53 protein-coding genes and 1 tRNA gene are annotated in these 56,198 nt (G+C 57.6%); 39 read left to right on the top strand and 15 right to left on the bottom strand.

Features of this window, described 5'->3' with window-relative positions:
* A complete protein-coding gene (locus tag AC2FFB_RS05735) occupies window positions 1-402 on the bottom strand; it encodes a carboxymuconolactone decarboxylase family protein (protein WP_496874643.1) in 402 nt (133 codons plus the stop codon).
* 468 nt (window positions 403-870) lie between these two features.
* Window positions 871-1,830 (bottom strand): hydroxymethylbilane synthase, encoded by a 960-nt coding sequence (hemC, locus tag AC2FFB_RS05730; protein WP_271948580.1) that lies wholly within the window; start codon window positions 1,828-1,830, stop codon window positions 871-873.
* 107 nt (window positions 1,831-1,937) lie between these two features.
* On the opposite strand from hemC, the gene hemE reads away from it, so the two are divergent.
* Window positions 1,938-2,972 carry a uroporphyrinogen decarboxylase gene (hemE, locus tag AC2FFB_RS05725; protein WP_496689096.1) on the top strand — a complete coding sequence of 345 codons (1,035 nt, stop codon included), beginning with the start codon at window positions 1,938-1,940 and terminating at the stop codon, window positions 2,970-2,972.
* On the opposite strand, the gene AC2FFB_RS05720 is transcribed toward hemE, so the two are convergent.
* The gene (locus AC2FFB_RS05720) at window positions 2,969-4,063 is read right to left on the bottom strand and encodes a CaiB/BaiF CoA transferase family protein (protein WP_496712314.1); all 1,095 of its coding nucleotides are present in this window, start codon (window positions 4,061-4,063) and stop codon (window positions 2,969-2,971) included. The two genes, hemE and AC2FFB_RS05720, sit on opposite strands and share 4 nt — an antisense overlap.
* Window positions 4,064-4,217: 154 nt before the next feature.
* On the opposite strand from AC2FFB_RS05720, the gene AC2FFB_RS05715 reads away from it, so the two are divergent.
* Complete coding sequence (locus AC2FFB_RS05715) at window positions 4,218-5,147, top strand: ABC transporter ATP-binding protein (RefSeq protein ID WP_496689100.1); 930 nt, start codon at window positions 4,218-4,220, stop codon at window positions 5,145-5,147.
* Complete coding sequence (locus tag AC2FFB_RS05710) at window positions 5,144-5,905, top strand: ABC transporter permease (protein ID WP_271948588.1); 762 nt, start codon at window positions 5,144-5,146, stop codon at window positions 5,903-5,905. The genes AC2FFB_RS05715 and AC2FFB_RS05710 overlap by 4 nt, the downstream gene beginning before the upstream one ends.
* Window positions 5,906-5,939: 34 nt before the next feature.
* Here AC2FFB_RS05710 and AC2FFB_RS05705 read toward each other — a convergent pair whose 3' ends face one another.
* Window positions 5,940-6,119 carry a hypothetical protein gene (locus AC2FFB_RS05705; protein ID WP_281972608.1) on the bottom strand — a complete coding sequence of 60 codons (180 nt, stop codon included), beginning with the start codon at window positions 6,117-6,119 and terminating at the stop codon, window positions 5,940-5,942.
* On the opposite strand from AC2FFB_RS05705, the gene AC2FFB_RS05700 reads away from it, so the two are divergent.
* The 4 genes from AC2FFB_RS05700 to uvrC all read left to right on the top strand — a co-directional run bounded on the left by AC2FFB_RS05700 (window position 6,109) and on the right by uvrC (window position 10,917).
* Window positions 6,109-6,816: a S49 family peptidase gene (locus tag AC2FFB_RS05700; protein WP_496689103.1), complete on the top strand. Its 708-nt coding sequence runs from the start codon at window positions 6,109-6,111 to the stop codon at window positions 6,814-6,816. The two genes, AC2FFB_RS05705 and AC2FFB_RS05700, sit on opposite strands and share 11 nt — an antisense overlap.
* A 168-nt stretch (window positions 6,817-6,984) precedes the next feature.
* Window positions 6,985-7,947 (top strand): calcium/sodium antiporter, encoded by a 963-nt coding sequence (locus AC2FFB_RS05695; protein WP_142635277.1) that lies wholly within the window; start codon window positions 6,985-6,987, stop codon window positions 7,945-7,947.
* A gap of 16 nt (window positions 7,948-7,963) precedes the next feature.
* On the top strand, window positions 7,964-8,743 hold the full coding sequence (locus tag AC2FFB_RS05690) for an SDR family oxidoreductase (RefSeq protein ID WP_496874642.1): 780 nt from the start codon (window positions 7,964-7,966) through the stop codon (window positions 8,741-8,743).
* Window positions 8,744-9,033: 290 nt separating this feature from the next.
* A complete protein-coding gene (gene uvrC / locus AC2FFB_RS05685) occupies window positions 9,034-10,917 on the top strand; it encodes an excinuclease ABC subunit UvrC (RefSeq protein ID WP_496689107.1) in 1,884 nt (627 codons plus the stop codon).
* Here the strand turns inward: uvrC and AC2FFB_RS05680 are convergent.
* A complete protein-coding gene (locus AC2FFB_RS05680) occupies window positions 10,914-11,798 on the bottom strand; it encodes a DMT family transporter (RefSeq protein ID WP_281995276.1) in 885 nt (294 codons plus the stop codon). The two genes, uvrC and AC2FFB_RS05680, sit on opposite strands and share 4 nt — an antisense overlap.
* Before the next feature lie 175 nt (window positions 11,799-11,973).
* On the opposite strand from AC2FFB_RS05680, the gene pgsA reads away from it, so the two are divergent.
* From pgsA to AC2FFB_RS05665, 3 genes are read left to right on the top strand one after another with little or no spacing between them, the layout of a single operon-like run.
* A complete protein-coding gene (gene pgsA, locus AC2FFB_RS05675; RefSeq protein ID WP_142635269.1) occupies window positions 11,974-12,642 on the top strand; it encodes a CDP-diacylglycerol--glycerol-3-phosphate 3-phosphatidyltransferase in 669 nt (222 codons plus the stop codon).
* Between the two features lie 3 nt (window positions 12,643-12,645).
* A complete protein-coding gene (gene moaD, locus AC2FFB_RS05670) occupies window positions 12,646-12,891 on the top strand; it encodes a molybdopterin converting factor subunit 1 (protein ID WP_142635267.1) in 246 nt (81 codons plus the stop codon).
* Between the two features lie 4 nt (window positions 12,892-12,895).
* The gene (locus AC2FFB_RS05665; RefSeq protein WP_142635265.1) at window positions 12,896-13,339 is read left to right on the top strand and encodes a molybdenum cofactor biosynthesis protein MoaE; all 444 of its coding nucleotides are present in this window, start codon (window positions 12,896-12,898) and stop codon (window positions 13,337-13,339) included.
* A 589-nt stretch (window positions 13,340-13,928) separates the two neighbouring features.
* Here the strand turns inward: AC2FFB_RS05665 and AC2FFB_RS05660 are convergent.
* Window positions 13,929-14,621, bottom strand: coding sequence for a Crp/Fnr family transcriptional regulator (locus tag AC2FFB_RS05660; protein WP_142635263.1), 693 nt, complete (start codon window positions 14,619-14,621; stop codon window positions 13,929-13,931).
* A 179-nt stretch (window positions 14,622-14,800) separates the two neighbouring features.
* On the opposite strand from AC2FFB_RS05660, the gene hemA reads away from it, so the two are divergent.
* Entirely contained in the window at window positions 14,801-16,024 is a 1,224-nt protein-coding gene (hemA, locus tag AC2FFB_RS05655; protein WP_496693528.1) for a 5-aminolevulinate synthase, read from the top strand.
* A 56-nt stretch (window positions 16,025-16,080) separates the two neighbouring features.
* Here the strand turns inward: hemA and AC2FFB_RS05650 are convergent, their stop codons facing one another.
* The 7 genes from AC2FFB_RS05650 to AC2FFB_RS05620 all read right to left on the bottom strand — a co-directional run bounded on the left by AC2FFB_RS05650 (window position 16,081) and on the right by AC2FFB_RS05620 (window position 22,778).
* Window positions 16,081-16,368 carry a cytochrome C oxidase subunit IV family protein gene (locus tag AC2FFB_RS05650; protein WP_496693527.1) on the bottom strand — a complete coding sequence of 96 codons (288 nt, stop codon included), beginning with the start codon at window positions 16,366-16,368 and terminating at the stop codon, window positions 16,081-16,083.
* A gap of 5 nt (window positions 16,369-16,373) precedes the next feature.
* Window positions 16,374-16,922 (bottom strand): cytochrome c oxidase subunit 3, encoded by a 549-nt coding sequence (locus AC2FFB_RS05645; protein WP_496689114.1) that lies wholly within the window; start codon window positions 16,920-16,922, stop codon window positions 16,374-16,376.
* Window positions 16,919-18,841 (bottom strand): nitric oxide reductase activation protein NorD, encoded by a 1,923-nt coding sequence (locus AC2FFB_RS05640; RefSeq protein ID WP_496874641.1) that lies wholly within the window; start codon window positions 18,839-18,841, stop codon window positions 16,919-16,921. Before AC2FFB_RS05640 ends, AC2FFB_RS05645 begins: the two co-directional genes overlap by 4 nt.
* 9 nt (window positions 18,842-18,850) lie before the next feature.
* Complete coding sequence (locus AC2FFB_RS05635; protein WP_416383916.1) at window positions 18,851-19,660, bottom strand: CbbQ/NirQ/NorQ/GpvN family protein; 810 nt, start codon at window positions 19,658-19,660, stop codon at window positions 18,851-18,853.
* A 5-nt stretch (window positions 19,661-19,665) separates the two neighbouring features.
* Entirely contained in the window at window positions 19,666-21,033 is a 1,368-nt protein-coding gene (locus AC2FFB_RS05630; RefSeq protein WP_496676741.1) for a cbb3-type cytochrome c oxidase subunit I, read from the bottom strand.
* A gap of 15 nt (window positions 21,034-21,048) precedes the next feature.
* Window positions 21,049-21,498: a c-type cytochrome gene (locus AC2FFB_RS05625; protein WP_142635251.1), complete on the bottom strand. Its 450-nt coding sequence runs from the start codon at window positions 21,496-21,498 to the stop codon at window positions 21,049-21,051.
* Between the two features lie 98 nt (window positions 21,499-21,596).
* Entirely contained in the window at window positions 21,597-22,778 is a 1,182-nt protein-coding gene (locus AC2FFB_RS05620; protein WP_496874640.1) for an NnrS family protein, read from the bottom strand.
* 231 nt (window positions 22,779-23,009) lie between these two features.
* On the opposite strand from AC2FFB_RS05620, the gene AC2FFB_RS05615 reads away from it, so the two are divergent.
* From AC2FFB_RS05615 to AC2FFB_RS05520, 20 genes are all read left to right on the top strand, one after another.
* Window positions 23,010-24,686 (top strand): cytochrome D1 domain-containing protein, encoded by a 1,677-nt coding sequence (locus AC2FFB_RS05615; RefSeq protein WP_271948614.1) that lies wholly within the window; start codon window positions 23,010-23,012, stop codon window positions 24,684-24,686.
* A gap of 123 nt (window positions 24,687-24,809) precedes the next feature.
* On the top strand, window positions 24,810-26,594 hold the full coding sequence (locus AC2FFB_RS05610; RefSeq protein WP_496874639.1) for a NapC/NirT family cytochrome c: 1,785 nt from the start codon (window positions 24,810-24,812) through the stop codon (window positions 26,592-26,594).
* 53 nt (window positions 26,595-26,647) lie between these two features.
* Complete coding sequence (locus tag AC2FFB_RS05605) at window positions 26,648-27,055, top strand: cupredoxin domain-containing protein (RefSeq protein WP_281972618.1); 408 nt, start codon at window positions 26,648-26,650, stop codon at window positions 27,053-27,055.
* Window positions 27,056-27,244: 189 nt separating this feature from the next.
* Window positions 27,245-28,006, top strand: coding sequence for a uroporphyrinogen-III C-methyltransferase (gene cobA / locus AC2FFB_RS05600; protein ID WP_271948622.1), 762 nt, complete (start codon window positions 27,245-27,247; stop codon window positions 28,004-28,006).
* Window positions 27,999-28,349 carry a c-type cytochrome gene (locus AC2FFB_RS05595; RefSeq protein ID WP_271948625.1) on the top strand — a complete coding sequence of 117 codons (351 nt, stop codon included), beginning with the start codon at window positions 27,999-28,001 and terminating at the stop codon, window positions 28,347-28,349. Before cobA ends, AC2FFB_RS05595 begins: the two co-directional genes overlap by 8 nt.
* Window positions 28,346-29,491, top strand: a complete 1,146-nt coding sequence (locus AC2FFB_RS05590; RefSeq protein WP_496874638.1) for a cytochrome D1 domain-containing protein — start codon at window positions 28,346-28,348, stop codon at window positions 29,489-29,491. Before AC2FFB_RS05595 ends, AC2FFB_RS05590 begins: the two co-directional genes overlap by 4 nt.
* A 3-nt stretch (window positions 29,492-29,494) precedes the next feature.
* A complete protein-coding gene (gene ahbB / locus AC2FFB_RS05585; protein ID WP_142635236.1) occupies window positions 29,495-30,484 on the top strand; it encodes a siroheme decarboxylase subunit beta in 990 nt (329 codons plus the stop codon).
* Entirely contained in the window at window positions 30,481-30,930 is a 450-nt protein-coding gene (locus AC2FFB_RS05580) for an Lrp/AsnC family transcriptional regulator (RefSeq protein WP_142635234.1), read from the top strand. Before ahbB (AC2FFB_RS05585) ends, AC2FFB_RS05580 begins: the two co-directional genes overlap by 4 nt.
* On the top strand, window positions 30,927-31,427 hold the full coding sequence (gene ahbB, locus AC2FFB_RS05575; RefSeq protein ID WP_496689127.1) for a siroheme decarboxylase subunit beta: 501 nt from the start codon (window positions 30,927-30,929) through the stop codon (window positions 31,425-31,427). The genes AC2FFB_RS05580 and ahbB (AC2FFB_RS05575) overlap by 4 nt, the downstream gene beginning before the upstream one ends.
* Window positions 31,415-32,629, top strand: a complete 1,215-nt coding sequence (gene nirJ, locus AC2FFB_RS05570) for a heme d1 biosynthesis radical SAM protein NirJ (RefSeq protein WP_496874637.1) — start codon at window positions 31,415-31,417, stop codon at window positions 32,627-32,629. The genes ahbB (AC2FFB_RS05575) and nirJ overlap by 13 nt, the downstream gene beginning before the upstream one ends.
* Window positions 32,604-34,157 (top strand): cytochrome D1 domain-containing protein, encoded by a 1,554-nt coding sequence (locus AC2FFB_RS05565; protein WP_496874636.1) that lies wholly within the window; start codon window positions 32,604-32,606, stop codon window positions 34,155-34,157. The genes nirJ and AC2FFB_RS05565 overlap by 26 nt, the downstream gene beginning before the upstream one ends.
* Complete coding sequence (locus AC2FFB_RS05560; RefSeq protein ID WP_142635225.1) at window positions 34,114-34,377, top strand: hypothetical protein; 264 nt, start codon at window positions 34,114-34,116, stop codon at window positions 34,375-34,377. The genes AC2FFB_RS05565 and AC2FFB_RS05560 overlap by 44 nt, the downstream gene beginning before the upstream one ends.
* A gap of 89 nt (window positions 34,378-34,466) precedes the next feature.
* On the top strand, window positions 34,467-34,931 hold the full coding sequence (locus AC2FFB_RS05555; RefSeq protein ID WP_496874635.1) for a DUF2946 family protein: 465 nt from the start codon (window positions 34,467-34,469) through the stop codon (window positions 34,929-34,931).
* A gap of 44 nt (window positions 34,932-34,975) precedes the next feature.
* On the top strand, window positions 34,976-37,099 hold the full coding sequence (locus tag AC2FFB_RS05550; protein WP_496691895.1) for a 4Fe-4S binding protein: 2,124 nt from the start codon (window positions 34,976-34,978) through the stop codon (window positions 37,097-37,099).
* 14 nt (window positions 37,100-37,113) lie between these two features.
* A complete protein-coding gene (gene nosZ, locus AC2FFB_RS05545) occupies window positions 37,114-39,021 on the top strand; it encodes a TAT-dependent nitrous-oxide reductase (RefSeq protein WP_142635219.1) in 1,908 nt (635 codons plus the stop codon).
* Between the two features lie 3 nt (window positions 39,022-39,024).
* The gene (locus AC2FFB_RS05540) at window positions 39,025-40,281 is read left to right on the top strand and encodes a nitrous oxide reductase family maturation protein NosD (RefSeq protein ID WP_281995284.1); all 1,257 of its coding nucleotides are present in this window, start codon (window positions 39,025-39,027) and stop codon (window positions 40,279-40,281) included.
* A complete protein-coding gene (locus AC2FFB_RS05535) occupies window positions 40,271-41,164 on the top strand; it encodes an ABC transporter ATP-binding protein (RefSeq protein ID WP_496693515.1) in 894 nt (297 codons plus the stop codon). The genes AC2FFB_RS05540 and AC2FFB_RS05535 overlap by 11 nt, the downstream gene beginning before the upstream one ends.
* Complete coding sequence (locus AC2FFB_RS05530; RefSeq protein ID WP_271948643.1) at window positions 41,161-41,982, top strand: ABC transporter permease; 822 nt, start codon at window positions 41,161-41,163, stop codon at window positions 41,980-41,982. The genes AC2FFB_RS05535 and AC2FFB_RS05530 overlap by 4 nt, the downstream gene beginning before the upstream one ends.
* A complete protein-coding gene (locus AC2FFB_RS05525; protein WP_496874634.1) occupies window positions 41,979-42,494 on the top strand; it encodes a nitrous oxide reductase accessory protein NosL in 516 nt (171 codons plus the stop codon). Before AC2FFB_RS05530 ends, AC2FFB_RS05525 begins: the two co-directional genes overlap by 4 nt.
* On the top strand, window positions 42,491-43,393 hold the full coding sequence (locus AC2FFB_RS05520; RefSeq protein WP_271948647.1) for an FAD:protein FMN transferase: 903 nt from the start codon (window positions 42,491-42,493) through the stop codon (window positions 43,391-43,393). The genes AC2FFB_RS05525 and AC2FFB_RS05520 overlap by 4 nt, the downstream gene beginning before the upstream one ends.
* A gap of 387 nt (window positions 43,394-43,780) precedes the next feature.
* On the opposite strand, the gene AC2FFB_RS05515 is transcribed toward AC2FFB_RS05520, so the two are convergent.
* Window positions 43,781-43,870, bottom strand: a tRNA-Ser gene (locus AC2FFB_RS05515).
* A gap of 600 nt (window positions 43,871-44,470) precedes the next feature.
* Here AC2FFB_RS05515 and AC2FFB_RS05510 point away from each other — a divergent pair.
* From AC2FFB_RS05510 to AC2FFB_RS05500, 3 genes are all read left to right on the top strand, one after another.
* Window positions 44,471-45,157 carry a FecR family protein gene (locus AC2FFB_RS05510; RefSeq protein WP_281972630.1) on the top strand — a complete coding sequence of 229 codons (687 nt, stop codon included), beginning with the start codon at window positions 44,471-44,473 and terminating at the stop codon, window positions 45,155-45,157.
* Between the two features lie 181 nt (window positions 45,158-45,338).
* Window positions 45,339-47,459, top strand: coding sequence for a CHASE2 domain-containing protein (locus tag AC2FFB_RS05505; protein ID WP_496874633.1), 2,121 nt, complete (start codon window positions 45,339-45,341; stop codon window positions 47,457-47,459).
* A gap of 569 nt (window positions 47,460-48,028) precedes the next feature.
* A complete protein-coding gene (locus AC2FFB_RS05500; RefSeq protein WP_496874632.1) occupies window positions 48,029-48,220 on the top strand; it encodes a hypothetical protein in 192 nt (63 codons plus the stop codon).
* 61 nt (window positions 48,221-48,281) lie between these two features.
* Here the strand turns inward: AC2FFB_RS05500 and AC2FFB_RS05495 are convergent, their stop codons facing one another.
* Window positions 48,282-48,911 (bottom strand): response regulator transcription factor, encoded by a 630-nt coding sequence (locus tag AC2FFB_RS05495; RefSeq protein WP_496689141.1) that lies wholly within the window; start codon window positions 48,909-48,911, stop codon window positions 48,282-48,284.
* Between the two features lie 219 nt (window positions 48,912-49,130).
* Here AC2FFB_RS05495 and AC2FFB_RS05490 point away from each other — a divergent pair, with 219 nt between their 5' ends.
* Genes AC2FFB_RS05490 through AC2FFB_RS05470 form a run of 5 tightly spaced genes read left to right on the top strand, consistent with a single transcriptional unit; the run spans window position 49,131 to window position 56,076 of the window.
* Entirely contained in the window at window positions 49,131-50,372 is a 1,242-nt protein-coding gene (locus AC2FFB_RS05490; protein WP_281972632.1) for a pyridoxal-phosphate-dependent aminotransferase family protein, read from the top strand.
* A 16-nt stretch (window positions 50,373-50,388) separates the two neighbouring features.
* Window positions 50,389-51,585: a malate--CoA ligase subunit beta gene (locus tag AC2FFB_RS05485; RefSeq protein ID WP_281972633.1), complete on the top strand. Its 1,197-nt coding sequence runs from the start codon at window positions 50,389-50,391 to the stop codon at window positions 51,583-51,585.
* A complete protein-coding gene (gene sucD, locus AC2FFB_RS05480; RefSeq protein WP_142635201.1) occupies window positions 51,585-52,475 on the top strand; it encodes a succinate--CoA ligase subunit alpha in 891 nt (296 codons plus the stop codon). The genes AC2FFB_RS05485 and sucD overlap by 1 nt, the downstream gene beginning before the upstream one ends.
* Window positions 52,475-53,446, top strand: a complete 972-nt coding sequence (locus tag AC2FFB_RS05475) for a 2-hydroxyacid dehydrogenase (protein ID WP_496874631.1) — start codon at window positions 52,475-52,477, stop codon at window positions 53,444-53,446. Before sucD ends, AC2FFB_RS05475 begins: the two co-directional genes overlap by 1 nt.
* Window positions 53,446-56,076, top strand: a complete 2,631-nt coding sequence (locus tag AC2FFB_RS05470; protein ID WP_496874630.1) for a phosphoenolpyruvate carboxylase — start codon at window positions 53,446-53,448, stop codon at window positions 56,074-56,076. The genes AC2FFB_RS05475 and AC2FFB_RS05470 overlap by 1 nt, the downstream gene beginning before the upstream one ends.
* The last annotated feature ends 122 nt before the right edge of the window (window positions 56,077-56,198 follow it).

The following is a 56,198-nucleotide window of genomic DNA, read 5'->3' as shown; positions in this document are numbered from 1 at the left end:
TCATGTCTCAGAGGTTGTTTCTGCCTCGTCCAGAACCTTGCGCGCGACACGAAAGCATTCCAGCGCCTGCGGCACGCCACAATAGATGCCGATCACGTGAATAATGGCCCGGATTTCTTCTTTGTTGACGCCGTTGCTGATGGCGCCGCGACAGTGGAGTTCCCATTCGTGCATCTTGCCCAGCGCGCCGATCATGGACAGGTTCATCATTGACCGGGTCTTGGCGTCAATCACATCGTCGCCCCAGCCGAAACCCCAGCACCAAGCGGTCATTGCCTCTTGAAACGGCCGGGTAAAATCGTCGGCGGCGGCCAGGTTTTTCTCAACATATTCCGCGCCCAGGGTGCTTTTGCGTTGCTCCAGCCCTCTGAGGAACAGATCTTGGTCGAAAGTCTCGGCCATCTTGGTCTCCGGTAATCGTCACAATGAAGCGGTGTGCTGAAGCACTCTACGCCTCTTACAGGTACTATCAACGCTTGCACTTTACACCGGATAAGAAAATGCGACGGATTTTCTAGCCCCTTGGCACGAGGATCATTCCACTGCCCCGCGCATCCAGTCTTGAAGACAGGCAATTATATGTACTGACATCGCTTCACCAGCGGGCTGCGATTGTGCAAGCGGTTCAAGACGTCGCGGCTATTTGAGACACCCAAAAGTAAACGGGCCGCCGTCTTAATGAGACAGCGGCCCTTACTGACTGAATGTCGGGGTTTGGTCTCGCCCCCTCGAATACCACTTAAAATGGACAGACTAACAAAAACTTTCGACTTCTTCGAGACCAACCCGATTTCTCAATCGGTGTGCATCCTTAATGCCTGATCTTTGAGAGCGCGACAGTGAACTAGTTCACATTAAATAAATTTATCTTCAATTCTTCCAATCAAAGAACCCGGGGCCGGCCTTTGTCAGTAGTTTTTCGGCCATTGCGCGCGCCATTTCTGCACCATCACCAATCACGCCAGTGGCGTCTTCGGCGATAGAATCAGACCCGTCCGGGCGCAGGACTTCTCCGCGCAGGCGCAGAATGCCACCGCTGATATCAGCCAGCCCGGCAATCGGAGTCTCGCAGGACCCGTCAAGCGCGGCCAGCAAGGCGCGCTCGGCCAAAAGTCGATACCCGGTTTCGCTATGATGAATTGCCTCCAACATCCCTGCAGCACGGGGATCGTCACTGCGGCGTTCGATACCGATTGTACCTTGTGCAATAGCGGGCAGCATATCCTCGGGCGAGATAGCAGTTGCGGGAACGTCGTCCATATTCAGGCGCCGGATACCTGCCATCGCCAGAAACGTGCAATCCGCTACGCCATCGGTCAGTTTCTTCAGGCGCGTTTGCACGTTGCCACGGAACTCGACCACATTCAGGTCAGGGCGCCGGTTCAACAGCTGAGCCCGGCGGCGCAAAGACGAGGTGCCAACCACCGCGCCATTGGGCAGGTCATGAATAGAGTTCAGGCTGGGCGAAATAAAAGCGTCGCGCACATCTTCGCGCGGCAGGAACGTGTCCAACACAAGACCCGCGGGCTGTTCGACCGGCATGTCCTTGGTCGAATGCACAGCGATGTCGATATCACCTCGCAGCATCGCTTCTTCGATTTCCTTAGTGAACAGGCCTTTGTTGCCGATCTCTTTCAGCGGGCGGTCAGCGTCGATCATCGCGCGATTGTCGCCGGTAGTCTTGATCACCACGATTTCGAATGCATCTTCGGGCAGATCAAAGGCTGTGCCTAACCGCTGCCGGGTTTCATAGGCTTGCGCCAGCGCCAGGGGCGAACCACGGGTGCCGATTTTCAGCGGTGAGGCGGGTGAAGGCAGGGTCAATGTCATGGACACAGCTTTAGTCGCGTCACATTGCCCTGACAATGGGGGCAGAGCTTGACAAATTGCCGCCGAAGGAAGACCCGTTGCCACAAACCAGACGATTGGGGGCACAGATGGCCGAAACAAAGAAACTGCTGCGGGCATTGGCAGGACAGGTGCAGGATGTGCCTCCGATCTGGATGATGCGCCAGGCCGGACGGTATCTGCCAGAATATCGTGCAACGCGCGCGCAGGCCGGGGATTTCCTGTCTCTGTGCTACAATCCCGAGCTTGCGGCCGAGGTCACATTGCAGCCGATCCGTCGCTATGGGTTCGATGCAGCTATCCTGTTTGCGGATATCCTGCTGGTACCACAGGCGCTGGGTGCGGATCTTTGGTTTGTCACCGGTGAAGGCCCGCGTTTGTCGACCATCACGCAGCAATCCGAGTTTGATGCGCTGAAATCGGTCGAGGATATCCACGAAACACTCTCGCCAGTCTATGAGACAGTGCGCATCCTGTCACAGGAGTTGCCGTCCGAGACAACCTTGATCGGTTTTGCTGGCGCGCCGTGGACAGTGGCGACCTACATGATCGCTGGACGCGGCACCCCGGATCAAGGCCCCGCCCATGCGCTGCGCGAGGGGAATACTGCGCTGTTCGAAGCGCTGCTGGACCGGATCACGCTGGCCACGATCGAATATCTTTCAGCCCAGATCGAGGCAGGCGCCGAGGTAGTCAAGATATTCGACAGCTGGGCCGGATCGCTGAAGGGTGAGGCGTTCCGCAAATATGCGGTCGAGCCGTGCCGCGTAATCACCCAGGCCATCAAGGAACGTCACCCCGGCATCCCGGTGATCGGATTCCCGCGAGAGGCCGGAGATGGCTATATCGGGTTCGCCAAAACCACGGGGGTTGATTGCGTCGCGCTGGACAATTCGGTCTCGCCGGAATGGGGCGCCGAGCATGTCCAGGTGGATGGTTGCGTACAAGGCAATCTGGCGTCGTCGCATATGGTGACCGGCGGTCAAGCGCTGGTGGACGAGACCCGGCGGATTGTCGATGTATTCTCCAAAGGGCCGCATATCTTCAATCTGGGTCATGGCATCACGCCCGATGCCGATCCCGACAACGTTCAGCGTATGATCGACGCAGTGCGCAACCGCTAGGCTTTGGGTCGGGCGTCCAGCTCGGCCAGTATGTCTTGTGTATGATCTCCGCGGCGCGGGCTGGGTCTGGGCTTCCACTCCCGCTCGGAAAACCGCGGCGCGGCGGCGGCCTGTAGCATACCGTCGGGGGCAAGCCAGATCTGGCGTGCTGTGTTCATGGCATGGTTCTGCGCTTCGGACGGGTTGAGCACCGGTGCAACACAGGCGTCACTTGCTGCAAACAGCGCCGCCCAATGATCACGTGGTTTGCCAGCAAAGATTTCAGCCAGCCGCCGGGTCAGCGCGGGCCAGGTGGAAGCATCATATTGCTGCCGAAATTCGGGATCGCCAGACAGGTCCAATATCTGCAGGAACTCGGCATAGAATTTCGGCTCCAGGCACTGCACCGCCACAAATCCACCATCAGAGCAGGCATAGGTTCGGCTCCAATGGGGACCGTCCAGAAGGCTGTGTCCGCGAGTATCTGACAGGTTTCCGGTTTGGCGCAGGCTCATCAGCAGGTTCATCATATGGGCCGAGCCGTCATAAATAGCGGCGTCCACGACCGTGCCCTTTCCTGTGCGTGCCGCATTCAGCAATCCGGCCAGAATGCCCGCGACCAGATACATGGCACCGCCACCGATATCACCCACCAAAGTGGCCGGGGTTTGCGGCGGTTGGTCCGGTTGCGACGCATACCAAAGCGCCCCGGACAGTGCGATATAGTTCAGATCGTGCCCGGCATTCTTGGACAAGGGGCCGTCCTGTCCCCAACCCGTCATACGGCCATAAATCAGCTTTGGGTTCAGATCGCGACAGATATCAGGGCCAAGGCCCAGCTTTTCCATCACACCGGGTCGAAACCCTTCGATCAGTGCATCAGCCGTGGCGATCAGGCGCCGGGCCACATCCAGATCGGCCGGGTCTTTGAGGTTCAGGCTGATCGAGCGCTTACCCCGATCCAGAACTGACTGTTCGGGCATGCCCGGAGTCGCGGCCTGCCCCTTGCGGTGGATGGTGATCACATCTGCACCGAGATCGGCCAACAGCATGGCGGCAAAGGGACCGGGGCCCAGGCCCTCGATTTCGATGATCCGAATTCCACTTAACATACCAGTCCTCCTGCCCGCGCAGGGTTTCGGGGCCAGCCAGGAAATGCAAGCCCGGACTGGAAAGGCCAATTGGAAAGCTGAGCAAAATGTGTGAATTGGGCCTGTTCTGTGGCTGACTCGCAGGGTAGTGTCGCCGCCAGAACGGGGGAGGCGCATGACAACAATTCTGTCCATCAGGGATTTGCGAAAGTCCTATGCCGGAGGTTTTGAGGCGCTAAAGGGCGTGTCTCTGGACATCGAGCAGGGAGAAATCCTGGCTCTTCTTGGTCCCAACGGTGCAGGCAAGACCACGCTGATTTCGACGGTGTGTGGAATAACGACGCCAACCTCAGGAAGCGTGACCGTCGGCGGCCACGATATCCAGACTGATTTTCGCGCAGCCCGCCGGATGATCGGTTTGGTTCCGCAGGAGATCGCGCTCGAACCCTTTGAAAAGGTCTGGAACACTGTGCGATTGTCGCGCGGGCTGTTCGGGCTTGGGCAGAACAACGCACGTATCGAAGAAATTCTGCGCAAATTGTCTTTGTGGGAAAAACGCAAAAACGCGATCAAAGAACTATCGGGCGGTATGAAACGTCGGGTTCTGATCGCAAAAGCGCTGGCACACGAGCCGCGTGTTCTGTTTCTGGACGAGCCGACCGCAGGTGTTGATGTCGAACTGCGCAAAGACATGTGGGAAATCGTGGCCGAGTTGAAGCAGGCCGGTGTCACCATCATTCTAACCACCCACTATATCGAAGAGGCCGAGGCCATTGCCGACCGTGTCGGCGTCATCGACAAGGGTGAGCTGCTGCTGGTCCAGGACAAAGACACGTTGATGTCTCAGATGGGGAAGAAGCAGATCGAAGTCATGCTGACCGAGCCCATTGAAACCGTCCCCGACAGCCTGTCAGCGCATAACCTCAAACTCAACGGCAAGGGTGACACGTTGGTTTATACCTACGACACAAATGCCGACCGCACTGGCATCACCACCCTGTTGAACGATGTGGCCGAGGCCGGACTGATTTTACGCGATGTACAAACGCGTCAGTCCAGCCTTGAAGAGATCTTTGTCAATATGGTGTCGGGAGAAGCCACATGAACTGGTCCGCCATTACTGCCATCTACCGGTTCGAAATGGCCCGGTTCTTCCGCACCCTTGCGCAAAGCTTCATATCTCCGGTCCTGTCGACATCGCTGTATTTCGTTGTCTTTGGCACGGCGATCGGCAGCCGCATCCAAGAGGTCGAAGGCGTCTCCTATGGCGCATTCATCGTTCCGGGGCTGGTCATGTTATCTGTTGTGACGCTGTCGATCTCGAACGCCTCTTTCGGGATCTATTTCCCAAAGTTTCTGGGAACGATATATGAGCTTCTTTCGGCGCCGGTGAATTTCATCGAGATCGTCATCGGCTACGTCGGAGCGGCGGCGACAAAATCGCTGTTTGTGGGTGTCGTGATCCTTGTGACCTCTGCATTCTTTGTGGATTTGCGTATTGAACACCCGCTTGCCATGGTGACATTTCTAGTCCTGACCTGCCTCAGCTTTTCCTTGCTGGGCTTCATCATCGGCATCTGGGCCAGCAATTTCGAGCAGATGTCTTTGGTTCCGCAACTCGTGGTGACACCGCTGATCTTTCTGGGCGGTACCTTTTATTCGATTTCGATGCTGCCCCCGCTGTGGCAGACCATCACCCTGTTCAACCCGGTCGTCTATCTGATCTCGGGCTTTCGCTGGTCGTTTTACGGCCTGGCCGATGTGCCGATCATGTTCAGCCTTTTGGCCATACTGGCGTTTACCGGCGTGTGTCTGGGCATCATCGGATGGATCTTCAAAACTGGCTGGCGCATCCGGAGTTAGGCCATGGACGGCGTTGCATTTTTGCCCATCACCTTCAGTAAATACGTCCACGCGACCGATAACGGTCAGCCGCTCCCTTGTTTACCGCGTGGGCGCACTCTACATCGGCACCCATGAAGGTCAGCCTGCCGTTTCTCAAAAAACAGCCAACCGTTTCGGTCGTGCGCTTATCGGGTGCAATCGGCATGTCCGGGCGCGGGTCGATGTCTGACACAACTCTGGCGCCGGTTCTCGAAAAAGCATTTCGCAAAGGCAAACCTGCCGCCGTCGCGCTTGAGGTCAACTCGCCCGGCGGATCCCCGGTCCAAAGTTCATTGATCGGTGCGCGCATTCAGCGTCTGTCGAAAGAACTGGATGTTCCCGTCTTCGCATTTGTCGAGGATGTGGCAGCTTCGGGTGGCTATTGGTTGGCAGCGGCAGCTGATGAGATTTACGCCGATGACAGTTCGGTACTGGGTTCGATTGGCGTGATCTCTTCGGGGTTCGGCGCACATCTTTTCCTTGAGAGGCAGGGTTTCGAACGGCGAGTGCACACGGCGGGCCATTCGAAATCCATGTTGGATCCCTTTGCCCCGGAAAAACCTGAAGATGTCGCAAGGCTTGAAGGCCTGTTACGCGATATCCACGAGAACTTCACTGCTCATGTCAAAGCACGACGCGGGGCAAAGCTTGAAACGGGTGCTGATCTGTTCACTGGCGAAGTCTGGCTGGCACGCCGCGCGCATGAACTTGGCCTGATCGACGGCATCGGTCATCTCAAACCCAAAATGCAGGACCGGTTTGGCGATAAAGTAAAATTCCGCCGTTACGGGCTGCGCAAGCCATTCTGGTCACGGTTCGGCGCCTCCTTGGCACAGGACGCGGTTGCCGGACTTGAGGAGCGTGCCGCATACGCACGTTTCGGTTTGTAACGTGATTATCAAGATCGTGACCCTCTTTTTGATTGCCATGGGCGTCCTGGCAATGTTCGGCAAACTGCGGTTCCCGGGGCAGAAAAAACTACAATCCGCAAGATGCCCGCGCTGTCATCGGTTCAGGATCGGTAAAGGTCCCTGTGCCTGCGAAAAAGGAGGCCGCGCATGACGGCATGGCTGTTATCCGGTCTCGGTTTGTTGATCCTGTTGCTGGCGGGTGATGCGCTGGTACGCGGTGCCGTGAACCTCAGCCTGCGGATTGGAGTACCGGCGTTGATCGTTAGTTTGACGATCGTGGCATTCGGCACCTCGGCGCCAGAACTTCTGATTGCAATCAGTGCAATTAAGGAAAACGCACCGGGCATCGCCCTGGGTAACGTTGTGGGGTCGAACACGGCCAATATCCTGCTGGTGCTGGGCCTGCCTGCGCTGCTTGCCACGCTGCACACCAGCGAATGTGACAGCCGCAAGAACTATGTGTTCATGTTGCTGGCAACTGTTCTGTTCATCGGCCTTGCCTTCTGCGGCGTGTTCAACCTGTTCAGCGGCGCGATTTTGCTGGCTGCTCTCAGCTTTGTTCTATGGACCGCCTTCAGAGAAGCCCATGCCCATCGCAAGGCCTGTGGCAAAGCCTGCGCCGAGGATGACGATTTTGATGGCCTGGAAGAAGCCGATCCAGACATGCCCTATTGGAAGATTTCAGTCTACCTGGTGCTCGGACTGATAGGCCTGCCGATGGGCGCACATCTTCTGGTCGACAACGCTACAATCATTGCCCGCACTTACGGCGTCAGCGAGACTGTAATCGGACTGACACTTATAGCGGTGGGAACTTCCCTGCCGGAACTGGCGACCACTGTTATGGCTGCACTGCGCCGACAAGCCGATGTCGCATTGGGCAATGTTATCGGGTCCAACATGTTCAATCTGTTGGCCATTGTCGGCATTGCAACCCTGTTTGGGCGCATTCCTGTTGATCCAGAATTCCTGCGATTTGATCTTTGGGTCATGCTGGGCGCATCACTCCTTTTGGTCCCCTTTGTATTTTTCAAACGGGATATCACCCGCGGATGGGGAATTCTGTTGACAAGCCTTTACGCGGTTTACGTTATTTCCTTGTTGGTGTGACACAAAGAGAGGCCGCATGACCCGAGCCCTAGTTACCGGTGCCGGAATTCGCCTTGGTAGGGCAATGGCCCTTTATCTGGCCGGGCGTGGCTTCGACGTGGCAGTCCATTACGCCTCCTCTGAACAAGAGGCATCTAAGGTTGTCGCTGAAATCAGGGCCCTGGGCCGAAATGCGGTAGCTCTGCAGGCCGACCTGTTAGAAGAAGCAAGCGTGGCTGCCCTGCTGCCACGCGCATCCGAGGCACTGGGCGGACCCATTACCTGCCTGGTCAACAACGCTTCGATATTTGAATACGACAACATCCACACGGCCACACGGCAAAGCTGGGACCGCCACATGAACAGCAACCTGCGGGCGCCATTCGTTTTGACTCAGGCGATGGCTGAACAGGGTCTGGAACCAGAAACCGATGATGCGGGCGAGCCGCTGGCAACGGGCCTGATTGTTAATATGGTCGACATGCGGGTCCGCAAACTGACGCCCGAATTCATGTCCTACACCGTCGCCAAAATGGGGCTATGGGCGTTGACCCGTACTGCAGCTCAGGCGCTAACCCCGGCGATCCGCGTCAATGCCATCGGACCGGGACCGACGATGCAGGGTCACAGGCAATCCGAAGATCACTTCAAAGCACAGCGCGCCAACACCATTCTGGAACGTGGGTCAAACCCCTCTGACATCACCGCTGCACTTGGGTATTTCCTGGATGCTCATGCGGTCACCGGCCAGATTCTCTGCGTGGATGGCGGACAGCATTTGGGATGGCAGACACCGGATGTTCTGGGCGTGGAATAACGTTTGGTGCTGGAAGTTTTGCACCGCTCTCATTTCTGTTATCAATCCGTTACAAAAATGTCTTTTTTTTCATACACTTGCCATGTGTAGAAATTTTTACTGTTTAAATTCAATAGATTACATATGTGCCTATTTTTTAAGCAAATCAAGGAATCCTTAATGAAACAAGGGAAAATTCAAGCCCAACAAAAGTTATCTGCACAGTTATCCACAGAATACGTGGATTTGTTTTCCCTTGATCTGAAGCGCTCAAGATTGCAGCCATGGTCAAAGAATCACATATTTTGGCCATGACCTCTCAAGACGACACCAACAGCTCTCAGAATGACGCCCAGTCGACAGGATACGCCTGCATCCAGCGATATGCGAAAACGCTCGACAGTTCACCTGGCGTGTACAGGATGCTGGATGCGGACAGCCGAGTTCTTTACGTCGGCAAGGCGCGCAATCTGAAGGCACGGGTGTCGAACTATACAAGACCGGGACACTCTGGCCGGATCGAGCGGATGATTGCGGCCACGGCCTCGATGATGTTCCTGACGACCCGGACCGAGACCGAGGCGCTGCTGCTTGAACAGAACCTGATCAAGCAGCTCAAACCGAAATACAACGTGCTGCTGCGCGACGACAAAAGCTTTCCCAATATTCTGGTGGCAAAGGACCATGTCTTTCCACAGATCAAAAAGCACCGGGGAGCAAAAAAGGAAAAGGGCGCGTATTTCGGCCCCTTCGCCAGCGCGGGTGCCGTGAACCGAACCCTGAACCAGCTGCAAAAGGCCTTCCTGCTGCGCAACTGTTCTGACTCGATGTTCGAAAGCCGCACCCGTCCCTGCCTGCTCTATCAGATCAAGCGGTGTTCTGGGCCTTGTGTCGGGTTGATCTCGGATCGGGATTACCGTGAAAGCGTCAAGGATGCGGAACGATTCCTGTCAGGCCGGTCGACCAAAGTGCAAGAGGAGCTGGCCGAACAGATGATGGCCGCGTCTGAGGCGATGGAGTTTGAACGCGCCGCTGGCCTGCGCGATCGTATCCGGGCGCTGACGCAGGTGCAGACCTCGCAAGGCATTAACCCGCGCGGTGTGGCCGAGGCGGATGTGATCGGCCTGTATATGGACAGTGGGCAGGCTTGCGTTCAGGTGTTCTTCATCCGCGCCAACCAGAACTGGGGCAACAAGGACTTCTATCCCCGCGTCGGGGCAGATGTGTCAGCCGCCGAGGTGATGGAGGCGTTTCTGGGTCAGTTCTACGACAACAAGGAACCACCCCGTCAGTTGATCCTGTCAGATGCCATTGAAAACGCCGATCTGATGCAAGAGGCGCTGACCGAAAAAGCCGGTCGCAAGGTAGAAATCCTTGTGCCCCAGCGTGGTGAGAAACAAGAACTTGTCGCAGGGGCCATACGCAACGCGCGTGAATCCCTGGCCCGGCGGATGTCGGAAAGTGCCACGCAGGCCAAACTGTTGCGCGGGATCGCCGAGGCATTTAATCTGGATGCCCCGCCAAACCGGATCGAAGTCTACGACAACTCCCATATTCAAGGAACAAATGCCGTGGGCGGCATGATCGTGGCCGGCCCCGAAGGTTTCATGAAAAATGCCTATCGCAAGTTCAACATTCGTGGAGATGACCTGACCCCCGGTGACGACTTTGGCATGATGAAAGAGGTGCTGACCCGCCGCTTTACCCGCCTGCAAAAAGAAGACCCCGACCGTGACAAGGGAATGTGGCCCGATCTGCTGCTGATTGACGGTGGCGCCGGGCAAGTGAGCGCCGTCCATGAGATTATGGCGCAGCACGGGGTCGAGGAGATCCCCATGATCGGTGTCGCCAAAGGCGTTGACCGCGACCATGGTAAGGAAGAATTTCACCGCACCGGCCAAAGGCCCTTTGCGCTGAAACGCAACGACCCGGTGCTCTATTTCATTCAGCGCCTAAGAGACGAGGCCCACCGGTTTGCCATCGGCACACATCGAGCCAAGCGTGCCAAGGCCGTGGGGGCCACACCGCTGGATGAAATCCCCGGCGTAGGGGCCGCGCGCAAACGTGCCCTGTTGGCTCATTTCGGCAGCGCCAAAGCAGTTGGCCGGGCCAACCTGGCCGATCTGAAAGCGGTCGAGGGGATTTCGGCCGGCTTGGCGCAAAAAGTCTATGATTTCTTCCACGACAAGGGCTAGGCCCGCCGCCCGCGCCACAGGATGTACAGCCCCGAGGCCACAATCAGCGCGCTGCCGATCCACATGGTCTGGTCTAGTTGCTCGCCGAACAGGAACACGCCCAGACCGATACCGAACAGCAGACGCGTATAGCGGAACGGCGTCACGGCCGAGACCTCTCCAATCCGCATCGCCTTCATAAGCGAGGCATAGGCCATCACACCCATAAGCACCGCACCGGTCAGAAACAGACCGTTGTACAGATCGAGCGGGACGATTGGCACGTCCTCCCACAGGCGATAGGCCAAACCGGCAACGATGATGCTGAGGAAGCCGTAAAAGCCCAAAACCTCGGTCCCCAGTGTCGCCGGGGCCGCGCGGCTGGCCAGATCGCGACCGGCAAAGCCCAACATGCCCAGCACCGCCAGAATGGACAGCGCCGAAAAGCTGTCTCCGGTCGGTTGCAGGATGACTACAACGCCAATCAGACCGATCAGAATCGCGCTCCACCGTCGCCAGCCAACTGTTTCACCAAAGATCAGCGCAGCGCCAGCGACAACGACCAACGGAGTGGCCTGCAAAATCACAGTAGCTGAAGACAAAGGCGTCAGCACAATGGCTAAGACATAGAATAACCGTCCGAATACCTCGAAGAGCACGCGCACTTTCATCGGGCGCGACAGGACATCCGGCTGAAAAAGTTGCGTGCCGCGCGCCAGTGCAACCGCCGCAAAGACCAGCGCCCCACCCACCCCGAACAGAACCATCACCTGCCAGATCGGTACGGCACCCGAAGCCGCTTTCAACAGCGCGTCTTCCAGCGCAAACCCCGCCATTGCGGCGATCATCCACAGGCTGCCGGTCAGATTTGACCGGGCATCGGTTTGTATATGAGCTGTCATGAGGTGCCTTCTGTCCCGGATACGTGCGGTGAACCTGACCGCAAATAGAACAAACTCCAAGGGGCATGGACGCACCACGCGCTGCCTGCGGCGCTTTGACCAAGTTCAGGGGACAAGTACGGTTTTTTGACTGTCTATCTTTTCTGTTGGATTTTAGCGATGTAGGGTCCGCTGCATGAAGTGGAACCTGCCCAATATTCTGACCGTCCTGCGTCTGCTGGCAGCCCCGGGGCTGGCCGTGATGTTTTTGTATTTCACCCGGCCCTATGCCGACTGGTTCGCGTTGATCCTGTTTCTGACAGCCGCCTTAACCGACTGGTTCGATGGCTATCTGGCACGAGCGTGGAAGCAGGAAACAAAAATTGGCGCCATGCTGGACCCGATTGCCGATAAGGCGATGGTGGTGATCGCGCTGATGATCTTGGTCGGGTATTCGGCCGAACACTGGACGCCGTGGCTGGTCCTGCCTGCCACTGTGATCCTGTTTCGAGAGGTCTTTGTGTCAGGCCTGCGCGAATATCTGGGTGATACGGCTGGAACGCTGAAAGTTACCAAACTTGCCAAATGGAAAACCACGGCTCAGATGGTGGCGATAGCCGTCTTGTTTTCACAGGGCATCTTCGAGCATTACTTTGTGATGGCCAGCTTCGGCATGGACCCAACGCTGATCGACCAGATTCTGACCGGGCAGGAAGACGACCTGAACGGCCTGCGCTGGCATCTTGAAGGGATGTTCTGGTCCAGTCGGATCGGCCTGTGGCTGCTGTGGATCGCAGCAGCGCTGACATTGATCACCGGCTATGACTACCTACGTAAAGCCATGCCACACCTGAAGGAGAACTAAGGGATGGATGTGCTGTATTTCGCATGGGTCCGCGAACGGATCGGACTGCCGAAAGAACGGGTTGAAACCGAGGCGGCCACCGTATCCGATCTGGTCGCAGAACTTAGCGCGCGCGAGGATCGCTATGCAGCGGCCTTTGCGGATCTGTCGGCCTTACGTGTTGCGCTGGATCAGGAATTGTCGGATTTTGACGCCCCGTTGGCGGGCGTTCGTGAGGTTGCCTTTTTCCCACCAATGACAGGTGGCTGAGGTCATGCGCATCGTGGTGCAGGAAGACCCGTTTGACCTAGGTACCGAGGCAAATGACTTTGCGGCGGGCGATGCTGCAAATGGCGCAATCGTGACCTTTACCGGTGTTGTGCGTGATCTGGCCACGGGCGATTTGGACGTGATGGAGATTGAGCATTATCCGGGCATGACTGAACGGGCCTTGACCCAGATTGCGCAAGAAGCAATAGACCGCTGGTCGCTGGGCAATGTGCTGGTGATCCATCGGCATGGCAGGCTCGCTCCGGGGGATCGGATCATGATGGTGGCCACTGCCGCACCGCATCGCAAGGATGCGTTCGAGGCGGCCGAATATCTGATGGACTACCTAAAATCCCGCGCCCCCTTCTGGAAGAAAGAAATCACCACCGCTGGTGCGGAGTGGGTTTCGGCCAAGGACGAAGACGAAGATGCACTGACCCGGTGGTAAACACGGGTCCCTGCATATAAGCCTTTGCAACATGCTGTTCGTATCCGGTGCTCACATGCTTATCATCGCGTGCTGCAAATTTGGATCCGCCAAAACTATGCTGGATAAAGGTGTTGGTTTCAGGCAGCCGCTCAGCTTCGGTCAACTCTAGAACCGTAAGCAAAACATCCCGCATGTGGGCAAAGATGTTGAGACAATCTTCCTCCGCCGAAGCCGCAAAAAAATGACTATCGACAGGAAAGCGGTAATCAACTCTGTCAGAATGCCGGTTCCAATTAGATAGTCGTTGAACGGATTTTTGACATCGTAGAAGCCCCTAAAGGTTAGAGTTTCCCATTCGATTTCGACCCTAAGAACAGACGGAAGATGCCGACTGGAACTTGACGGCATATCACCTCAGCTGCATGGACCCAGCAAGCACCAAAACCAGCTTGTTTTGAAGTTCTGGATTACCTGACGTTGCACAAGGCCCTTATCCGGAAACAGGGAATCGTGTTCACGGGATCGATGCGCATGTCCTAGCCTGAATAAAGAAGCACGTTCTCGGGGCTCTTTGGCGCACCCGGCAAACACCGGCCAATAAATTCGGTCACTTTTCGGAGGGGTCACTTTCTGCATAGTCTCGCAGTACTTGAATGTCCGAGAGCAGGGCATGTGTCCGGTCAATTTTAACGCCAAACGGCTTTAGCCGGGAAAAGGCGCGGCTCAGGCTTTCGGGCTTCATGCCCAGGCGCCCGGCAATCAACATCTTGTCATAGGGCAGCTCGACAACACAGTCCCCCATCTCGGCTTCGCAGAGAGTCAGAAGAAATTCTGCCACCCGCTGTGCGCCGGTCTGGGCCTTAAGCTGCTCAAGCTGGGCGACCAGAGAATGCAGATGGGTAAAGGTAGCTGCCAGAATTGACACCCCAATTTCCGGGTCCTCTCGCATAAGGGACAAAAGGACCGGACTTGGAATGTGCATGATCTCACAGGCCGAAACTGCCTCGGCCGAAACCGGATAGGGAACGTTACGCAAGGCGACCGCCTCGCCAAAGCTTTCGCCGCGGGTGAAAACGCTGACAACTGCTTCGGCACCGGTAGGGGACATGCGAAACAGCTTTACCCAGCCCGACAGAACCACATGAATGGCCTGGGCTTTTTCTTCCTGTAGAAAAATCGTCTCTCCGCGATCATATTTCCGCCAAATCGCGTGGCTTAACAGCGTGTCGATATGATGCTCGGGAAAGCTTTTGAGCAATAGTGACTGCTTGGCGATCGCTTTTAGTGCCTCATGCGCCACGAAGCTTTCCCCTCTTTTCTAGTTGCGTACCCGATCAGTACGTCCGTCCTCTCAAGGCTATGCCAAACCTTCGGCTTCCAAGCCAGCCTTTCCTTTCTGCGGCTTGACATTTGTCATGTTGCGTAGCGGGTCCGGCACATAGTCTTGCTGGAAAGCCAGTATTCCCAGGAGTGTTCGAGATGGACTACGAGCGTTTTTTTGGCGAAAGCCTTGAGCATCTGCGCGACGAAGGCAACTACCGCATCTTCATTGATCTACAGCGCCGCTGTGGCGCGTTCCCGAATGCACGCCAGACGGACGGCGCTTTACAGCGCGACGTACGAATTTGGTGTTCCAACGACTATCTGGGAATGGGCCAGCATCCTGACGTAGTCGGGGCAATGCACGATGCACTCGACCGTTGCGGCGCGGGCGCAGGGGGCACACGCAATATCTCGGGCACGACACATGACCACGTTTTGCTGGAACAGGAACTGGCCGACCTCCACGGGAAAGAAGCCGCCCTTCTGTTCACCTCTGGCTATGTGTCGAACTGGGCGGCACTTGGGACGCTGGCTGCGAAGATCCCAAGTCTGATCGTATTCTCGGACGCTTTGAACCATGCCTCCATGATTGAAGGCATCCGCCATTCGCGGGCACAAAAAGTGATCTGGAAGCACAATGATCTGGCGGACCTCGAGGCAAAGCTGGCCGCAGCCGATTCAGATGCGCCCAAGATGATCGCCTTCGAATCTGTCTATTCGATGGATGGGGATATCGCTCCGATCAAAGAGATTTGCGACCTGGCGGATAGATATGGTGCGATGACCTATCTGGACGAGGTCCACGCCGTTGGCCTTTATGGCTCGCGCGGTGGTGGCATCGCCGAACGCGAAGGGTTGATGGATCGCCTGACCGTCATAGAAGGGACGCTGGGCAAGGCCTTCGGCGTGGTTGGTGGTTACATCGCGGCATCCGCTGCCTTGTGTGACTTTGTCCGCAGCTTTGCCAGCGGGTTCATATTTACCACCGCCCTCCCACCCGCAATAGCAGCTGGCGCTGCCGCCTCGATCCGACACCTCAAGCAATCCAATACCGAGCGCGATCTGCAGAAAACCCGCGTTGCGCAGGTGCGCGCCAAACTGGACGCCGAAGGCATCCCGCATTTGCCCAATCCCAGCCACATCATCCCGGTGATGGTAGGTGACCCGGTGAAATGCAAATTCATCTCGGATACGCTGCTGGAAGAATTCGGGATCTATATTCAGCCGATCAACTATCCGACCGTTCCCAAAGGCACCGAACGCCTGAGAATTACCCCCTCTCCGGTTCATACGAACGAAGATATCGACCATCTGGTCGGTGCCTTATCGGCCCTGTGGCAACGGTGTCAGATCGCGCGAATGCCGATGGCCGCACAATAACTGAGGCGTCCCCGCACTTGGAGAACTGCCGCCCCACGGGGGCGGCTTTTTTCATGTCAAAACAGTGAGAGGCCGAAGATCACCATCGCAAATCCGGTCAGTACCATGGTGAAACCGCTCAGCCAGGCCGGGCTGTGCGTCAGGTCCAGATATCGTGCAAGGATAATGCGGGCTTTGGACAGGGCCAGGATCAAAATGCCTGCGCTCAACACCGGTGAGGACAGGGGGAGTATCGTCAGCAGGGCCGAAGCGGTGCTCAGAACCAACAGGCTGAGCCATGCGCGGGTGAGCGGGTTTGGGAGCATCCAGCGGGAGCTTTTTGGATCCGATGAGGTTTGGGTCATGTCCGTCATCCCAACAGGTAGATCACGGGGAACAGCATGATCCAGACGAGATCGACCATGTGCCAAAACTGGGCGCCGGCCTCGATGTTGCGGGGATTGTCCCGCCAGGCGACCAGCAGCAGGATAACAACCCCAGCCAACACATGTGCCGCGTGGAAGCCGGTGAGCAGATAGTAGAACAGGAAGAACGGATGGGTCTCGTAGGTAATTCCTTGTGCAGCCTTGTCCGCGTATTCCACGCCTTTGATAATCAAGAATACAACGCCCAGCGCGGCAGCTGCGATTAACGCCAGGCGGGCAGCAGTCCAGCGCGCAATCTGCCGCCAATGCAAGGCTTGCGCGGCCAGATAGCCAGAGGTGACCAGAACCGCAGTGTTCAGCGCGGCTCCGGTGCGGTGCAGATGCGATTGCGCCTCGGCAAAGCCCGCCGGATCGGTCAGGCGCACGCCCATGAAAGCGATCAGGCCCGCACCAAAGACCAGCAGTTCCGAAATGATCAGAACCCACATCAGTAATTCGCCGGGCAACTCGTCGATAAGGGACGCGTCGCTCATGCGCCGACCAGTTGGCGGTAGATTTGCGGCAGCGCCATGGTCAGGCGTTGCGGGTCCGGGATGACGGCAAAGCCGCCCTGCCCGAACATCCGCGGGAACCAGCTTTTACCTGTCTTGTCGATGGTGACGCCAAAGACCGATTGCCCGGCCCGGCGCGCCTCGCGCACGGCCATGTGGGTGTCTTCAATTCCGTGGCGGCCTTCGTAGTGGTCAAGATCATTGGGTTTGCCATCGGTGATCACCAGTAACAACCGGCGCTTACGCGTTTGGGTGGCCAGATCGGCCGAGCAATGGCGGATCGCGGCACCCAGCCTTGTATAGTGCCCAGGGCGTAACGATGCGATGCGCTGTTCAACCTGGCTGCCCATCACCTCATCAAACCGTTTGCAGCGTTGCACATAGACCCGCTGTCGTTTCAGTGAACTGAAGGCGTGAATGGCGAAATCGTCACCACAGGCGTTCAGGCCCCAGGCCAGCGCTGCCAGCGCCTCGCGTTCGATGTCGATCACGGCGCGGCCAGTCACGGCACTTTCGGTCGAGCGGCTGATATCCAGCAGGATAGAAACCGCCAGATCGCGCGCCTCGGGGCGGGATTGTTGCCAGATGCGTTCGGTACCTTCACCGTTGGCACAGCGGTCAACCTGCGCCCGAACGGCGGCTTCTATGTCCAGTTGATCGCCGTCCAGATGGCCTCGGGTCATCACCCGGCCCGGGCGCAGCGCTTCGAACTGGCGTTTGACGGCGCGGATACGGCGGGCGGTTGCGGGGTCTTTTCCAAACTCGGCGGCATCCTCACGAATATCGGCGTCCGAGGTTAGAACGTTGACGTGATCGGGCAGGTATTGCCCAGTGCGCACGTCCCATTCCGGATAGAGAATACGGCCCGACAGACGTTCGCGATTCACATCCTCGGGTGCCAGGTCCAGATGCAATTTCAGCTTGGTCGGTGGCGCCTTGGAAATCTGGCCCAAACCGATCTCATCCTGATCATCGGCGGCCTTTTTGGCATTGTCGGGATCATCGTCATCAATGCGACGGTTGATGTTCAGAAACTCGGCCCAGCTGAGGATCGCCTCGAATTTATGAAGGATAAAACTGTCACTGCGTTCAGCCTGATCGGATTTGCGCCGCCGGGCACGGTGGGTTTTCTCACCCGATTCCTCGGGCGGGCCTTCGGTATCGGGGTTTTCGACATCGTTATGCTCTGAAAAACCAACAGCGCGTAATTCCGGCCACAGAGGGACAGGGCGGAAATGTTGATATCCGCGTGGGGCAGTCAGGTCATCGTCAAATGACATGAATTGCCTGGCCTTCGGGGATAAAGGCGCGGGGTCGCCCAGCCGATGGCGGATCAGTTCTTCAACCGCTGTTTCCACAGGCGGGAGGCCGGATTTGTTGCGGTCATGCAGAACACCTTTGCAAAGCTCGGTGTAAAGCGGTCGCAAGCCGGGGGCGTTGTCCAAGGTTGCATTAACCATGGTTTGTGCAGCGCTCAGCGCGTGCAGATCGGCGCGCAACGGATCACCTTCGACGATCCGGGTTCCCGCATGGGCCGCTGCGGCGGCCAGCCAAACATACAGCGCTCCGTTCGCCTCGCGCGCGGGAAACACCGCCAGACGGTCCGGGAGGCGCAGCACTTCGCCATCGAACGAAGCGCGCGGCATCAGTTCAACTTCGGTACCCAACCGACGGCGCCAGCTTAGGCGATGGTGTGAAACCTCGGGCGAGACCGGGCGCAATTCAACGCCCGGGCTGCCCCCAAGCCCGCGAAAAAGGACTGCCAGCCGCCCCGCGACCTCAGAAAGGTCGACCGCGGCTCCAACATGCACCTGGGGTGCATCGAGACGGCTGGCAAGGGAGTGCCACAGTTTCCCGATCGTTTCTTCGGGTTCCCATGGCTCAAAATCGATCCTGACCATCGGCCGGCCTCACCCAAAGACAGCCGTGACAAGATCGAGGAGCCCGCGTTTGATGTCCTCGTCATCTGTCAGAGGTTCGATCATGGCGGCAAGGATCGCGCGGTCGGTGGACATGCCCTGCGCGATCAGCGTGGCGGCATAGACGACCAGACGGGTGGAAACGCCCTCTTCAAGATCCTGCCCCCTGAGCCCGCGCAGTTTACCTGCCAAGCGGATCAGCGGCTTGCAGCGTTCCAGCGCCAGCCCGCTTTCCTTAGCGACGACCTTTGCCTCCATCTCGGGCGACGGAAAGTCGAACTCCAGTGAGATGAACCGCTGCCGGGTCGAGGGTTTCAGGGTTTTCAGGATATTCTGATATCCCGGGTTATATGAGGCGACCAGCATGAAACCGGGCGCGGCCACAAGCTCCTCACCGGTGCGGTCGATCGGCAGGATGCGCCTGTCGTCAGTCAGCGGGTGCAGCACGACGGTCACGTCCTTGCGCGCCTCGACCACTTCATCCAGATAGCAGATCGCGCCTTCGCGCACCGCGCGGGTCAGGGGGCCATCGACCCAGATCGTTTCCCCGCCTTTCAGCAGGTAGCGCCCGATCAGGTCCGCAGCGGCAAGGTCATCGTGACAGGCCACCGTGTAAAGCGGGCGGCCAAGGCTGGCGGCCATATGCGCCACAAACCGGGTCTTGCCGCAACCTGTCGGGCCTTTCAGCAGGACCGGCAGGTTGTTGGTATAGGCAGCAGCGAACACGTCACATTCATCACCCTGTGGCAGGTAGAAGGGGGCGTCAGCCGCCCCCGTTCTCAGTTTCATGGAGCCATCCATATCCATCACTCCGCTGGGGTTTCGGCCGCGCCGGCTTCAATGATCTCTTTCCGGGGAACCCAGATCGAGTAGATGAACAGCAGCGCACCCAAGACCACGACGATGCCAGAGCCAAGGCGCATCCAATAGAAGATCGCGACCTGATCCTGCACATCCATGAAGTAATCTCCGACCACCCGCTGCATGTGCGTCTGCACTGTTCCAGCAAAGGTCAGCACAAAGGTCATGAAAACCATACCGCTGGACATCAGCCAGAAGCTGCCCATGTTCAGAACCTGATTATAAGGATCGCGGTTCTTCAGGATCGGCATTGCATAGCTGAAGATTGCCAGGTTGAGGCAGACATACGCACCATAGAACGCCAGGTGACCGTGAGCCGCAGTGATCTGCGTACCGTGGGTATAGTAGTTCACCCCGTGCAGCGTGTGCAGGAAGCCCCAGACACCGGCACCGAAGAAGGCCAATGTGGCACAGCCCAGTGACCACAGCAGCGCCGCTTTGTTCGGGTGGTCCCGACGGCCCTTCCAGACCATCACAAAGGCAAAGGCCATCATCGCAAAGAAGGGGATCACTTCGAGGCTTGAGAAGATCGAACCGATCCACTGCCAGTACCCTGGTGTGCCTATCCAATAGTAGTGGTGACCTGTACCAAGGATACCCGAAAACAACGCGGCGGCGACAATGACATAGAGCCATTTCTCGACAACCTCACGGTCTACCCCGGTCAGCTTCAGCATCAGATAGGCCAGGATCGAGGCCATGATCAGTTCCCAGACACCTTCGACCCACAGGTGGACAACATACCACCAGTATTGCTTATCCAAGGACAGGTTGCCCGGGTTGTAAAAGGCAAACAGGAACAGCAGCGCCAGACCCCAAAGACCCAGCAACAAGATGTTGGTGATCGCGGTCTTCTTGCCCTTCAGAACGGTCATCGACACGTTGTACAGGAAGATCAGTGCGGCCACGACGATGCCGGCCTTGACCCATTTGGGTTGCTCTAGGAACTCGCGCCCTTCTTTGCCCAGCAGCCAGTTTCCTTCAAACAGGTTGAACGTATAGGTCAAGACCACGCCCAGTGTACCGACCACCAGAATGATCAGCTGCAGATAGGCCAGCATGGGCGAATGGATCTCACGCTCGGCCTCTTCCGGGATCAGAAAATAGGCCGCACCAAAGAACCCGAGGATCAGCCACACGATCAGCGAGTTGGTGTGCAGCATCCGCACGATGTTGAACGGCAAAAGCTCGCTCAGGAAATTGGGTGATACATAGATAAAGCCGGCCAGAAGGCCGCCTAGAACCTGTATCGCGAACAGGGCCATTGCCACCGCAAAGTAGGCATAGGCGATTTTTTGGGATTCGTATTTCATTGCTCCGTTCCCTTCTCAGCCCGCCTCGTTGGGCGGCCAGTCCTGAGCGTCGATATTGTCCGTCCAGATCAAAAAGTTGGTCAGATCACGGATGTCTTCGTCGCTGAGGTTGAAATTGGGCATCTGACGACGACCGGGAATGTCTGTCGGCTGCGCCTCCATCCAGCCTTTGAGGGCTTCAAAGGCCGATTCCGGGTCGTCCAGCACGCCCCAACGTGTCATCACATTGCCAACCTCTGGTGCAAAGTATGCACCTTCGCCAAGGATGGTATGACAGTTGATGCAGGCGTGTTTTTCCCAGACGTGCTTGCCCCTGATCACACTTTCATCGAGCTTTGCTGCGTTCTCAGAGTTCACGATATACCAGTGAGAATGGGCCGACAGAGCCAGAAAGATGAGGATAAAGAACAGTGACCCGCCATAGAATATATTGCGTGCCATGCTCTTGGTCATGACTTCTCGCATTGCGCTCTCCTTTGCGCAGATTAGCTAGTCTGGTTAAAATGACGGGATGGGCACGGTATATCCTTAACGAAAGTCAAGACTTGCAAAAGGAAATCAAATCACGCTGACCGTTGCACCTTGGGACCCGTCAGCGCGGGCCACATCGCGATCAGGAAAAGCGCAAATGCGCTGACCCACAACCCGTCCGACAGCAGCATCGCAACCATGTAACCTGCATTCAGATCTGCCCCAATCCACCGCGACAGGGCCGCCACCGCCATCAGACCATAGGCCACCGCCATTGGGCCGGGTGCCACCAGCGCGCGACCACTGTGGCCAAGCGCGGCGCGGCTCATGACCGCTAGGGTCATGCCGCCGACGCATCCGATGCCCAGGATGTGAAGGGCAGCGATCTCGTTTCCGAAACCCAGCACTGACAGCCCCCAGAGGATCAGTCCCAGCGCCAGCATTGCAAGCCCAAGATACAGTGCCAATAGGATCGGCTCCCGCGCAGCCCAGCCCGCGCGCCAGCGGGCCATGCGCGAAACCTGCGCCACCCCTAGAACCAGCGCCATCGATCCAGCCACAGCATCTGACCCCAGCACCAGAACGATTGGCGGCAGGGTCAGGGCAACCGCCATCGCTGATTTGTCCAGAATTGGCACAGATTTTGGCCAGTTCGCCTCGGGAACGCCCGCGCGTCTCATGGCGTTTCGGGTAAAGGCCGGGGTGATCCGTCCGCCAAGAATGGCAATCATCGCGCAGAGCGCCAGCAACCCCGCGCGCAGCCCGGTATGCAATGTGTCATCCGTCATCCCGGTCCATTCAAGATGCGTGAACAGATCAGCAATCCAGATAAAGCTGAGCAACAGCAGAAAGAGCATGTTCTGAGGTTTCGGCTTCCGGATGAGCTGGGTTGCAATCTTGACCGCCAGAATCGGTACAAAGGCCAGGTCGAACACCGCCACAAGCGCCGCAGGCAGCATCCCCGAAAACCACATCGCCATCCGACCAGCCAACCACAATCCGGCGGCCAACGTTATGAACTGCGCACGCGCATCTGGTGCGCCGGTCCAATTTGGCACCGCGGTCAGAAAGAACCCGCCCAGCGCGGCTGTTGCATAGCCGAAGATCATCTCATGCGCGTGCCACATGGGCGGGGCCATGCCATAATCCGGCACTGCATATGGCACCGTCAGCCACAGCCCCCAAACCACTCCGACAAAGAGGCCATAGAGGCCGGCAGACAGAAAGAATACACGAAACCCTTCACCAAACACGCGGGTGATGATTGCGGGCATGGCTGCTCTCCTTGGTGTTTTCCAAGCCCTAGCAAGCCGCCCGGCTGCGCGACTTAACAAAAATCAAACCGGCCGAAAAAGTGTGCCAAAGATACAGATTTTCCCAGCCGGAAAATTGACGTTTTCCCTGCCCGCCGCCTGAATTGCGCGGCTGGTGTTGACTTTCGTCAAGGAGCACCCTTGCGCGATGCCCCACGCTTGGACCGCCTCACCAGCAAATGGAGAGTGATCATGTCACTTGGAATCAGCTATACCAAAACGGGCCGCGTCTTCGGGGTCGGTTTGGCGATGTTGCTGGGCAGTGTCGCTGCACCAGCTTTCGCCGAAGAGCCAACTTTGAACGAAGAAGCGTTTGAAGCGTCCAAACAACTTTACTTTGAACAATGCGCGGGGTGCCACGGTGTCTTGCGTAAAGGCGCCACTGGCAAGAATCTTGAACCGCATTGGAAGAAAACCGCAGCTGACGGCGCCGTGACCGAAGGCGGCACACTTGCGCTTGGGCAAGAGCGGCTTGAGAAGATCATCGCCTGGGGCACCGAAGGCGGGATGAACAACTTCTCGGACATCATGTCCGAGCAGGAAATCAAAGACATGGCGACTTACATCATGATGGAGCCGCCCAAACCACCTGAAATGTCGCTGGACCAGATGATGGCGACCCGCAAGGTATATGTTGAAGAAGAGGACTACCCAACCGAGCCGATGCATGGTCGCAACTGGGAAAACTTCTTTGTTGTTATCGAGCGCGACGTCGGCAAAGTCGCTGTTATCGATGGCGACACCAAAGAGGTGCTGACACATATTCCGACCGGCTATGCGGTGCACGTTCTGAAAGCATCCGAACACCATTCGCTGGAAGAGCCGGAACAGCCCGGTCGCTTCTGGTACACCATGGGCCGCGACGGCAAGATGACCAAGATCGACCTCTGGCAGACGCCGGACAAGATGTTGGTTTCCGAAGTCAAGATCGCGTATGACGCGCGCGACGTAGCCGTTTCCGGTGACGGTAAATATGTCATCGGCGGGGGCTACTGGCCGCCGCACTTTGCAATCGTTGACGCCCAGACGATGGAGCCGGTCAAGGTTGTATCGACCCGCGGCGTGAACGTGGACGGGGACTATGTGGAAGAGGCTCGCGTGGCCGCTATCTACACAACTCCGAATGAGCCAACCTGGATCGTTGCCGTCAAAGAGCTGGGGCAACTGTGGCAAGTAGATTATACTGATCTAGACAATCTGCGGATCGACAAAATCGACAGCGCCAAGTTCCTGCATGACGGGTTCTTCGATCCGACGGGCCGGTATTTCCAGATCGCTGCAAACGCATCGAACAAGATGGTGGTTGTAGATACCGAGACCCACAAGCTTGAGGCGATGATCGACACGGCCGCGTTGCCGCATCCCGGTCCGGGCGCTAACTGGATTGACCCGAATTGCGGGCCGGTAGCTGGCACAACCCACCTTGGTGTCGGCACAGTGACGGTCTGGGGCAACGACCCCGAGAACCGCCCCGATGATGCCTGGAAGATCTGCTACGAAGTGGAAACAGACGGCCCGGGCCTGTTCGTCCGTACACATCCGGAATCGGACTATATCTGGGCTGACCAGACCAAACACCCGGAACCGGAAGTGCAGCAATCTGTGCAGGTCATCTCGAAAGAGACCGGCGAGATCGTGAAAACCATCCAGATCACCGAAGACGAAGGCAGCGCCGCTGTTCACTTTGAATTCAACGCGGATGGAACCGAGGTCTGGGTGTCCAAGTGGAACCTGTCGGATTCAAAAGAACCCAACGGTCAGATCGTGATCTTTGACGCCAAGACATTGGAAGAGATCGGTCGCATCGAAGGGCTGTACGCCCCGACCGGCAAGTTCAACGTCTACAACCGGTCGAACCACGTCACCTGACGGGTTTCGATCAACTCGGAGCAGGGCGGGCCCCTCGCCCGCCCTGTCCTTGTTTCATCCATCAGCCGAATGCGCAGGCCTGACACGCCGCGCCAGACAACACAGCCAAAACGGAGCCCGGACATGACCTCCGATCCAGATAAGAAACCACCGATCTGGCGTCGGTATTTCCTGTGGGGAATGCCTGTGGCCGGTATTGCCGCTGCATTTGCCGCCGGGATCGTCTTTTGGGGTGGGTTCAACACCGCCATGGAAGCCACCAACACCAAAGAGTTCTGTATCTCGTGCCATGAGATGCGCGATTTCGTCTATGAAGAATACACCGGGACCATCCACGATGTGAACCGATCGGGGGTCGGGGCGGTCTGTTCCGACTGTCACGTACCCAAGGACTGGACCCACAAGATGATCCGCAAGATCAAGGCGTCCAAAGAACTGTATGGCAAGGTGGTTGGCTCGATCAGTACACCCGAGAAGTTCGAAGCTAAGCGTATCCATCTGGCGATGAATGAATGGGAAAGGATGAAGGCTACAGATTCGCGCGAGTGCCGCAACTGCCACGACTTTGAATCGATGATGCCCGAGTTCCAGCGCCCCCGCGCGCGCCAGCAACATTTGAACGCAATGGAGACAGGCCAGACCTGTATCGACTGCCACAAAGGGATTGCGCATTCGAACATCCGCGACAGGGCCACAGATGAATATCTGGAACAGATTGAAGCCCCGAATCCTGATTTCATCCGTGCAATTCCGCCAGAATACCTGGCCAGTCTCGACCGTGTAGAAGCCAAGGAGGCGGCTGAGGCCGAAGCCGAAAAATCGGCCAAGACAGCACAACAAGAGGCGGTGCAAGCCCGGATCGCAGCCGCTGTGGACGCTGCACTCGCCGAAGAACGCGCCAAATTAAGCGGTGAAGAATCCACAGCCCCGGCAGGCGGTGGCAGCGATGTCGGAGGCGATATCGACTGGACCAGCATCGCAAGCGCGGATCTGAAGCTGTTTTATCCCGGTCAGGCTTCGTTTGAATGGGTTCAGAATGGCAAGTTCCACGGCGGCGCCCGGCCACTGACAAAAGGTGGCGACCAATGTTCGACTTGTCATGCCAAGGAATTGGACATGATTGGAAACAAGATCGTCGCAGGCGGCGAGCTGGAACCAACCCCGATCCCTGGAAAACGTGGTGTGATCGACGCAACTGTTCAGGCGGCCCATGATGCCGAAAACCTCTATGTCCGCCTGCAATGGCCGGATGCAGGTCACAATCCTGCACCATTTGTGGATGGCGGGAAGATGGACCCGGACAACCAGATCAAGGTCGCCATGATGATCACCGGAACCGGGATCGAAATGGGGGATCAGGTGGGCTGCTGGGCCTCGTGCCACGCGGACAACACCTATATGCCGTTTGATCCGGGTGCAGATGCGATTGTCGCCAATGGCGATGTTGCAGGCCGCCTGGCCGCTCAGGACACTGTGACCAAATATATCAGCGAAAGCCGCACCGAGGTCGAAGTCAAAGGCCGGCGTGGGAAAGCTCTGGGTGGCTGGGACAAATTGCAGGCCGAAGCGCAGATCGCGCAATATCTGGATGACGGCACCTATCTGGATCTGATGCGCGTCTATGCCGATGGCAGCGCCAGCAACGGCTATCTACTGGAACAACGCATAGTCAATGATGGCGAAATCGCCGCCTCGGCCAACTTGTCGGGTGGTATTTGGACCGTCACGTTCTCGCGGCCCTTAAACTCGGGCGCACCGGGTGATGTGCCATTGGAACCGGGCAAGACCTATACGGTCGGCTTTGCAATCCACGATGACTTTGCCGCGGCACGATTTCACCACGTGACGCTGAACACAAGCTTCGCGCTGGACGACGACAGTGCCAATATCAACGTGGTCGGACAATGACTGATGGGGCCGGGTAAACCGGCCCCAATGTATTTGGTATGGAGACTTGGACGATGAAGATCCGCCTACTTCTTCCTGCATTTCTGGCTTTGGCGTCACCTGCGGTGGCCGCTGACGAAGACACAGCTGAGATCTGCGCTGAGGCAGAAACCCGCTACGTGGATCTGTTCGGTCAGCCGTCTTCAGATGTGGAAGATGCAGAGGTTGTGCTGATGTACAAATACAATTTCTGCCCAGCCCAACTGACGGTCAAAGCGGGGACCACAGTGCGTTGGGTGAACGTAGACAAACGCACCAGCCATAGCGTCCTGCTGAAAGATGGCAGCAAAGCCGAGAGTGACCGCCTGTTCCCCGAGGAATTTGTTGATCTGACATTTCTTGTTCCCGGCGCCCAGGATTACCTGTGCGGACCACATTGGGAGACACAGAACATGTTCGGAATGGTCACCGTAGAGCCCTGATAAGCGGCAGGCTGAAAGATGCGCGGGCGCAATTCCCGTGCTCCTTAACTTAAGTCAAGGAGGTCGGTTTACCTGTGCGCCAACTTGTTTCCATGACACGCCCGGTTCCCCCAGCAACGTCCCATATTCGCGCATGGAAACGACCAAAACACCGGGTTCCAAAGACATTCAGAACAAGCGAGTTTGCACATGAGCGGTAAGGTTTTTCTGATTGGTGCCGGCCCTGGTGATCCCGAACTGATCACCATGCGCGCCCTGCGTATGCTGCAGGAGGCGGACGTGGTGGTCTATGACCGCCTTGTTTCGGATGAAATTCTGGCCATGCACACCGAGGGCGCGCGGCTGATCGCCGTCGGCAAGGCCCCCAAGTGCCACACTGTTCCTCAGGATCGCATCAACGAAATCCTGCTGGAACACGCACGCGCAGGTCACGTTGTGGCCCGGCTGAAAGGCGGGGATCCGATGATCTTTGGTCGCGGCTCGGAAGAGGCCGCTTTTCTGATGGCACACGGTGTTACGGTCGAATACGCACCGGGCATCACGGCGGCACAAGGCGCATCCTGTTCGACCGGCGTGCCCCTGACCCATCGCGGACTGGCGACCTCGGTTCAATATGTCACCGGGCACAGGCAGTCCGACAAAGTTCTTGATCTGGATTGGAAACGACTGGCGGACCCGGATACGACGCTGGTCGTCTATATGGGCGTGGCCAATATCGGCCAGATCGCCATCGGCTTGATGACCGAGAACCTACCCGGATCCACCCCGGTCCTGGCTGTTGGGCAGGCCACCAGTGCCTCTGAACGCCGCCTTGTATCCCGACTGGACCAGATTGCCGCGGATGCGCGCAAGGCGGATCTGAAGGCTCCTACCTTATTCATTATCGGAAAGGTCGTTTCGCTTTATGCCAATCAGGCCCTGACCGAGATTTTGGAGCGGGCGCATGGGTAGCCTGGCGCATATGGACCGCAAGCAGCCGGGGTGGGCCGCGCATACTGTTCTGACTGCCGTCGTTCTGGTTGCCACTTCCGCTCTGGCCGCTGACGCCATCGACCCAACCGCCCTGAAACGGTTGGTCCACCAGGATTGCGGCTCGTGCCACGGATTGTCCCTGAAAGGCGGGCTTGGTCCTGATCTGCGACCGGAAACTCTGGAACATTACGAGGCGGACGTCCTGACGGGGGTCATACTGGACGGCATCCCCGACACGGCTATGCCCCCCTGGCGCCCCCTGATCAGCGAAGAAGAGGCCGAATGGATCGCCCGATACCTGCTGGAACAGGAGGCAAAATGAAACAACTTGCCCTTGGCATCGTTGCCCTAATGATGATGACACCTGCCAATGCAGACCCCACCGCCACCGGAGATCTGGGCCTTGTGATCGAACGGGCAAAAGGGTCGGTCTTATTGGTGGACCAGTCGGACCGGGCCGCATTGGCACGGATCGAAGGGTTGGGCGATCTGTCCCACGCCTCCCTAGTCTATTCACCCGACGAACGCTTTGCCTATGTTTTTGGCCGCGATGGCGGGCTGACCAAGGTTGATTTAGTGACCCGTCAGATTGCAAATCGGGTCGTGCAGGCTGGCAATGCCATTGGCGGCGCGATTTCGGATGACGGCCAACTGGTTGCGGTGTCAAACTATGAGCCGGGTGGCGTACGCGTGTTCGACGCGGATACGCTGGAACTGGTTGCCGACATCCCCACCGACAGCAAAACCATAGGTCTTGTCGATGCGCCGGGTCGTCGGTTCGTGTTTTCCATGTGGGACACGGGCGAGACCTGGATTGCTGATTTCGCAAATGGCGCGCCCGAGATCACAAAGATCACCGATATGGGTAAGAACCCCTATGACGCGCTGATCACCGCCAATGGTCGCACTTATATCACCGGTCTGTTTGGTGAGGACGGGCTGACCGCACTGGACCTATGGGCAGACAATCCAAAACCGATCCGCGTGCTGCCGGGCTATGGGCGCGGACAGGAAGAGATGCCGGTATACAAGATGCCTCATCTTGAGGGCTGGGCACTGACGGATCGCGAATTTGTCCTGCCCGCGGTCGGCCACCATGAGGTTCTGTGGATTGACGCCGAAACCTTGACAGAAACAGGCCGCACCCAAACCCATGGTCAGCCGGTCTTTGCCATGGCGCGCCCGGACGGGCGACAGGTCTGGGTGAATTTTGCCCATCCATTGAACGATACAATTCAGGTCATCGACAGCGTCAGCAAACAGGTCATCCACGAATTCTCTCCGGGCCCTGCCGTCCTGCATATGGAGTTCACGGCACGCGGGCATGAGGTCTGGATCAGTGTCCGCGACGCCAACAAGGTCGTGGTCTACGACACGCATAGCTTTGAAAAGCTGCGCGAGATCGCGGCGGACAGCCCCTCGGGTATCTTTTTCACCGCCCGCGCGCACAGGACAGGGTTGTAACCCATGCAACATATCACTGACCCGATCGACCGTCGCCTGCTGGACGATTTTCAGCGCGAATTTCCGATTATCGACCGCCCGTTTCAGCCAGTGGCCAAGGCGCTGGGGCTGGACGAAGCTGAAGTGCTGAACCGTCTGGCGCGAATGCGTTCGACCGGCCGGATCACCCGGGTCGGGGCCACGATCACTCCGGGCGCGGTGACGGCCAGCACTCTGGCCGCGGTGGCCGCACCCGAGGAGCATCTGGAGGACATTGCCGCCCTGATCGACGCAGAGCCCGGTGTGAACCACAATTATCAACGTGAGGACAAATGGAACCTCTGGTTTGTAGCGACCGGCCCTGATCGCGCGCATGTGGACGCCACTCTGGCCCGGATTGGCCTGCAAACCGGTTTGCAGGTTTTGGACTTGCGTCTGGTTCGGCCGTTCAATGTTGATTTGGGCTTTCGAATGACAGGCAAGCAACGCAACGTACCGGCACCGCGCAAGGTGGACTGTTCCGTTCTGCAAAAGGGTGATCGCTCATTGATGCAGGCGCTTAGTTCCGGCTTACCGCTGGTTTGCGAACCTTACGCAGCACTGGCCGCCTCTTTGGACCGTAAACCAGAGGACGCCATGACGCGGATCCGGATCTTACACGAGGCTGGAATTGTCTCGCGTCTTGGCGTGATCGTAAGACACCGGGCACTGGGCTGGTCGGCCAATGCGATGGTGGTCTGGGATATGCCAACTGATCAGGTCGATCGTGCCGGGCCTGCGCTGGCAAAATACCCTGGCGTGACACTGTGTTATGAGCGTCGACCCGTTGAAAACATCTGGCCCTACCGCCTGTATTCCATGATCCACGCCCGCTCGCGCAGCGAAGCGCGAAACGTCCTGGCCGGGGCTGCGGCATTGCCTGAGCTGTTTGGCGCGCAGCACAAGGTGTTGTTTTCGACGCGCTGTTTCAAACAGACCGGCGCGCTGATCCAACCCAAGGAGACGGCGGCATGACCCTGGACGAAACTGATCGGGCAATCCTGAACCGAATGCAAGACGACTTACCTCTGACCTCACAACCCTATGCGATGGTGGCCCAAGAACTGGGGATTTCGGAACAGGATCTGTTGGTTCGCCTATCACGGATGAAGGATGACCGGGTCATCACGCGCTTTGGCCCGTTCTTTGACGCAGCCGCGATGGGCGGGGCTTTTTGCCTATGTGCCATGGCCATACCGACAGAGGCATTTGAATCCGTCCTGACCAAAGTCAATGCGCATCCCGAAGTTGCCCATAATTATGAACGTACGCACCGGCTGAACATGTGGTTCGTGTTGGCCACCGAAACGCCCCAAGGGATTGAGGCCTGCGCCGATGCGATCGAACAAGAGACGGGGATCGAAGTTCTCAGATTTCCCAAGTTGCAGGAATTCTTCATTGGCTTCCGGGTGGCGGCATGATCGACGCAAAAGACAGACTGATTATCGAGGTTCTGCAGGGCGGATTGCCCCTGGTGCCTTCGCCCTACGCTCGGGTTGCTGAAAGCCTTGGGATGGACGAACAAGCGCTGCTGTATCGCCTCGCAGAACTTAAGGCGCGCGGCGTTATACGTCGTATCGCCGCAGCCCCGAACCACTACAAACTGGGCATGACTTCGAACGGCATGACAGTCTGGGACGTCGATGACAGTCAAATCGCTGATTTGGGGGCACATATTGGCGGTCTGCCTTTTGTCACCCATTGCTATGAACGTCCACGTGCCCTGCCCGACTGGCCTTACAACCTGTTCGCCATGGTCCATGGCAAAGACAGGGGTGAAGTCGAAGAAAAACGGGCCGAGATTGCCGGTATTCTGGGCAGTGCCTGCCGGGGCAAGGACATCCTGTATTCAACGCGCATCCTGAAAAAGACCGGGCTGCGCCTGAAACCGAAAGGCCAAACGCCATGTTCCGCCTGACTGAATACATGCAGCAACTGGTCACCCCGACCCCCTTGCGCAAGCGCCGCCCCGGCCCGGTTAAGCCGGTGGTCATCTGGAATCTGACCCGGCGCTGCAACCTGAAATGCCGCCATTGCTATACTGTTTCGGCGGATGTCGCGTTCCCGGGTGAGCTCAGCCACGAGCAAGCCATGGTAACCCTTGAGGATCTCGGCCAATTTCGCGTCCCGGCCCTGATCCTCTCGGGGGGGGAACCGCTGGATCGGTTCGATTTCTTTGATATCGCCAACCGGGCGCGCAAGTTGGTGCCGATGCTGGCGCTGTCGACGAATGGCACGCGGATTTACGATGAAACCGCTGATATGATCGCTGATGTCGGCTTTAACTATGTCGGCATATCACTTGACGGGATCGGGGCCACAAACGACTGGTTCCGAGGTGTCGAGGGCGCCTTTTCAGATGCCCTGCGCGGCGTGCGCGAGTGCAAGAAACGCGGCATCAAGGTCGGTTTGCGATTCTGTTTGACCGAGGGCACACAGCACCATCTGCCCGATCTCCTGCAGTTGTGTGATGATGAGGGGGTCGACAAATTCTACCTGTCTCATCTGGTTTACGCCGGTCGCGGCGACAAGAACAGGGGCGAGGATGCCGAGCATCTGCGCACGCGCAAAGGTCTGGATCTGTTATTGGACCGTGCGTGGGAGGCTGCCTCGGGCGGGCGCCCGCTGGATATCGTCACCGGCAATAACGATGCCGACGCCGGATATTTTCTGAACTGGGTCAGGACGCATTTTGATGCCGAAAAGACCTCGCATATACGTGCGCATTTGGCGGCCTGGGGCGGGAACTCCAGCGGGTTGGGGGTGGCCAATATCGACAATCTTGGTCGGGTCCATCCCGACACCTACTGGTCAGATTACACGGTCGGGAATGTGAAAACGACGCCGTTTTCCGAGTTGTGGACCGGGGACGACAAGATGCTGGCCATGCTGCGCATTCGCCCGCGTCCGCTGAAAGGGCGCTGTGGAGTTTGTCAGCTCAGGGATGTTTGCGGTGGCAACACGCGCATCCGGGCCCTGCAACTGACGGGCGATCCCTGGGCCGAGGACCCGGCCTGTTACCTGTCAAACGATGAAATTGGCGTGGATAAAGTGGGCAAACGCCTGCAGGTCACACCTTTCCGGGGGAAAAGCCATGATCCGGCGCATCAGTTCTTTTAGGGCTCGCACGCTTGGAACACTGTGCGCGCTTCTGCTGACCAGCGCCGCATGGGCCGACGCCCAGTCCGATTATGCCGAACATTGTGCGTCCTGCCATGGTGACACCCGGCTGGGCGGTGTTGGTCCGGCCTTGATACCCGAAACGCTAAAACGCATGCGCGGGCCGCGGGTTGCCGCCGTGATCGCCGAAGGGCGCACCGCCACTCAGATGCCAGCCTTTGCGCATAATCTGAACGCCCTGCAGATTGAGGAGTTGGCAGGTTGGCTGAAATCCCCGCTCGAGACCGCCCCGGACTGGGCCGAGGCAGACATCATGGCCAGCCGTACGCTGGACGCAGACTATGTCGAGATTGATGCGCCCGTCTGGTCCAGTGATCCGATGAACATCACGTTGGTGGTGGAAACCGGAGACCACAATGTCAGCGTTCTGGACGGTGACACATTTGAGGTTTTGGACAGATTTGAAACTCCTTTTGCCGTTCATGGCGGCCCAAAGTTCAGCCCCGATGGGCGTTACGTGTTCATCATGTCCCGCGATGGCTGGGTCCAGAAATATGACATCTGGGCGTTGCAACAGGTGGGTCGCGTGCGGGCGGGACTAAACAGCCGCAACATTGCCATGTCAGGCGATGGCAAATGGCTGGCGGTGGCGAATTACCTACCCAACAGCCTGACTCTTTTGTCCACCCGGGATCTTTCGGTGGCAAAAGTCATCGAGATTAAAAGCAGGAAAGGTAATCCCAGCCGCGTTTCAGCCGTTTATCAAGCTCCGCCACGGGAAAGCTTTGTGCTGGCCTTGAAGGATGTGCCAGAGATTTGGGAGGTCTTCTATGGCGCCAATCCACCCCAATCCGGGTTGGGACACGATTTTCGTATCGAAGGGCAGTTCAAGAACCCTAACCCTTTCCCAGTACGCAAGATCACTACGCCCGACTATCTGGACGATTTCTTTTTCGACCAGACTTATGAATACGTCATGGGCGCATCTCGCGACGGGAACGGCGGTCAGGTGATTGATCTGGTCATTGGCCAAAAAGTGGCTGACCTGGATCTGCCCGGCATGCCGCATCTGGGTTCCGGGATTACCTGGCGGCGCGGCGATACAACTGTGATGGCAACGCCGCACCTGACTGATGGCACCGTCTCGGTGATCGACATGGAGACATGGGAAACGGTCAAGCGGATCAAGACCGAAGGGCCGGGGTTTTTCATGCGCAGCCATGAAAACTCGCCATATGTCTGGGCCGATGTTTTCTTTGGGCCCAACAAGGATGTGATGCATGTGATCGACAAGCAAACCCTTGAGATCGTACGGACCCTGCGCCCAGCGACGGGCAAAACCGTGGCCCATGTGGAATTCACCAAGGACGGAAGCCATGCGTTGGTTTCGATCTGGGAAGATGACGGCGCGGTGATCATCTATGATGCAAAAACACTGGAAGAGTTCCGCCGTCTGCCGATGCGCAAACCTTCGGGAAAGTACAATGTCTGGAACAAAATCACCTTCTCGGAAGGAACCAGCCACTGAGGGCAAATGGCCGGTGTGGAAACTGGCCATATTGCTGTATCCAGCGTCTGCGCTGACCGTGGCCATAAACCTTTTTCTGGCTGGCCTGATCGCCAACAGCGCCGGATTCGGAGTGATTGAGCCTGTCACAGCCATCCTGTGGTCAATCCCATTGGGTGTACCTGCCTGCTGGTTTGCAGGGCGCTGGGTGCGCAGTCTGATGGACGAAGCAGACGGCTAGGTCGGATTCTCCAAAGGCCTAACCGAAGTCAAGTATCTGCTTTCGGGAATCTCTTAGGACTTGGGAAAGATCACCGAGTTGGATTCTCCATGCCCGCCCAAAATCCTTTGCACAATTCAGCTGTTTGCGCGTCCCGCGCAGCTTGTGCGGTGGCAGGTATAATCCTTCTGCTTTTGCAGCTGCTTAGCCCGGCGCTGGCGAGTCCCGGGCAAAGCATGTGGGTTGAGATCTGCTCGGAGGGCGGCGCGGTCTGGGTCGAGGTTGATCTTGAAAAAGGCGATGCAGACCCGACCGCACCTTGCCCCAAATGCGCCGATTGCGCGCTGTGCGCCGTGACCGGTGCCGCACCTCTGCCCATGCCGCTGGAAGTGACGCAACTAGGAAGGGTTCAATTCTTATCTTGCCAAAACAACAGGTCCTTCGAGCTAATTGGCTCTGACCGGCTGTGGCCAGAAACCCGGGGTCCCCCCCCTGCACCAGAATTTAAAACCGAACGCGCCCCGCGCACGTCCATGGCGTCCACCCCAATCATCGGAGGTGCGCCGTGGTCGTAAGTCGCGCAATCCATTTCCTGCTGGCCTTTTTTCTGTCCTGCCTGATGGCGATTAGCGCACATGCCGACAGCCTAGCCAGTTTTCTGCCAGAACTTGAGCCCGCGGACCTGATCCCCGGCGCCGAGGCATTTGGCCCGATCAGAAAAGACATTCCGGTTGCGCCTATCCTGAAAGGGGGCAAAACGATTGCCTGGGCCTTTCTGACCTCGGATTTCGTGGGCACCACAGGCTATTCCGGCAAACCCATTCACGTCGTTGCAGCGATCGACAATGATGCGGTGCTTACTGGCGTTAAGCTGGTCAAGCATTCGGAACCCATCGTACTGATCGGGATTCCGAACGCACGCATGGTCGAACTGACCGAAGGCTACGCCGGCCTGGACCTTAGGGTTGAGGCTGAAACAGGCGGTGAGGGCCATGACCTCGACATTATCTCGGGCGCGACTGTCACAATCATGGTGATCGACGACAGTCTCGTGCGTGGCGGCATCAAGGTAGCGCGGGCGTTGGGGTTGGGTGGCTTGTCACCGCTGCAGGCCGACGGGCCAAAGCGCGAAGTCGATATGGCACAAGACGCCACTTATGACTGGACAACGCTTTCGGGTGACGGCTCGGTCCGACGCCTGACACTGGATGTCGGTCAGGTCAACGCTGCGTTCGAGGCCACCGGCGACCAGCGCGCCATCAGGCGCCGTGAACGGGGCGCGCCCGACGACACCTTCATCGATATGCATCTGGCGTTGGTTTCGGTCCCGTCGATCGGCAAGTCGCTGCTGGGCGAGGCCGAGTATCAAAACCTGACCGAGTGGCTGGGCGAGGGCGAGCAAGCCATCCTGGTGCTGGGTCGTGGCGCCTATAGCTTCAAGGGGTCAGGCTATGTGCGTGGCGGGATTTTCGACCGTATTCAGCTGATTCAAGGTGATAATTCGGTACGCTTCTTTGATAAACAGCAAGAGCGTCTGGGCAGAGTTGCGGCCGCCGATGCGCCCAGCTTCACGGAGCTGGATATCTTCAAAATCCCCGCTGAGGCAGAGTTTGATCCGGCCGAACCCTTCCGCCTGCAACTGTTGGTGCAACGCGCCGTCGGTGCGGTTGAAAAGACATTCCTGACCTTCGATTTGGGCTACAAACTGCCTGAGCAGTACCTGTTGCCAGTCGTAGCCCCCACCGTTGTGGATGACGCCACAGGTGAAGCTGCTGCCAAAGCCGCTCTTTGGAAACGTATCTGGAAGGATCGCACAGTCGAGATTGCCGGTCTGGGCGTCATGCTGCTGATACTGACGGCGACCTTCTTTTTCCAGTTCCATGCCACGATGAACGCGCGGGTCTTTTACTGGTTCCGCATCGGCTATTTGACAATGACCCTGTTCTTCATCGGCTGGTACGCGAATGCCCAGTTGAGCGTGGTGAACCTGATGGCGCTGGCGGGCAGTTTGCGCACAGGTTTCTCATGGGATGCCTTCCTACTGGACCCGCTGGTGTTCATCCAATGGTTCGCCGTGGCAGCCGCCCTGTTGTTCTGGGGACGCGGTGCCTATTGCGGCTGGCTGTGCCCGTTTGGCGCGCTGCAAGAACTGACCAACAAGATCGCGCGGGCTTTTCGCGTGCCGCAATGGACCCTACCCTGGGGCCTGAATGAACGGCTGTGGCCCGCGAAATACATGATCTTCTTGGGTCTCTTCGGCCTCAGCTTTGTCTCCATCCCGCTGGCCGAGAAGTATGCCGAGATCGAGCCTTTCAAGACCGCGATCATTCTGAAATTCATGCGCGACTGGCCGTTTGTGGTTTTTGCGCTGGCCCTGTTGGGGATCGGCCTGTTCGTTGAGCGGTTCTACTGCCGCTATCTCTGCCCGTTGGGCGGAGCACTGGCGATCCCGGCCCGCATGCGCATGTTCGACTGGCTACGCCGTTACAAGGACTGCGGCACCCCCTGTCAAACCTGTGCCAATGAATGCCCCGTTCAGGCGATCCACCCCACAGGTGAGATCAATCCGAACGAGTGCGTCACCTGCCTGCATTGTCAGGTGCTCTACCAGTCCGAGGACAAATGTCCCGTCGTTATCCGTCAACTGAAACGGCGGGCCAAGACTGGGTCGGTCGATCTCAAGACCCCACTCGGACAACCACCGGCGAACCATCCAAACGCCAAACCGAAAACCGTTTCCTAAAAGGAGGAACGATCATGTCGGAACATGACAACAAACTAACCGTCACACGCCGCGGTATGCTGGGGGCGACCGCCACTGGCGCCGTGCTGGCCGGAACCGGTCTGGGATCAACCCTGATGACCGCAAAACAGGCCAGCGCCGCGGCCAACGCCAATCTCGAACCTGGTGAGTTGGACGAATACTACGGCTTCTGGTCCTCGGGTCAGACCGGTGAGCTGCGCATTCTGGGCTTCCCGTCCATGCGCGAGCTGATGCGGGTGCCGGTGTTCAACCGCTGTTCGGCCACCGGTTGGGGTCAGACCAATGAATCGCTAAAGATCATGACCGATGGCCTGCTGCCGGAAACTAAGGAATTCCTCGCCAAGCGCGGCATGAAAACCTACGATAACGGTGACCTGCACCACCCGCATATGTCGTTCACCGACGGCACCTACGATGGCCGTTACCTGTTCATGAACGACAAGGCCAACACGCGCGTTGCTCGCGTACGCTGCGACGTAATGAAGTGCGACAAGATCACCGAAATCCCGAACGCCAAGGCGATCCATGGTCTGCGTCCGCAGAAATTCCCGCGCACTGGTTATGTTTTTGCCAATGGCGAAGATGAAACTCCATTGGTCAATGACGGCACTGTGCTGGACGATCCGTCGCAATACGTGAACATCTTCACCGCGCTGGACGGCGACACTATGGAAGTGGCATGGCAGGTGATCGTGTCGGGTAACCTCGACAACACCGACTGCGACTATCAGGGCAAATACGCCTATTCGACCTCGTACAACTCGGAAATGGGTATGAACCTGGCCGAGATGACCGAGAACGAGATGGACCATGTTGTTGTCTTCAACCTCGCCGAAATCGAAGCAGGTATCGAAGCAGGTGACTATCAGGAGCTGAAAGGCGTCAAGGTTCTGGACGGCCGTAAGGGTCAGAACAAGAAGTACACCCGTTACATCCCGATCCCGAACTCGCCGCACGGCATCAACACTGCGCCTGACGGCAAGCATGTCTGCATCAACGGTAAGCTGTCTCCGACCGTATCGATCATGGACGTCACCAAACTGGACGCTCTGTTCGAAAGTGATGCCGATCCACGGTCCTGCATCGTGGGTGAGCCGCAGCTGGGTCTTGGCCCGCTTCACACTGCTTATGACGGCCAGGGCAACGCGTTCACCACGCTATTCCTGGACAGTCAGATCGTGAAGTGGAACCTCGACAAGGCAATCGAGGCTTACGGCGGCGCCGATGTTGACCCGATCATCTCGAAAGTCGATGTGCATTATCAGCCGGGCCATAACTCGACCACCATGGGTGAAACCAAGGAGGCTGATGGTAAGTGGCTGATTTCGATGAACAAGTTCTCGAAAGACAGGTTCTTGAACACGGGTCCGCTTAAGCCTGAGAACGAGCAGCTGATCGATATCTCAACCAACGAGATGAAGGTGGTTCACGACGGGCCGACCTTTGCCGAGCCGCATGACTCGATCATGGTGCGCGCTGACATCGTCAACCCGGTCAACGTCTGGGACCGTAACGACATCACCTGGGAGGACGCCCGCAAACAGGCTGAGGCCGATGGCATCGATCTGGAAGATGGTGCTGAGGAACCAATCCGGGACGGCAACAAGGTGCGGGTCTACATGACTTCGCAGGCCCCGACCTTCAGCCTTGAGAAGTTCACCGTCAAACAGGGCGACGAGGTGACGGTTTACATCACCAACCTGGATGACGTGGACGATGTGACCCACGGCTTCTGCCTGGGCAACTACGGCATCGCGATGGAAGTGGCTCCGATGGCAACCGCATCGGTCACCTTCACCGCCGACCGCCCGGGCGTGCACTGGTTCTATTGTCAGTGGTTCTGTCACGCGCTGCACATGGAAATGCGCGGCCGGATGCTGGTCGAACCGGCGGGGGCATAACTCATGCGTTGGCCCCTGCTCATACCGCTCCTGCTCGGCTCGCCCCTTTGGGCGGCGGATTGGGATGTGCCCAACCGGGCGGGGGCCATCAATGAAACACTGGCGCAGGCGGCGGATGGAGACACCCTTCGCCTGAGCCCCGGTGTCTACTCTGAGACATTGGTTCTGGACCGGCCCGTCATTATTGACGGGCAGGGGCAGGCCACCATTGACGGACAAGGCGTCGGCAGCGTCATCACCGTGACCGGACCGGGCGTGACCGTACGCGGTCTGACAGTGATTGGTTCGGGCTCGAGCCATGATGGGATCGACAGTGGCATTCAGCTGGTCAAAACGGCCCATGCGCCGGTGATCGAAGGCAATGTGTTGCTGGGCAATCTCTATGGCATCGACATCCACGGCGCCAAGGACAGCGTCGTGCGCGGCAACCGGATCGAAGGGCGTCAGGACAAGCGGATGAATGACCGCGGCAACGGCGTCTATGTCTGGAACGCACCGGGTGCGCGGGTCGAAGACAATGATATCCGGTACGGGCGCGATGGGATCTTTGTGAACTCGTCCAAGAAGAACACCTTTACTGGAAACCTGTTCCGCGACCTGCGGTTCGCGGTGCACTACATGTATGCCGACGACTCGGTGGTCAGCGATAACGTCTCGATCGGCAATGATCTGGGCTATGCGGTGATGTTCACGACCAATGTCAAAGTCACCGGCAATGTGTCGATTGATGATCGCGAACATGGTGTGATGCTGAACTACGCCAACAAGAGCGTGATTTCCGGGAACGTCGTTAAGGGTGCAAAGGAGAAATGCACCTTCCTGTATAACTCGAACAAGAACGAATTCACCGACAACTGGTTCGAGGGTTGCGGCATCGGCATTCACTTCACTGCTGGGTCAGAACGTAACCGTATCGTCGGCAACGCCTTTGTCGGAAACCGGACTCAGGTGAAATACGTTTCGACCAAGTGGGTCGAGTGGTCTGAAGACGGGCGCGGCAATTACTGGTCCGATTTCGCCGCCTATGATGTGGATGGCAACGGCGTCGCTGATGCCCCTTATCGCCCCAATGACTCGATGGACCATGTGCTGTGGACCCAACCCGCAGCCAAGCTGCTGCTCGGCTCCCCTGCCGTGCAGCTGGTGCGCTGGTCGCAATCAGCCTTCCCGGCACTATTGCCGGGGGGTGTGATGGACAGCAATCCATTGATGCGAGCCCCTGAACCCTCAGCTATGAAAAAGGTGCCTCATGACGGATAAGGCCCTAACGATAAACAACGTCTGTAAGGACCGAGGCAAAACCCGCGTTCTTGACGACATCACCCTGTCTCTTGCCCCTGGTCAGCGCGTGGCGCTACTGGGCCATAACGGCGCCGGCAAATCGACCCTGATCAAATCCATCCTTGGCCTGATCCCGATTGAGGGCGGAGCCATTCGGATCGGAAACGCCACTCCTGGCAGTGCGCAGGCGCGACGGGATACGGCGTATTTGCCCGAAGCGGTGTCCTTCCACCCGGCGCTTACGGGCCGGGAACAGCTGACTCTGTTCGCGCAGCTCTCGGGATCCAAGGCCGATGTGCCCGGCCTGCTGGAACGTGTTGGCCTCAGCGACGCGCTGGACCGACGGATCGGGACCTACTCCAAGGGGATGCGGCAACGTCTGGGATTGGCGCAAGTGCTGCTGGGCCAGCCGAAAGTGGCATTGCTGGACGAGCCGACGAGCGGACTGGACCCGATTTCTCGGCAGGATCTGTACGCCATCATCGACGAACTGGCCGCAAAAGGCACCGCCGTCCTGATCGCATCGCATGCCCTGACTGAGGTCGAGGCCCGCACAGACCGGATCGCAATCATGCGCGGGGGCCGGATGGTGGCCGATGACACGTTAAACAACCTTTCGGCGCTGGCGGGTCTGCCAATCCGCCTGAAGGTGCGCGCCAGCTCTAACCCTGACGCCTTGGCCGCCAAACTGGGCGGCAGCCGGATCAATGGCGCGTCCGTTGAGTTGCTCTGCACCGTCGACGACAAGATGGAGGCCCTGCGCCGGATCGCCGGCTTGGGCGATGCGGTGGCAGATGTGGAAGTGACACCTCCCAAGCTGGAAGATCTCTATCGCTACTATGCACAGGAGAAGAGGCCATGACCCGCTTCCTCGCCATCACCCGCACTGAAATGTTGATCCTGCGCCGCAACCGCTGGCTGCTGATGGCAACACTGATCATGGTGTTATTCGCGCTGGCACTTACCTTTGCAGGCAGTGCACCCACAGGCACGCTTGGCGTTGATATGCTGACTGTCTCGGTTGCCTCGATGACGACGCTGTCGGTCTATCTTGCCCCCCTACTGGCATTGATGATTGCCTTTGACGCCATCGCAGGCGATGTGGATCGGGGCAGCTTATCGCTGCTCTTGTCCTATCCCGCCGGGCGCGGAGAAATCCTGTTGGGAAAATTCACCGCCCATTTGTCGGCGCTTGCCTTTGCGATGACCATCGGTTTTGGCACAGCTGGCGCGGTGGCAGCATGGTTCGGTGGCGCCGGTCCAGAAAGCCTGTTGGCTCTGGTCCGTCTTATCCTCACTTCGATCGTGCTGGGCGCCGTGTTTCTCGCACTGGGATACTTGCTGTCCGCCCTGGCAAAGGGGGCCACGGCGGCAGCAGGTCTGTCGGCCGGGCTCTGGCTGGTTTTTGTCGTCCTCTATGATCTGGGCCTGTTGGGGGCCGTCGTCATGGACAAGGGCGGCACCTTCACTCAATCCGTCTTTCCATGGGTGATGGTGGCCAACCCGGCCGACGCTTTCCGTCTGTGGAATATCGCCGCAACCGAGGGCGTCGCGATGGCATCCGGCATGACCGGCGCAGCGCAGGCTCTGCCCGTCTGGGCCGCCCCGTTGTCTTTGCTGATCTGGCCCCTGCTAGGCCTTGCACTTGCCCGGCTCGCGTTCCGAAGGGTCGAGCCATGAAGCGTCTTTTCCTGATTGCTCTACTCGCCCTGACTGCCTGTAAGGAAGAACAGATTGCCGCGCCTGACCCGGTCGATCTGACGCCAGACGCACTCAGCTTTTTTTGCCAGATGAATATTGCTGAACATGGTGGTCCCAAAGGACAGATTCACCTCGACGGCTATCCCACACCACTGTTTTTTACGCAGGTTCGCGACATGGTTGCCTATCTCAAAAGCCCCGAACGCGAGGCAGCCATTGTTGCAATCTATGTCAGCGATATGGGAACCGCCCCAAGCTGGCATCAACCAGGTCAATCCAACTGGATCAATGCCGAAGGTGCGACTTTCGTCGTCGGGGCCAATGTCGCCGGCGGCATGGGCGCGCGCGAGGTCGTGCCCTTTGCAGACCCGACCGACGCGGACAGCTTCATCATCCTGTACGGAGGGTCCGCTTTGCCCCTGACTGACATACCCGACGCCGAAGTGCTTGGCCCCGTCGATCTGGACCTGAAACTGGAGACACCAGCATGAGCCGTTTGTCCCGACGTCGTTTTCTGATCATGTCTGCGGCATGCGCCGCGCTACCGGCGGTCGCATCTGGCGCACCAGTCGCGCATTGGCGTGGCATCGCGCTGGGGGCCAGGGCTAGCCTTGACCTTGTTGGCCTTTCTGAGGCAGAGGCGGCGCCCCTGCTGTCATCAATCGAGGCTGAACTGAACCGGCTGGAAGATATCTTTAGTCTGTACCGATCGCGATCACAGATTTCAGAGCTGAACCGAAGCGGATTGCTGCAGCAACCAGCCCCCGAACTGTTGAATGTACTGAGCCTGTGTTCGACCCTTCACAGTGCATCAGACGGGGCTTTTGACCCCACAATACAACCCGTCTGGAGGGCGATGGCCGCGCGCGCCAGCGCATCTGAATTGACTGCCGCCCAAGAAACTGTCGGCTGGCACCGAGTCCGATATGACGCTGATGCGATCCAGCTGCCGGAGCCCGGTGTCTCAGCCTTGACATTGAACGGTATCGCACAAGGCGCAATCACCGATCGCATTGCGGCGCTGTTACGGTCCTTTGGCTTACGCGATGTTCTGGTTAACATGGGAGAAATCGCGGCAATGGGTCAGCGAGGTGACGGGCAAGACTGGCGGGTCGGCCTTGCTGGTCACAATAATCAAGTCCTCAAGAAGATCACTTTGCGAGAACGCTCAGTAGCCACATCATCGGTTGCAGGCACACTCTTGCCGGGCGACCACGGCCATATCCTGAACCCATTCGGCCCAAGCCCAAGCAACCACACTGTTTCCGTTTCCGCACCCAATGCAGCCTTAGCTGACGGTCTGTCCACAGCTCTTTGCGCCGTCCCAAAGGAATGGACCGGTAGAATTCTGCAGAGTTTTCCATTGGCCAGTTTGGAGTTGAGCGGATAATCCGCAGTCTGTTCCAAGGCAGTCAAATCGGCAAATTGGACCTGTCCGCTGAATCAACTTTACCGGTGGTCAACCTTTCGAGCGCCAGCAGCCTCATACCGAACAGTCATCCGAATTCAGAAACACCCCGGTAGTGCCGGCTCTTGCAACACCAACGGTACCGATTTCGGTGGTTTTAGCGGATTTGCCGACAATCCAGGCACCAATGGTCGATCACGAGAGCAAGCTTCGAACCTACCGCGTCCCGCGAGGATTTCGAAGGGCCGGGTCATTGAGTGCTGGAAACGGAACACCCGACCTTCCGATTACGTTATTTCTTGGCGGATGTGGCGGGTAAAGCCTTCAAAACGTGTAAGCCATCACAAAAAACATCATACGAAGATTTGGTGGCGGAGACGAAGGGATTCGAACCCTCGAGACCCTTCCGGGCCTACTCCCTTAGCAGGGGAGCGCCTTCGACCACTCGGCCACGTCTCCGCTGGCCGGTGTATTCGATAAGCGCCAAGAAATACAAGGGATCTCGTGAAAAAATCTTCAAAAAGTCAAATCCAAGATGTCTATGGCTTTCGGGCTTGATCAAAGGCAGCCGCGAAATGTCACCCGCAATGCGTGTCTGCCGGGCCTTCCATAAGGCGATCAGACCCAAGAGACATCGGCTGGGAAAGCGAGCGACGGCCCAACGAAACACTGATTTGAAAAGGGCCCTGTCCGAAACACCGGCAATGTACAAACAGAGAGTTTCCGAAGCTCCGGGTCAGCCCAATTAGGTGGGAAATTTCTCCAGCTTCATAGAAAACTTGCCAAACACATAGGCATTAAGGCATATTTGCTTAGATTTTTTACAAATAATACAAAGAAATAAATTCCACGAGGCACAGACCGGGCAGCGGGCGCATTGCGCTCTGGAATAACCTTGGGGAAGGGATAATTAGTTTGGTCTGGTTAAGAGTGTTGTGTGTTTCCTGTTGTGTTTTGATACTGCCGTCGCAGATCCTGGCCAACATTGGTACTGTCGTAAGCGTCAAACAAGGCGCAGAAATTACCCGAGCCGGGAATTCCCGGCCACTGCTTGAAGGCATGGAAGTTGCCTCGGGTGATTCCATATCCACAGACAGCAGAGGGGTAGTTCAGCTGATCTTTGTTGACGAAACGAAGATCGCGATAGGGCCTAATGCAAAGATGGCGCTGGATGTGACCATGTTGCGAAACAAGAAGAAGGCCAAGAATTTTGCCGTTCAGGCCTTGGGTGGAAGCTTTCGTTTCATCTCGGGCAACAGCAGAAAACGTGCCTATTCCATCCAGACCCCCACAGCGACAATGGCTGTGCGTGGGACCATATTCGACATGTGGGTTGTGCCTGGCACCCAAAGCTCGATGCTGGTGCTGGAAGGCACCGTGCAGATGTGCGGCCTGAAAGGCGGCTGCAGATCAACTGGACGTCAATGCAGCCTGTTTGCCACCAGTCAAAAAGGCAAGGTGGGCCGCCCGGCCGATCAGGCACAGTACGACGAAGCAGTGAAAAATGGATTTCCGTTCATTCAGTCACAGGAACGGCTTTTGAGTCCGCTGCGCGTGAATATCGAAGGCTGCGCCGGAGAATCAGCACCAGTGCAGCCCATCGAAAAATCCGACGCTCCCGAGCCCCGCCCAGCGCCCCCGCAGCGGCAAGCGGTGAAGGCTTCGGTAGCATCTGCACCCGTTGAGGCGCCCAGTATAGAAGGCGGTGCAGCGCCGGATACGAAACCGAATAGACCTGTTAACTGAGCATCGGCTGATATGGGTAATCGGTAATGTCGGGCAGTGAAAGCGACCACTGTCTTCGGAGGCAACCGTGACGGTTAAGTCGAAAGAACGGAGCACTCGCCGCAGGGGTTTTCGCCTTGTGGGTTTGTGCCTGATCCTGTTTGGATGCTTTGTCAGGGTCATAGATCCGTTTCCCGTGCGCATGACTCGGCTAATATATTTCGACATCCTTCAGCGGATGGCCCCACGCGATTACACCCCCGACCTGCCTATCCGTGTTGTCGACATAGACGAACAGTCACTAGCCAACTGGGGGCAATGGCCGTGGCCGCGCAATCTCATGGCTCAGATGGTTGAAAACCTCGGCCAAAATGGCGCTGCGGTCATCGCTTTTGACATGCTGTTTGTCGAACCCGACCGCTATTCGCCTGCTCGATTATTGGAAGACCCTGCGTTGGCCGAGGTGCTCTCGGTCGATGAAGACGCCCAAAACCTGGACAACGATGTTTTTTTCGGAGCCGAAATCGCCAAATGGCCGGTTGTTCTGGGTGTAGCGGCCCGTGTGGCCGATGATGGTCAGCCCGTCATATCCAAGGCGGGGATCATCGAGATCGGTGAGTCTCCGACCTCAGGACTCGTCCAGGTTCCGCATTGGACTCCTCCTGCTCCGCCACTTTATTCAGATGCAACAGGCATTGGGGGCGTGAATGTCTCACCACTTGGTGGGACCGGTGTGGTCCGCCGGGTCCCGGTACTTTGGGGGGGACCGGATGGCGCCCTGCCAAGCCTGGGAATTGAGGCCCTTCGGGTGGCCTTGGGGGAAACAGTCCTTTTCGCCGAGGGCGCGTCCGATGAATCCGGTGTCATGCTGGCGCTTGAACTGGGCGATTTTCGATTGCCAACAACTCAGAACGGCGAAGTCTGGATCCGGTACAGGCGAGACCGGCCTGAACTGTATGTTTCTGCCAATGACGTTATGACGAATCCGGATGATCCTGCGCTGCGGTCCCGGATCGAAAACCAGATTATTCTTGTTGGCACCTCTGCGGCGGGTCTGTTTGATATGCACCAGACCTCGCTCGGAGAATCCGTGCCCGGCGTCTCGATCCACGCGCAGTTACTTGAACAGGTCCTAACGGGCGAAATGCTCAGCCGATCCGATGTGACCGCTGCGCTTGAGTTGGTCTCATTCGTCTTACTGGGGTTAGTGGTCGTCGCCGTCATGTCCAGCTTTGGTGCGGTCGCATCCTTCATTGCGGGTGGCGTATCTGCAGCCGTAGTTGTGCTGATCAGCTGGATGGCCTTTCAAAATCAACTCGTATTATTTGATGCAACCTTCCCACTTGCTGGTGGGATGGCGAATTTCGGGCTGTTGGCCGGATATCTATTCATTTCGACCGAGCGCGAGAAAAGAGCGATCCGAAAGATTTTTTCTCACTATGTCGCTCCTGAAATTTTGGATGAAATGGAAGGCTCGGACCATCAGTTGGTCCTTGGTGGAGAAACACAAGAGATCACCGTCATGTTCGCCGACATCCGTGGATTTACCCCGTTATCCGAGTCGGTTTCGGCCACGGAGCTCGTCGCCATTCTGAATGAGCTGTTTTCACAGGTCGGAGATCAGATTTTGCACGAGCGAGGCACAATCGACAAATTCATCGGCGACGCAGTCATGGCGTTCTGGAACGCTCCGCTTCCGGTCGAAGATCATCCCTGTCGCGCTGCACGGGCAGCCTTGATGATGCGCGGTGCATTGGCACAGTTCAATAGGTCCGAAATCATGCGCGAACGGCCACCCATTGCGCTGGCCACTGGCTGCGCGACAGGACAGGCCTGTGTGGGCAATATCGGGTCGCGGCGGCGGTTCAATTATACTGTGATCGGAGATGTGGTGAACGTCGCCGCCAGGATCGAACAAAGCTGCCGACATGTCGACTATGACATCCTGGTTTCGAATTCAGTTTACATTCTAGGCAAACAAGAGTTGGCGATGTTGGAAGCTGGGTTTGTGGACCTGAAAGGAAAAAAGAACCTGGAGCCCGTTTACATATTGATTGGCGATCAGGACATGCTCGACAGCGAGGCATTCCAGAACTTACGCGATGCGCATGCTCAACTTTTGTCGGCCATACGTGCGCGTGAACCGCTGGAGCGCACCGATGAGCTGCGCCAAAACTGCATCGACATTGCCAAAGAAATCGAACCCGGTCTTCTGTCCTTTTATCGCGCGCTGTCTGGGCGCACTGCGGATTTTCTGTCCGATGTCCAATCAAACAAGCTGTTGTTCAGTCATCACGCCCGTGAAGGACAAAATCTGGCCTAGCGGACCCAGAGCCATTGCAACTTTCAAGCGAGCATGTGAACCCCATAGAACCGCCCTGAAGCAGGCGCGGAAGTTGGGGAACCATATTGCTAAAGCCAAATCATCCATCCTGAACTTGGCTCCTTACTTCTGGCCTGAAGAAACTGGATCAGCACCTTACTGCACCAAGCTGACCATGTTGGGTGCTCATCGTGAAACAGACGCCATTATGGCCTATGTTCCGACTATTCTGACCTTGTTTGGCGCCCACACGCTTACCGAAGCAATCAAAAATGGCACGTCACCGAAAACGCGTTTTTCGCCCCCAAACACAGACCAGCCTGCGGTCTCCTGGGCATTTGCGGGGTCGGGCTTCTAAGCAACCTGTCCCGCGAGAAAGGGCTGTACGATTTTCTTGAAACAGCCGGATCTCTGCACTCTCTCGGGGTTGAAGTCGAAATGATCCTGGCCGGACCGGCCCACTGGAGCAAGACCTGACCTCGATCAAAGCCGCCGTCGCCAAAGACGAGATCAGATGGGACAGCCCGCTATATGGCGAAAAAAAGCAGCAATTATATGATGAGATTGACGTGTTTCTGTTTCCAACTCGATATAGTTTCGAAGCTCAACCAACTGTAATCTACGATGCCTTCGCGTCGGACGCAGCCGTGACCTCTTTCGCGCGCAGAGCTATCGAAGAACAGGTTCAGGTTTGCATTGCGACCGTCGCCGTCGATCAGAGCTTTCACGAAACCGCCACCCAATTCCCCACGGGTTCCTAAGAAAGGCCGATCACGCGACCAACAGAATGACCACACCATTGGAGCATTTGGGCAAATCTATCTAATGTGAGGCCGCATTAGACGAATAGTAATACGCGATGGCCTGCGTCCTATTCTTAACCGATAGTTTTTCGTAAATGTTTGACAGGTGAAATTTCACGGTATTGGTCGATATCTGAAGCTCTTTGGACAACTCGCGGTTGGACATGCCCTTGGCTAGAGCTTCCAGAATCGCGCGCTCTTTCCGCGACAGGCTGTGGATCGGATTCTGTTGCATCTGGCGGACATCGATGAACGGAAACACCATCTTGCCAGCAGCCACGTCCGCGCAGGTTTCCAGCAACGCTTCAACTTCACCAGACCGGGATGAGAACCCCGCAGCTCCTGCCTGCATTGCAAGGCGCGGAACATCTCCGACATCATCGCCGTAAATGACAAAACGGGGCGCGCCTTCCTGTTCTCGCAAAACCTCGATCAATTTGGCCGCGCCAAGAACAGGCAAGCTCCAGGAAATCACACACACCTGGACCGGAACTCTCATGACCGCGCCCAGGAACCCTTCAGCTGTCGCCGATGTGGCAACCAAAGAGAATCGCGGATCACGTTCAAAAATCTCCGACATGGCCGATAAGACCAGCGGATTGTTGTCGGCAAGCATGACGTCAATCGGTAGTTGTGAAGGCTCTGTCATTGATTTTACATCCAAATCCTCAAGAAACTACCTATTCGTATAGGGCAAAACTTGGTATACTTCGGTATTCTTGCCAATACGGGTAGGTTTTTCCCCATCCCATTAGAAGTCCTAAAGCAGTAGTAAGTTACGTTGCGCGATGACGCAAGCAAGGCTTTCCTGATCCACAACGAGATGTCTGGGCGTGGTTGACCACCCCAACGATCAAGGAGGATCGCAATGACTTTCCAGATTTATCCAACGCTCGAAATCCCCGAGACGCTGGCCGCAGGCCCCGGGCCGGGCAATACAGACGCGCGCGTTCTACAAGCCTTTTCCAGCGCCGGAGTTGCGGATCACATGCAGGGCGACGTTTTGCGCGGCATGATCGAATGCAAGCACATGCTGCGCGAAATCTGGGGCACCACGAACATATACACCTTTGCGGTCGCAGGCACTGGTTGGAGCGCTTTGGACACCATGTTCTCGGCTGTCATGCCCGGTGACAAGGTTGTTGCGTTCAACAACGGGACCTTTTCGGGCATCGATACACTGACCCTTCGGATCAAGGCAGCGACACCGGACGAACATGCTGCCAACCCCTTGGATCCGCAGGCCGCCAGTGTCACGATCATCGACGTGCCGCATGGTCAGTCGGTGACCGGTGACATGGTCGAAGCCGCACTGGCTGAACACAAGCCCAAATGGGCGTTTATGGCACATTGGGAAACGGGATCAGGACGCATCAATGATTTGCGCGGTTTCTCGGATGCCTGCGAGCACCATGGTGCAATGGGTCTGATCGACGCCGTTTCGTCTTTGGGTGTCGAAGATTTCCGGGTTGATGATTATCCGGGCATCGCGGGCTGGGCCTCTTGTCCGCAAAAGGGCCTGTGCTGCTTGCCGCTTACCTATGCTCCCGTCAGTTTTACCGACGCATATATCGACAGCCTGAAAGCAACGGGTGCCTACAGCTATGTTCACAATCCCATTTTCGAGGCCCGCCACTGGGGCATCGTCGATGGCCAGGATGTTGAAAAAGGCACATATCACCGAACACATTCGGGCTATGCCGTCGCGGCCTTTCATGAATCGTTACGCCTGACCCTGCAGGAGGGGCTAGCGAAGCGCGCGCATGCCTACAAAACGCACGAGGCCGTGCTGCGCGATGCCGTCATTGCGATGGGCTGCGAGGTCACCTCGGACATGTCCAGCCTTGTGGTGCTGAACCTGCCCGCTGAACTTGCAGGCCGCGAAATGGAGCTGGTGCAGAATTGCCGGGCCCGGGGCTTTGGCATCTGGCCAACCCTCAGCGCACCTGTTCAGGTCCGCATCGGCATCCTGAACCAACTGAATCATCAGTCGATCGGCCGCATCGTGCATTTGTTTGCCGAAGCAATCCGCGAGATGGGTGGTTCGGTGAATCTCGAAGCGATCGAAGCGCTTCTGGAAAGCCGCTACGGCACATCTATCGCTGCATAAACGGGAGGAAATGCAGATGGATATCCACGAATATCAGGCGAAAGAACTTCTTTCGAATTTCGGCGTCGAAGTCCCTTCGGGGGCCTTGGCCTACAGCCCCGAGCAAGCTGCCTATCGTGCACGTGAGCTGGGCGGCGACAAGTGGATTGTAAAGGCTCAGGTTCACGCAGGTGGCCGCGGCAAAGCTGGGGGCGTAAAGCTGTGCAATTCGGAAAGCGAAATATACGCAGCCTGTGAGGAGATGTTTGGCCGCAAGCTGGTGACGCATCAGACCGGACCCGATGGCAAAGGCATCTATCGCGTCTACGTCGAATCTGCCGTTCCGATCGATCGGGAAATCTATCTGGGTTTTGTGCTCGACCGCTCAAGCCAACGCGTGATGATCGTCGCCTCGTCCGAGGGCGGAATGGAGATCGAGGATATTTCCGCAGAACGCCCTGAAAGCATTGTCCGCTCCATCGTCGAACCTGCGGTAGGTCTGCAGGAGTTTCAGGCGCGCGAGATTGCCTTCAATCTGGGACTGGAGCCCCGTCTGATCCAAAACATGGTCCGCACCCTCCAAGGGTGTTACGCCGCTTTCAACAAGCTGGACGCGACTATGGTTGAAATCAATCCGCTCGTCATCACCGGCGACGATCGAGTGTTGGCGCTGGACGCCAAGATGAGCTTTGACGACAACGCCTTGTTCCGCCACCCGCAGGTAGCCGAGCTTCGCGACAAAAGCCAGGAAGACCCCCGTGAAAGCCGCGCGGCGGATCGTGGCCTGTCTTATGTCGGGCTGGACGGCAATATCGGCTGCATCGTGAATGGTGCCGGTCTGGCCATGGCGACGATGGACACGATCAAGCTGGCCGGGGGAGAGCCTGCAAACTTCCTCGATATCGGAGGCGGCGCGTCACCAGAACGTGTTGCCAAAGCTTTCCGATTGGTACTGTCCGACAAGAACGTCCAAGCGGTTCTGGTCAACATATTCGCCGGCATCAACCGCTGCGACTGGGTTGCCGAAGGCGTCGTGCAGGCTCTGAAGGAACTGGATATCGACATCCCAGTCATCGTGCGCCTTGCCGGGACGAATGTTGAAGAAGGTCAGAAAATACTCGCCAAGTCCGGCCTGCCGATTATTCGTGCAACAACATTGATGGAAGCTGCCGAACGCGCCGTTGGTGCATGGCAAAACGATTTGACCCAAAACACCAAGATGAGGGCTGTGTAATGAGCATTCTTCTGGACCGCGACACCCGCGTTATTGTTCAGGGCATCACTGGACGTATGGCACGCTTTCACACCAAGGATATGTTGGAATACGGCACCAATGTTGTTGGCGGTGTCGTCCCTGGCAAGGGCGGCGAAATCGTAGAAGGCGTGCCTGTCTTCGACACAGTCAAACAAGCGGTCACGGCCACCGGCGCAGAGGCCAGCCTTGTCTTCGTGCCGCCCCCGTTTGCGGCGGATTCGATCATGGAGGCCGCAGATGCCGGTATCCGTTATTGCGTTTGCATAACCGACGGCATCCCGGCGCAGGACATGATCCGCGTCAAACGCTATATGTATCGCTATCCCAAGGACAATCGCATGGTGCTGACCGGCCCGAACTGTGCTGGAACTATCAGCCCTGGCAAGGCGCTGCTGGGGATTATGCCAGGCCATATTTACCTGCCGGGCAATGTCGGCATCATCGGTCGTTCGGGCACGCTGGGCTATGAAGCCGCGGCGCAGCTGAAGGAGCGTGGCATTGGCGTCTCAACCAGCGTCGGCATCGGTGGCGACCCGATCAACGGCTCGTCCTTCCGCGATATCCTTGAGCGGTTCGAACAGGATGAGGACACCGAGGTCATCGCCATGATCGGCGAAATCGGCGGCCCTCAGGAAGCCGAGGCGGCAGAGTATATCCGAGACCACGTCACCAAACCCGTCGTGGCCTATGTCGCCGGTCTGACCGCACCTAAAGGCAGGACCATGGGTCATGCCGGGGCTATCATCTCGGCATTTGGCGAAAGCGCCTCGGAAAAGGTCGAAATCCTATCGGCGGCGGGTGTGACTGTTGCTGAAAACCCTGCGGTAATTGGCGAGACCATCGCCCGCGTCATGGGAAAGGCTGCGTGATGGTCAAACCTTCGGTCCTTGTCACCCGTCGCTGGCCCGCTGCCGTCGAGGCGCAACTGGCCGAAAACTACAACACCGTACTCAACATCGGGGACAAACCATTGTCCCCGGCCGAGATCCGCGATGCGTTGAAACGCTATGACGCGGTTCTGCCCACGGTCACCGACACGCTCAGCGCCGAGGCGCTGGACGTATCTGCGGCGCAAACCAAAATCCTCGCCAATTATGGAGTTGGTTACAGCCATATCTGTGAACCCGCTGCGCGCAGCCTTGGTATGACCGTAACCAATACGCCGGATGTCTTGTCCGAATGCACGGCTGATCTGGCCATGACATTGCTGCTGATGGTAGCCCGCCGCGCCGGCCAAGGCGAACGAGAGCTGCGCGCGGGCGGCTGGACCGGCTGGCGTCCGACCCATCTTGTCGGCACCAAGGTCAGCGGCAAGACTCTGGGCATCATCGGTTTTGGCCGCATCGGTCTGGAAATGGCCCGTCGCGCGCACCATGGGTTTGGCATGAAAATTCTTGTGCAGAACCGCAGCACTGTCTCGCCTGAGGTATTGAAACAGTTCAACGCAACTCAGGTCGATACCGTGGACGATCTGCTGCCGCACTGCGACTTCGTCTCACTGCACTGTCCGGGTGGGGCCGCAAACCGGCACCTGATCAACGGGCGCAGAATGGATCTGATGAAGCCCAACGCCTTCCTCATCAACACTGCGCGCGGTGAGGTCGTGGATGAGCACGCACTTGTGCAGTCGCTGATGTTCGACACGATCGGTGGGGCTGCTTTGGACGTGTTCGATGGCGAACCTCGCATTAGCCCGGATCTGTTGCAATGCGACAACCTGGTGATGCTACCCCATCTGGGTAGCGCCACAAAAGAATCGCGCGAGGCCATGGGCTTTCGCGTACTCGACAATCTGGCCGACTTCTTCGCAGGTCGCACCCCGCGGGACCAGGTGATCTGATGCAATCGCTGGCCCGCAATATTCCGTCCATCCCGGACCCTTCGGGCTATGCCGAGGAATTGCGCTCGGAACTGCGGGCGTTGTGGCGGAATATTCTGTCGAAGCGGGCGCCGCATGTGGCGACATGGGCCGAGGCCATGCCGTTGCAACCCATCCCTACAGGGCTCGAGGCAACGCCGTATCTGCAAGCCCTATCGATCTGGTTCCAACTGTTACGCATCATTGATGAAAACGCCCATGTTCGGGACCGGCGCCTGACCGAGACCCTAAGCGGCGCGGAAGCGGTCGAAGGCGGGTTTGCCGAGGTGTTGTCTGAACTGCAATTAACGGACAGCCAGACAAAAAAACTGACGGCTGACCTATGCGCCGGTCCCACCCTGACCGCGCACCCGACCGAGGCCAAACGGGTCACCGTTTTGGAAATTCACCGGCGGATCTACCGCAATCTTGTCAGTCTTGAAGTGCAACGATGGACCCCGACCGAACGCACCGAATTGCTGAATGGTCTGGAAGGCGAGATTGATCTTTTGTGGCTGACAGGCGAACTTCGCCTGTCGCGCCCAAGCCTGCGCGACGAGATCGAGTGGGGGTTGCAATTCTTCCGGGATGCAATCTTTGACGCCGTCCCGCAGGTCATGGATCGGTTCGATCAGGCCTGCCTGCGTGTGTTGGGTCAGACTCTAGCCAAAACACCCAACATTCGCTTTCACAGCTGGATTGGCGGCGACCGAGATGGCAATCCGAATGTCACAACCGAGATGACCGCACTGGCCCTGCAACGCGGCCGTGAAACGGTTCAGGATCTTTATCGTCAGGCCATCGATCAAGCTGCAAGCCGGTTGAGCATCAGCGCGCTCATATTGCCGCTTCCTGAGTCAAACCGTGCACGTGTACAAGAAATTATCGACCGGACTCCGGACGACGATCGGAATCGAAACGAACCGTTCCGGCAGGCTCTCAATGCCATTCGCTATCGGCTGACCGATGGCGGCTATGATCACATCTCACAATTCGTAAGCGATCTTGGGGCACTTGATGCGGCTTTGTGCGCGGTCAACGCCGACGTCCTGGCACAGAGGCATATCCGTCCGCTGTGCCGCGCCGCTGCGGTTTTCGGGTTCCGAACCACAACCCTGGATATTCGTCAGAATTCAACCGTCACGAATGACGTTCTGACGGAACTTTGGTCACAATCCGGACATGCACCGGAATATGGCACGCCCGACTGGTCTACCCGTCTGCGATCAGAGCTGGCAGATCAAAACCTGCCCTATCAAAACCGCGAGGCGCTGAGCGATCAGGCGCAGGAAATGCTGGCGCTCTTATCGCTTGTTCATAGTGTTCGCTCGGGGCCGGACCCTAAGGCAATTGGGCCATTTATCCTGTCCATGACCCGGTCTGCCGATGATATTCTCGGTGTGTACCTGCTGGCCCGCTATTCCGGTTTCGGGTCCGAGACACTGGATATCTCGGTGGTGCCATTATTCGAAACGATTGCAGATCTTCGCAATGCCCCTGCGATCCTGCTGGACGTTTTGGCAGTACCGCTTGCCCGCCGCAGCCTCAAAACCGATGGAAATGAAATCGAAGTGATGCTGGGGTATTCGGACAGCGGCAAGGATGGCGGGTATTTCTGCTCAACATGGGAGCTGGAGCGCGCCCAACGTCGCATCGTGACGGCACTGGCTTCGCAAGGTTTCAAGGTCACGTTTTTCCATGGACGCGGCGGCTCAGTCAGTCGGGGCGGCGCTCCCACTGGGCGGGCGATTGCTGCGCAGCCCAGCGGAACAATTGCCGGGAGCTTGCGCGTAACTGAACAGGGCGAAGTTGTTTCGACCAGATACGCCAACCGCGGAACAGCCGCGGCCCATCTGGAACTGCTCCTCTCAAGCACGTTGCGTCATACCGCCAATCCCGGCGAAACCCTGGCCCGGCCCGAGTTCGACGACGCGCTGGATGCTCTGTCGGAACTGTCACAGACAGCCTATGTCTCGCTTTTGAAGATGCCAGGCTTTCTGGACTATTTCCAGCAGGCCAGCCCGGTCGAGGAATTAGCCCGCCTGAAAATAGGATCTCGTCCGGCACGTCGCTTTGGCGCGGCCAGTCTGGATGATCTGCGCGCCATTCCATGGGTCTTTGCCTGGTCGCAGAACCGCCACCTGATCACGGGCTGGTATGGTTTCGGGGCCGCAATGGCCAGCTTCCGCAAATTTCGTGGCGCGCGCGGTGATGAAGTGCTGCAGGATATGTTTCAGCACTCCCGGCTGTTCCGCCTTGCCGTCGATGAAATGGAGAAATCGCTCTATCAGGCGGATATGGGCATCGCCGCACAATACGGCGAACTAGTGCACGATGAGAACACCCGACAAATCGTCTTTCAGTCAATCAAAGCGGAATACGATAGCGCCTGCAGTGCAGTGCAATTTCTGACGGGAGGACAAACTATCGGACACCGTTTCCCTCGCCTGTGCGAGCGGTTTGATCGCAAACGGGCTGAACTGGCCCGCATTCACGCGCTGCAGGTCGAATTGCTGCGACAAGCTCGATCCGAACCTCAGGCAGGATCGGTTCCTGTTCCCCTGCTGCAATCCATGAACGCTATTTCCGCTGGCCTTGGCTGGACCGGCTAACCCTTTTTTGGAGGTTTCAAAGTGAACGCCCCGCAACGCACACAAGGTTTTTTCACCCAGTCTCTCTCAGCGCGCGACCCAGAGCTGTTCGGCTCGATCACGTCCGAGCTGGGCCGTCAGCG

The sequence above is a fragment of the Ruegeria sp. YTSA219 genome (assembly GCF_059609985.1).
The sequence above is the reverse complement of the archived record's forward strand: the minus strand, read 5'-3'. Positions and strand labels throughout refer to the sequence as shown.

What these genes read in the sequence shown, in the direction of transcription:
- AC2FFB_RS05735 (WP_496874643.1), bottom strand. Translation starts at nt 402, where the DNA reads ATGGCCGAGACTTTCGACCAAGATCTGTTCCTCAGAGGGCTGGAGCAA.
- hemC (WP_271948580.1), bottom strand. Translation starts at nt 1,830, where the DNA reads ATGACATTGACCCTGCCTTCACCCGCCTCACCGCTGAAAATCGGCACC.
- hemE (WP_496689096.1), top strand. Translation starts at nt 1,938, where the DNA reads ATGGCCGAAACAAAGAAACTGCTGCGGGCATTGGCAGGACAGGTGCAG.
- AC2FFB_RS05720 (WP_496712314.1), bottom strand. Translation starts at nt 4,063, where the DNA reads ATGTTAAGTGGAATTCGGATCATCGAAATCGAGGGCCTGGGCCCCGGT.
- AC2FFB_RS05715 (WP_496689100.1), top strand. Translation starts at nt 4,218, where the DNA reads ATGACAACAATTCTGTCCATCAGGGATTTGCGAAAGTCCTATGCCGGA.
- AC2FFB_RS05710 (WP_271948588.1), top strand. Translation starts at nt 5,144, where the DNA reads ATGAACTGGTCCGCCATTACTGCCATCTACCGGTTCGAAATGGCCCGG.
- AC2FFB_RS05700 (WP_496689103.1), top strand. Translation starts at nt 6,109, where the DNA reads ATGTCTGACACAACTCTGGCGCCGGTTCTCGAAAAAGCATTTCGCAAA.
- AC2FFB_RS05695 (WP_142635277.1), top strand. Translation starts at nt 6,985, where the DNA reads ATGACGGCATGGCTGTTATCCGGTCTCGGTTTGTTGATCCTGTTGCTG.
- AC2FFB_RS05690 (WP_496874642.1), top strand. Translation starts at nt 7,964, where the DNA reads ATGACCCGAGCCCTAGTTACCGGTGCCGGAATTCGCCTTGGTAGGGCA.
- uvrC (WP_496689107.1), top strand. Translation starts at nt 9,034, where the DNA reads ATGACCTCTCAAGACGACACCAACAGCTCTCAGAATGACGCCCAGTCG.
- AC2FFB_RS05680 (WP_281995276.1), bottom strand. Translation starts at nt 11,798, where the DNA reads ATGACAGCTCATATACAAACCGATGCCCGGTCAAATCTGACCGGCAGC.
- pgsA (WP_142635269.1), top strand. Translation starts at nt 11,974, where the DNA reads ATGAAGTGGAACCTGCCCAATATTCTGACCGTCCTGCGTCTGCTGGCA.
- moaD (WP_142635267.1), top strand. Translation starts at nt 12,646, where the DNA reads ATGGATGTGCTGTATTTCGCATGGGTCCGCGAACGGATCGGACTGCCG.
- AC2FFB_RS05665 (WP_142635265.1), top strand. Translation starts at nt 12,896, where the DNA reads ATGCGCATCGTGGTGCAGGAAGACCCGTTTGACCTAGGTACCGAGGCA.
- hemA (WP_496693528.1), top strand. Translation starts at nt 14,801, where the DNA reads ATGGACTACGAGCGTTTTTTTGGCGAAAGCCTTGAGCATCTGCGCGAC.
- AC2FFB_RS05650 (WP_496693527.1), bottom strand. Translation starts at nt 16,368, where the DNA reads ATGACCCAAACCTCATCGGATCCAAAAAGCTCCCGCTGGATGCTCCCA.
- AC2FFB_RS05645 (WP_496689114.1), bottom strand. Translation starts at nt 16,922, where the DNA reads ATGAGCGACGCGTCCCTTATCGACGAGTTGCCCGGCGAATTACTGATG.
- AC2FFB_RS05640 (WP_496874641.1), bottom strand. Translation starts at nt 18,841, where the DNA reads ATGGTCAGGATCGATTTTGAGCCATGGGAACCCGAAGAAACGATCGGG.
- AC2FFB_RS05635 (WP_416383916.1), bottom strand. Translation starts at nt 19,660, where the DNA reads ATGGATGGCTCCATGAAACTGAGAACGGGGGCGGCTGACGCCCCCTTC.
- AC2FFB_RS05630 (WP_496676741.1), bottom strand. Translation starts at nt 21,033, where the DNA reads ATGAAATACGAATCCCAAAAAATCGCCTATGCCTACTTTGCGGTGGCA.
- AC2FFB_RS05625 (WP_142635251.1), bottom strand. Translation starts at nt 21,498, where the DNA reads ATGCGAGAAGTCATGACCAAGAGCATGGCACGCAATATATTCTATGGC.
- AC2FFB_RS05620 (WP_496874640.1), bottom strand. Translation starts at nt 22,778, where the DNA reads ATGCCCGCAATCATCACCCGCGTGTTTGGTGAAGGGTTTCGTGTATTC.
- AC2FFB_RS05615 (WP_271948614.1), top strand. Translation starts at nt 23,010, where the DNA reads ATGTCACTTGGAATCAGCTATACCAAAACGGGCCGCGTCTTCGGGGTC.
- AC2FFB_RS05610 (WP_496874639.1), top strand. Translation starts at nt 24,810, where the DNA reads ATGACCTCCGATCCAGATAAGAAACCACCGATCTGGCGTCGGTATTTC.
- AC2FFB_RS05605 (WP_281972618.1), top strand. Translation starts at nt 26,648, where the DNA reads ATGAAGATCCGCCTACTTCTTCCTGCATTTCTGGCTTTGGCGTCACCT.
- cobA (WP_271948622.1), top strand. Translation starts at nt 27,245, where the DNA reads ATGAGCGGTAAGGTTTTTCTGATTGGTGCCGGCCCTGGTGATCCCGAA.
- AC2FFB_RS05595 (WP_271948625.1), top strand. Translation starts at nt 27,999, where the DNA reads ATGGGTAGCCTGGCGCATATGGACCGCAAGCAGCCGGGGTGGGCCGCG.
- AC2FFB_RS05590 (WP_496874638.1), top strand. Translation starts at nt 28,346, where the DNA reads ATGAAACAACTTGCCCTTGGCATCGTTGCCCTAATGATGATGACACCT.
- ahbB (WP_142635236.1), top strand. Translation starts at nt 29,495, where the DNA reads ATGCAACATATCACTGACCCGATCGACCGTCGCCTGCTGGACGATTTT.
- AC2FFB_RS05580 (WP_142635234.1), top strand. Translation starts at nt 30,481, where the DNA reads ATGACCCTGGACGAAACTGATCGGGCAATCCTGAACCGAATGCAAGAC.
- ahbB (WP_496689127.1), top strand. Translation starts at nt 30,927, where the DNA reads ATGATCGACGCAAAAGACAGACTGATTATCGAGGTTCTGCAGGGCGGA.
- nirJ (WP_496874637.1), top strand. Translation starts at nt 31,415, where the DNA reads ATGTTCCGCCTGACTGAATACATGCAGCAACTGGTCACCCCGACCCCC.
- AC2FFB_RS05565 (WP_496874636.1), top strand. Translation starts at nt 32,604, where the DNA reads ATGATCCGGCGCATCAGTTCTTTTAGGGCTCGCACGCTTGGAACACTG.
- AC2FFB_RS05560 (WP_142635225.1), top strand. Translation starts at nt 34,114, where the DNA reads ATGTCTGGAACAAAATCACCTTCTCGGAAGGAACCAGCCACTGAGGGC.
- AC2FFB_RS05555 (WP_496874635.1), top strand. Translation starts at nt 34,467, where the DNA reads ATGCCCGCCCAAAATCCTTTGCACAATTCAGCTGTTTGCGCGTCCCGC.
- AC2FFB_RS05550 (WP_496691895.1), top strand. Translation starts at nt 34,976, where the DNA reads ATGGCGATTAGCGCACATGCCGACAGCCTAGCCAGTTTTCTGCCAGAA.
- nosZ (WP_142635219.1), top strand. Translation starts at nt 37,114, where the DNA reads ATGTCGGAACATGACAACAAACTAACCGTCACACGCCGCGGTATGCTG.
- AC2FFB_RS05540 (WP_281995284.1), top strand. Translation starts at nt 39,025, where the DNA reads ATGCGTTGGCCCCTGCTCATACCGCTCCTGCTCGGCTCGCCCCTTTGG.
- AC2FFB_RS05535 (WP_496693515.1), top strand. Translation starts at nt 40,271, where the DNA reads ATGACGGATAAGGCCCTAACGATAAACAACGTCTGTAAGGACCGAGGC.
- AC2FFB_RS05530 (WP_271948643.1), top strand. Translation starts at nt 41,161, where the DNA reads ATGACCCGCTTCCTCGCCATCACCCGCACTGAAATGTTGATCCTGCGC.
- AC2FFB_RS05525 (WP_496874634.1), top strand. Translation starts at nt 41,979, where the DNA reads ATGAAGCGTCTTTTCCTGATTGCTCTACTCGCCCTGACTGCCTGTAAG.
- AC2FFB_RS05520 (WP_271948647.1), top strand. Translation starts at nt 42,491, where the DNA reads ATGAGCCGTTTGTCCCGACGTCGTTTTCTGATCATGTCTGCGGCATGC.
- AC2FFB_RS05510 (WP_281972630.1), top strand. Translation starts at nt 44,471, where the DNA reads ATGGAAGTTGCCTCGGGTGATTCCATATCCACAGACAGCAGAGGGGTA.
- AC2FFB_RS05505 (WP_496874633.1), top strand. Translation starts at nt 45,339, where the DNA reads ATGACTCGGCTAATATATTTCGACATCCTTCAGCGGATGGCCCCACGC.
- AC2FFB_RS05495 (WP_496689141.1), bottom strand. Translation starts at nt 48,911, where the DNA reads ATGACAGAGCCTTCACAACTACCGATTGACGTCATGCTTGCCGACAAC.
- AC2FFB_RS05490 (WP_281972632.1), top strand. Translation starts at nt 49,131, where the DNA reads ATGACTTTCCAGATTTATCCAACGCTCGAAATCCCCGAGACGCTGGCC.
- AC2FFB_RS05485 (WP_281972633.1), top strand. Translation starts at nt 50,389, where the DNA reads ATGGATATCCACGAATATCAGGCGAAAGAACTTCTTTCGAATTTCGGC.
- sucD (WP_142635201.1), top strand. Translation starts at nt 51,585, where the DNA reads ATGAGCATTCTTCTGGACCGCGACACCCGCGTTATTGTTCAGGGCATC.
- AC2FFB_RS05475 (WP_496874631.1), top strand. Translation starts at nt 52,475, where the DNA reads ATGGTCAAACCTTCGGTCCTTGTCACCCGTCGCTGGCCCGCTGCCGTC.
- AC2FFB_RS05470 (WP_496874630.1), top strand. Translation starts at nt 53,446, where the DNA reads ATGCAATCGCTGGCCCGCAATATTCCGTCCATCCCGGACCCTTCGGGC.